This is a genomic window from Paenibacillus sp. GXUN7292, from assembly GCF_050864975.1.
In the GTDB taxonomy this organism is placed as follows: domain Bacteria; phylum Bacillota; class Bacilli; order Paenibacillales; family Paenibacillaceae; genus Pristimantibacillus.
The window spans coordinates 115,343-173,013 of the sequence record NZ_JBOZWO010000005.1; the positions used below are offsets into that span (position 1 = coordinate 115,343).

The 57,671-nt window shown below is 45.2% G+C and carries 58 protein-coding genes and 1 other RNA gene (1 of these 59 cut by a window edge); 50 read left to right on the forward strand and 9 right to left on the reverse strand.

Translation table 11 applies throughout. The annotated features are described in order from the left end of the window. From addB to rnpB, 29 genes are all read left to right on the forward strand, one after another. On the forward strand, positions 1-2,898 hold the 3' portion of the coding sequence (gene addB / locus ACRRU2_RS06870) for a helicase-exonuclease AddAB subunit AddB (protein WP_432500513.1). The gene continues 621 nt to the left of window position 1, outside the view; 2,898 of the gene's 3,519 nt are visible here — the last part of the coding sequence; the start codon falls outside the window, past its left edge; it ends in the stop codon at positions 2,896-2,898. 3 nt (positions 2,899-2,901) lie between these two features. Continuing rightward, positions 2,902-6,798 (forward strand): helicase-exonuclease AddAB subunit AddA, encoded by a 3,897-nt coding sequence (gene addA / locus ACRRU2_RS06875; protein ID WP_432500514.1) that lies wholly within the window; start codon positions 2,902-2,904, stop codon positions 6,796-6,798. A 46-nt stretch (positions 6,799-6,844) separates the two neighbouring features. Beyond that, entirely contained in the window at positions 6,845-7,477 is a 633-nt protein-coding gene (locus ACRRU2_RS06880; RefSeq protein WP_432500515.1) for a hypothetical protein, read from the forward strand. 129 nt (positions 7,478-7,606) lie between these two features. Next, entirely contained in the window at positions 7,607-7,951 is a 345-nt protein-coding gene (locus tag ACRRU2_RS06885; RefSeq protein WP_331701053.1) for a histidine triad nucleotide-binding protein, read from the forward strand. A gap of 95 nt (positions 7,952-8,046) precedes the next feature. Then, positions 8,047-8,220 (forward strand): 30S ribosomal protein S21, encoded by a 174-nt coding sequence (rpsU, locus tag ACRRU2_RS06890; protein ID WP_005547957.1) that lies wholly within the window; start codon positions 8,047-8,049, stop codon positions 8,218-8,220. Positions 8,221-8,235: 15 nt separating this feature from the next. Then, complete coding sequence (locus ACRRU2_RS06895; RefSeq protein ID WP_331701049.1) at positions 8,236-8,679, forward strand: GatB/YqeY domain-containing protein; 444 nt, start codon at positions 8,236-8,238, stop codon at positions 8,677-8,679. A 324-nt stretch (positions 8,680-9,003) separates the two neighbouring features. Next, entirely contained in the window at positions 9,004-10,335 is a 1,332-nt protein-coding gene (locus ACRRU2_RS06900) for an NfeD family protein (protein ID WP_432500558.1), read from the forward strand. A gap of 104 nt (positions 10,336-10,439) precedes the next feature. Continuing rightward, positions 10,440-11,441 carry a flotillin-like protein FloA gene (gene floA, locus ACRRU2_RS06905; RefSeq protein ID WP_331701048.1) on the forward strand — a complete coding sequence of 334 codons (1,002 nt, stop codon included), beginning with the start codon at positions 10,440-10,442 and terminating at the stop codon, positions 11,439-11,441. A 60-nt stretch (positions 11,442-11,501) separates the two neighbouring features. Then, positions 11,502-12,032, forward strand: a complete 531-nt coding sequence (locus ACRRU2_RS06910) for a hypothetical protein (RefSeq protein ID WP_432500516.1) — start codon at positions 11,502-11,504, stop codon at positions 12,030-12,032. A gap of 1,713 nt (positions 12,033-13,745) precedes the next feature. Further along, positions 13,746-14,024 (forward strand): sporulation protein YqfC, encoded by a 279-nt coding sequence (yqfC, locus tag ACRRU2_RS06915; protein ID WP_331701102.1) that lies wholly within the window; start codon positions 13,746-13,748, stop codon positions 14,022-14,024. A 33-nt stretch (positions 14,025-14,057) separates the two neighbouring features. Next, positions 14,058-15,251 carry a sporulation protein YqfD gene (gene yqfD / locus ACRRU2_RS06920; protein WP_432500517.1) on the forward strand — a complete coding sequence of 398 codons (1,194 nt, stop codon included), beginning with the start codon at positions 14,058-14,060 and terminating at the stop codon, positions 15,249-15,251. Between the two features lie 3 nt (positions 15,252-15,254). Further along, positions 15,255-16,229, forward strand: a complete 975-nt coding sequence (locus ACRRU2_RS06925) for a PhoH family protein (protein ID WP_432500518.1) — start codon at positions 15,255-15,257, stop codon at positions 16,227-16,229. Positions 16,230-16,246: 17 nt separating this feature from the next. Beyond that, complete coding sequence (locus tag ACRRU2_RS06930) at positions 16,247-18,493, forward strand: HD family phosphohydrolase (RefSeq protein ID WP_331701044.1); 2,247 nt, start codon at positions 16,247-16,249, stop codon at positions 18,491-18,493. A gap of 1 nt (position 18,494) precedes the next feature. Next, complete coding sequence (gene ybeY, locus ACRRU2_RS06935) at positions 18,495-18,992, forward strand: rRNA maturation RNase YbeY (protein ID WP_331701043.1); 498 nt, start codon at positions 18,495-18,497, stop codon at positions 18,990-18,992. Continuing rightward, positions 18,993-19,355 carry a diacylglycerol kinase family protein gene (locus ACRRU2_RS06940; RefSeq protein WP_432500519.1) on the forward strand — a complete coding sequence of 121 codons (363 nt, stop codon included), beginning with the start codon at positions 18,993-18,995 and terminating at the stop codon, positions 19,353-19,355. A gap of 15 nt (positions 19,356-19,370) precedes the next feature. Further along, positions 19,371-19,820, forward strand: coding sequence for a cytidine deaminase (locus ACRRU2_RS06945; protein WP_331701041.1), 450 nt, complete (start codon positions 19,371-19,373; stop codon positions 19,818-19,820). A 2-nt stretch (positions 19,821-19,822) separates the two neighbouring features. Then, positions 19,823-20,740 (forward strand): GTPase Era, encoded by a 918-nt coding sequence (era, locus tag ACRRU2_RS06950; RefSeq protein WP_432500520.1) that lies wholly within the window; start codon positions 19,823-19,825, stop codon positions 20,738-20,740. Positions 20,741-20,882: 142 nt separating this feature from the next. After that, positions 20,883-21,044, forward strand: a complete 162-nt coding sequence (locus tag ACRRU2_RS06955) for a YqzL family protein (RefSeq protein ID WP_331701039.1) — start codon at positions 20,883-20,885, stop codon at positions 21,042-21,044. Positions 21,045-21,091: 47 nt separating this feature from the next. After that, positions 21,092-21,835, forward strand: a complete 744-nt coding sequence (gene recO / locus ACRRU2_RS06960; protein ID WP_432500521.1) for a DNA repair protein RecO — start codon at positions 21,092-21,094, stop codon at positions 21,833-21,835. A gap of 349 nt (positions 21,836-22,184) precedes the next feature. Next, complete coding sequence (gene glyQ, locus ACRRU2_RS06965; protein WP_331701037.1) at positions 22,185-23,072, forward strand: glycine--tRNA ligase subunit alpha; 888 nt, start codon at positions 22,185-22,187, stop codon at positions 23,070-23,072. After that, on the forward strand, positions 23,065-25,146 hold the full coding sequence (glyS, locus tag ACRRU2_RS06970; protein WP_432500522.1) for a glycine--tRNA ligase subunit beta: 2,082 nt from the start codon (positions 23,065-23,067) through the stop codon (positions 25,144-25,146). Before glyQ ends, glyS begins: the two co-directional genes overlap by 8 nt. 33 nt (positions 25,147-25,179) lie before the next feature. Next, on the forward strand, positions 25,180-26,010 hold the full coding sequence (locus tag ACRRU2_RS06975; RefSeq protein ID WP_331701100.1) for a pyruvate, water dikinase regulatory protein: 831 nt from the start codon (positions 25,180-25,182) through the stop codon (positions 26,008-26,010). A 114-nt stretch (positions 26,011-26,124) separates the two neighbouring features. Next, entirely contained in the window at positions 26,125-26,595 is a 471-nt protein-coding gene (locus ACRRU2_RS06980) for a YaiI/YqxD family protein (protein WP_331701035.1), read from the forward strand. A gap of 42 nt (positions 26,596-26,637) precedes the next feature. Further along, entirely contained in the window at positions 26,638-28,470 is a 1,833-nt protein-coding gene (gene dnaG, locus ACRRU2_RS06985; RefSeq protein ID WP_432500523.1) for a DNA primase, read from the forward strand. Positions 28,471-28,506: 36 nt separating this feature from the next. After that, the gene (gene rpoD, locus ACRRU2_RS06990) at positions 28,507-29,637 is read left to right on the forward strand and encodes an RNA polymerase sigma factor RpoD (RefSeq protein ID WP_331701033.1); all 1,131 of its coding nucleotides are present in this window, start codon (positions 28,507-28,509) and stop codon (positions 29,635-29,637) included. A gap of 106 nt (positions 29,638-29,743) precedes the next feature. Next, positions 29,744-30,580 (forward strand): hypothetical protein, encoded by an 837-nt coding sequence (locus tag ACRRU2_RS06995; protein WP_432500524.1) that lies wholly within the window; start codon positions 29,744-29,746, stop codon positions 30,578-30,580. Next, a complete protein-coding gene (locus ACRRU2_RS07000) occupies positions 30,580-31,428 on the forward strand; it encodes a tRNA (adenine(22)-N(1))-methyltransferase (RefSeq protein ID WP_432500525.1) in 849 nt (282 codons plus the stop codon). The genes ACRRU2_RS06995 and ACRRU2_RS07000 overlap by 1 nt, the downstream gene beginning before the upstream one ends. Next, positions 31,404-32,525 carry a Nif3-like dinuclear metal center hexameric protein gene (locus ACRRU2_RS07005; protein WP_432500526.1) on the forward strand — a complete coding sequence of 374 codons (1,122 nt, stop codon included), beginning with the start codon at positions 31,404-31,406 and terminating at the stop codon, positions 32,523-32,525. The genes ACRRU2_RS07000 and ACRRU2_RS07005 overlap by 25 nt, the downstream gene beginning before the upstream one ends. Before the next feature lie 80 nt (positions 32,526-32,605). Continuing rightward, an RNA gene (rnpB, locus tag ACRRU2_RS07010) (RNase P RNA component class A) lies at positions 32,606-33,011 on the forward strand. 556 nt (positions 33,012-33,567) lie between these two features. On the opposite strand, the gene ACRRU2_RS07015 is transcribed toward rnpB, so the two are convergent. Continuing rightward, a complete protein-coding gene (locus ACRRU2_RS07015; protein WP_432500527.1) occupies positions 33,568-35,445 on the reverse strand; it encodes a S8 family peptidase in 1,878 nt (625 codons plus the stop codon). A gap of 158 nt (positions 35,446-35,603) precedes the next feature. Between ACRRU2_RS07015 and ACRRU2_RS07020 the strand changes: the two genes are divergently transcribed. The 6 genes from ACRRU2_RS07020 to helD all read left to right on the forward strand — a co-directional run bounded on the left by ACRRU2_RS07020 (position 35,604) and on the right by helD (position 42,539). After that, positions 35,604-36,104, forward strand: a complete 501-nt coding sequence (locus tag ACRRU2_RS07020) for a DUF3907 family protein (RefSeq protein WP_331701028.1) — start codon at positions 35,604-35,606, stop codon at positions 36,102-36,104. Between the two features lie 55 nt (positions 36,105-36,159). Further along, positions 36,160-36,372: a DUF1540 domain-containing protein gene (locus tag ACRRU2_RS07025; protein ID WP_331701027.1), complete on the forward strand. Its 213-nt coding sequence runs from the start codon at positions 36,160-36,162 to the stop codon at positions 36,370-36,372. Between the two features lie 5 nt (positions 36,373-36,377). After that, a complete protein-coding gene (locus ACRRU2_RS07030; RefSeq protein WP_331701026.1) occupies positions 36,378-36,818 on the forward strand; it encodes a DUF4190 domain-containing protein in 441 nt (146 codons plus the stop codon). Between the two features lie 203 nt (positions 36,819-37,021). Beyond that, positions 37,022-37,798: an ABC transporter ATP-binding protein gene (locus ACRRU2_RS07035; RefSeq protein WP_432500528.1), complete on the forward strand. Its 777-nt coding sequence runs from the start codon at positions 37,022-37,024 to the stop codon at positions 37,796-37,798. 2 nt (positions 37,799-37,800) lie between these two features. Further along, on the forward strand, positions 37,801-40,191 hold the full coding sequence (locus ACRRU2_RS07040; RefSeq protein ID WP_331701024.1) for a hypothetical protein: 2,391 nt from the start codon (positions 37,801-37,803) through the stop codon (positions 40,189-40,191). Positions 40,192-40,202: 11 nt separating this feature from the next. Beyond that, complete coding sequence (gene helD, locus ACRRU2_RS07045; protein ID WP_432500529.1) at positions 40,203-42,539, forward strand: RNA polymerase recycling motor HelD; 2,337 nt, start codon at positions 40,203-40,205, stop codon at positions 42,537-42,539. Between the two features lie 74 nt (positions 42,540-42,613). Here helD and ACRRU2_RS07050 read toward each other — a convergent pair whose 3' ends face one another. Genes ACRRU2_RS07050 through ACRRU2_RS07075 form a run of 6 tightly spaced genes read right to left on the reverse strand, consistent with a single transcriptional unit; the run spans position 42,614 to position 44,620 of the window. Continuing rightward, entirely contained in the window at positions 42,614-42,748 is a 135-nt protein-coding gene (locus ACRRU2_RS07050; RefSeq protein WP_331701022.1) for a YjcZ family sporulation protein, read from the reverse strand. 51 nt (positions 42,749-42,799) lie between these two features. Beyond that, positions 42,800-43,249: a spore germination protein GerPE gene (locus tag ACRRU2_RS07055; protein WP_432500530.1), complete on the reverse strand. Its 450-nt coding sequence runs from the start codon at positions 43,247-43,249 to the stop codon at positions 42,800-42,802. Then, a complete protein-coding gene (locus ACRRU2_RS07060) occupies positions 43,242-43,469 on the reverse strand; it encodes a hypothetical protein (RefSeq protein ID WP_432500531.1) in 228 nt (75 codons plus the stop codon). The genes ACRRU2_RS07055 and ACRRU2_RS07060 overlap by 8 nt, the downstream gene beginning before the upstream one ends. A gap of 22 nt (positions 43,470-43,491) precedes the next feature. After that, positions 43,492-44,145 carry a spore germination protein GerPC gene (gerPC, locus tag ACRRU2_RS07065; protein WP_331701020.1) on the reverse strand — a complete coding sequence of 218 codons (654 nt, stop codon included), beginning with the start codon at positions 44,143-44,145 and terminating at the stop codon, positions 43,492-43,494. A 44-nt stretch (positions 44,146-44,189) separates the two neighbouring features. Continuing rightward, positions 44,190-44,393 (reverse strand): spore germination protein GerPB, encoded by a 204-nt coding sequence (locus ACRRU2_RS07070; protein ID WP_432500532.1) that lies wholly within the window; start codon positions 44,391-44,393, stop codon positions 44,190-44,192. Further along, positions 44,390-44,620: a spore germination protein gene (locus ACRRU2_RS07075; protein WP_432500533.1), complete on the reverse strand. Its 231-nt coding sequence runs from the start codon at positions 44,618-44,620 to the stop codon at positions 44,390-44,392. Before ACRRU2_RS07075 ends, ACRRU2_RS07070 begins: the two co-directional genes overlap by 4 nt. A 226-nt stretch (positions 44,621-44,846) precedes the next feature. On the opposite strand from ACRRU2_RS07075, the gene ACRRU2_RS07080 reads away from it, so the two are divergent. The 11 genes from ACRRU2_RS07080 (at position 44,847) to mntR (ending at position 53,291) form a co-directional block, all read left to right on the forward strand. Further along, entirely contained in the window at positions 44,847-45,272 is a 426-nt protein-coding gene (locus ACRRU2_RS07080) for an Hsp20/alpha crystallin family protein (RefSeq protein WP_331701017.1), read from the forward strand. Between the two features lie 118 nt (positions 45,273-45,390). Next, complete coding sequence (locus ACRRU2_RS07085; RefSeq protein ID WP_331701016.1) at positions 45,391-45,591, forward strand: hypothetical protein; 201 nt, start codon at positions 45,391-45,393, stop codon at positions 45,589-45,591. Between the two features lie 33 nt (positions 45,592-45,624). Next, positions 45,625-45,849 (forward strand): hypothetical protein, encoded by a 225-nt coding sequence (locus ACRRU2_RS07090; RefSeq protein ID WP_432500534.1) that lies wholly within the window; start codon positions 45,625-45,627, stop codon positions 45,847-45,849. A gap of 73 nt (positions 45,850-45,922) precedes the next feature. Then, positions 45,923-46,360 carry a Fur family transcriptional regulator gene (locus tag ACRRU2_RS07095; protein WP_432500535.1) on the forward strand — a complete coding sequence of 146 codons (438 nt, stop codon included), beginning with the start codon at positions 45,923-45,925 and terminating at the stop codon, positions 46,358-46,360. Then, a complete protein-coding gene (gene yidD / locus ACRRU2_RS07100; RefSeq protein WP_432500536.1) occupies positions 46,357-46,593 on the forward strand; it encodes a membrane protein insertion efficiency factor YidD in 237 nt (78 codons plus the stop codon). The genes ACRRU2_RS07095 and yidD overlap by 4 nt, the downstream gene beginning before the upstream one ends. A gap of 615 nt (positions 46,594-47,208) precedes the next feature. Then, a complete protein-coding gene (gene metG, locus ACRRU2_RS07105; protein ID WP_432500537.1) occupies positions 47,209-49,194 on the forward strand; it encodes a methionine--tRNA ligase in 1,986 nt (661 codons plus the stop codon). A gap of 180 nt (positions 49,195-49,374) precedes the next feature. Then, positions 49,375-50,418 carry a metal ABC transporter solute-binding protein, Zn/Mn family gene (locus ACRRU2_RS07110; RefSeq protein WP_432500538.1) on the forward strand — a complete coding sequence of 348 codons (1,044 nt, stop codon included), beginning with the start codon at positions 49,375-49,377 and terminating at the stop codon, positions 50,416-50,418. 65 nt (positions 50,419-50,483) lie between these two features. Then, positions 50,484-51,296: a metal ABC transporter ATP-binding protein gene (locus ACRRU2_RS07115; RefSeq protein ID WP_331698552.1), complete on the forward strand. Its 813-nt coding sequence runs from the start codon at positions 50,484-50,486 to the stop codon at positions 51,294-51,296. Continuing rightward, complete coding sequence (locus ACRRU2_RS07120) at positions 51,280-52,089, forward strand: metal ABC transporter permease (RefSeq protein ID WP_331698553.1); 810 nt, start codon at positions 51,280-51,282, stop codon at positions 52,087-52,089. The genes ACRRU2_RS07115 and ACRRU2_RS07120 overlap by 17 nt, the downstream gene beginning before the upstream one ends. 20 nt (positions 52,090-52,109) lie before the next feature. Then, entirely contained in the window at positions 52,110-52,823 is a 714-nt protein-coding gene (locus tag ACRRU2_RS07125) for a cytochrome c biogenesis CcdA family protein (protein WP_331698554.1), read from the forward strand. Between the two features lie 45 nt (positions 52,824-52,868). Beyond that, complete coding sequence (gene mntR / locus ACRRU2_RS07130; protein WP_331698555.1) at positions 52,869-53,291, forward strand: transcriptional regulator MntR; 423 nt, start codon at positions 52,869-52,871, stop codon at positions 53,289-53,291. 159 nt (positions 53,292-53,450) lie between these two features. Here the strand turns inward: mntR and ACRRU2_RS07135 are convergent, their stop codons facing one another. Together ACRRU2_RS07135 and ACRRU2_RS07140 are read right to left on the reverse strand one after the other, a co-directional pair. Beyond that, positions 53,451-53,762 (reverse strand): hypothetical protein, encoded by a 312-nt coding sequence (locus ACRRU2_RS07135; protein WP_331698556.1) that lies wholly within the window; start codon positions 53,760-53,762, stop codon positions 53,451-53,453. A 16-nt stretch (positions 53,763-53,778) separates the two neighbouring features. After that, positions 53,779-54,705: a DUF1385 domain-containing protein gene (locus ACRRU2_RS07140; RefSeq protein ID WP_432500559.1), complete on the reverse strand. Its 927-nt coding sequence runs from the start codon at positions 54,703-54,705 to the stop codon at positions 53,779-53,781. A 206-nt stretch (positions 54,706-54,911) separates the two neighbouring features. Here ACRRU2_RS07140 and ACRRU2_RS07145 point away from each other — a divergent pair, with 206 nt between their 5' ends. From ACRRU2_RS07145 to efp, 4 genes are all read left to right on the forward strand, one after another. After that, complete coding sequence (locus ACRRU2_RS07145) at positions 54,912-55,436, forward strand: YqhR family membrane protein (RefSeq protein WP_432500539.1); 525 nt, start codon at positions 54,912-54,914, stop codon at positions 55,434-55,436. A gap of 85 nt (positions 55,437-55,521) precedes the next feature. Then, entirely contained in the window at positions 55,522-55,968 is a 447-nt protein-coding gene (gene aroQ, locus ACRRU2_RS07150; RefSeq protein WP_331698559.1) for a type II 3-dehydroquinate dehydratase, read from the forward strand. Between the two features lie 27 nt (positions 55,969-55,995). Beyond that, positions 55,996-57,069: a M24 family metallopeptidase gene (locus tag ACRRU2_RS07155; RefSeq protein WP_331698560.1), complete on the forward strand. Its 1,074-nt coding sequence runs from the start codon at positions 55,996-55,998 to the stop codon at positions 57,067-57,069. A gap of 28 nt (positions 57,070-57,097) precedes the next feature. After that, on the forward strand, positions 57,098-57,655 hold the full coding sequence (gene efp / locus ACRRU2_RS07160; RefSeq protein ID WP_331698561.1) for an elongation factor P: 558 nt from the start codon (positions 57,098-57,100) through the stop codon (positions 57,653-57,655). Positions 57,656-57,671: the final 16 nt, after the last annotated feature.

Here is a 57,671-nt window from a genome sequence, read left to right on the forward strand (position 1 = left end):
CATGGCTTCACTCCTGCTGAATATGAAGCGCTTCGTACAATTATTCGTTCAGCGGCAAGCGTAACGGTAGCTTTAACGCTGGATCGTCCTTATAGCAGCATGGAAAGGCCGCATGAGCTGGATCTGTTTCATCCGACAGCAGAGACGTTTATTGCGCTTAGCAAGCTTGCCGAGGAGCAGCATGTCGAGCTGCTGCCGACGATTCAACTTTGCGCGGTAGGAAGCCCTGCAAGGGTGGCCGATAATGAAATGCTAGCGGTGCTGGAGCGCGGATTTGGCCGGGCTTATGTGCCCGAACAGCCTGTTAAGGCAGCAGGAAGCGGCACTGCAGAAGCTGCTGCGGGATTGTCGCTTCATGCGGCTGCGAGCAGACGGGCGGAAGTAGAAGCGATTGCGCGGGACTTGCTGAGAAGAGCGAGAGAGGATCAAATCAGATGGCGTGATTGCGCAGTTATGCTGCGCAATAGCGAAGATTATTTGGATTATATTGAACTTATTTTTACCGATTATAATATTCCGTTTTTTATCGACCAAAAGGAAAAAGCATTTCATCATCCGCTTGTAGAATTTATTAGCTCTGCGCTTGAAACGGTGTCTTACGGCTGGCAGCATGACGCTGTATTTCGCTGTATCAAAACAGAGTTGTTGTTTCCGCTGGACAGCAGCCTGCCAAGAGAATGGTATGATCTGCTGGAAAACTACGTGCTGGCCAGAGGAATCAGCAGCTGGAAATGGCAGGACGCTCATTATTGGACGCCGCAAGCCAGAATAGATTTAGAGCAGGACACAGGTCAGGAGCCCGTTATAACGGAGGAAGCCAGGCTGCAATTTGAAGCAGTGATGGCCGCCAGACAATCGATTGTCGATAAGCTGCAGCGTTTTGAACAACGATTAACGAAAGCCGCCAATGTACGTCAAATGTGCGAAGCAATCTATTTGCTGCTTGAGGAAGCAGGTGCGGCAGAGCGGCTGGAAGCGTGGAGCGAGAAGCAAATGGATGCAGGCGAGGTGCGGAAGGCACGGAATCATCGCCAATTATGGAGCAGCATTATGAATATGCTGGATCAGCTCGTAAATATTGCAGGCACCGAGCAGGTGGAACTGGAGCTTCTCATCGGCATGGTACAGGCTGGGCTTGACAGCCTAAAGCTTGCTTCCGTTCCGCCGGCGCTTGATCAGGTGCTGATAGGCAGCATGGATCGAACAAGATCCGGTCAAATCAAAGTATGCTATATCGCCGGCGCTAATGATGGAGTTATGCCGATGCGCTATCAGGAGGACGGCCTCTTGTCAGAACCTGAGCGTGAGCAGCTGGCGCAAAGCGGCTTGCAGATGGCTCCAAGCATTAATCGAAGGCTTCTTGACGAAAGATTCATTATTTATAATGCATTAACATCAGCCAGCGATCATTTGTGGATTAGCTGGGCTCAAGCGGATGCAGAGGGAAAAGGGCTGCTGCCTTCCGAAATTATAAGGCAAATTAAAAAGCTGTTTCCTGCTCTCGTCATTCAGGAGCCGGCTGCTGAGCCGGTTTCATCGATGTGTGAGCAGGAACAAAGGCAATATGTGGAGCATCCGCAGCGCAGCCTCACCTATCTGATTGCTATGCTGCAGCAATGGCAGCATGGTCAGCCGATACCAGATTTTTGGTGGGGCGTGTACAATTGGTTTGCTGCAAGACCGATTTGGAAAGAGAGACTCGCCTTGTTGACGCGCTCTCTGTTTTATCGTAATGATGAGCAGCCTCTCAGTGTCGTAACGGCTAAAGAGCTTTATGGCTCCGATTTAAAAGGCAGCGTGTCGCGTATGGAAAGGTTCGTATCCTGCCCATTCCAGCATTTTGCCATCCACGGCCTTAAGCTGCGCGAGCGCAAGCTCTACAAACTGGAGGCGCCTGATATAGGACAGCTCTTCCATGCTGCCCTAAGCAGGCTTTCTGAGAACCAAGGTGCGGGCTGGGGAAGCGCAACAAGAGATGAGCTGGACAGCGCATCGAAGGCTATCGTGGAGGAGCTTGCTCCCAAGCTGCAGTCGCAAATATTGCTCAGCAGCGGGCGTTTCCAATACGTCACGCAAAAGCTTAAAGATATTATTTTGCAGGCCGCTTTGATTTTGGGCGAGCATGCGCGCAGAGCTAAATTTCAGCCTGTCGGAACGGAGATAGACTTTGGACCAGGGGCGGTGCTGCCTGCGCTCAGCATCCCGCTGTCAGACGGCGGCGAGATGGAGCTGATAGGCCGGATTGACCGCGTTGATGCAGCTGAAACCGAGGATGGCCTGCTGTTAAGGGTGGTCGATTACAAATCGAGCTCAACCTCGCTTCAGCTGCAGGATGTAGCTTATGGCCTATCGCTGCAAATGCTCACCTATATGGATGTATTGCTAACGCATGCCGAGCGATGGCTTGGCAAACCGGTGCTGCCGGCAGGTGTATTATATTTTCATGTCCACAACCCTACGCTTAGCATGTCCAGCAGGCCTTCGCAAGCAGAGGCTAACGCCCAGCTCCTCAAGAAATTCAAAACAAAAGGGCTTATCAGTGCAGATGTGCAGGCAGTCAGATGGATGGACAATCAATTGGAAAGCGGCTATTCCGATTTGTTGCCTGTGGCGATTAAAAAGGACGAAAGCTTTTACAGCAGCTCCTCCGTCGTAACGAATGAGCAGTGGACGATGCTTCGTCAAGCTATTCGCGATCAAATCGCTCAGGTAGGGTGCTCTATTAAAGAAGGGGTAGTCGCAATAGAGCCTTACCGAATAGGAAATAAAACGCCATGCGAATATTGCGATTATAAAGCAGTATGCCAGTTCGATCCTTTAATTGCAGGCAATTCATATAAAAAAATGAACAAGCTGACCGAAGAAGAGCTATGGGAGCAGTGGAGAAGGGAGGTATAGCCAATGGTAAATGAAGCTTCGCCTAAACCGGAAGGCAGTCAATGGACGGATGACCAATGGACGGCAATCGATACGAGCGGCGCGAATATTCTAGTTGCTGCAGCTGCAGGCTCAGGGAAAACAGCGGTTCTTGTTGAACGTATTATACGCAAAATTTCACACAACACCGACGTCGATCGGTTGCTAGTGGCGACCTTTACAAAGGCCGCTGCTGCTGAGATGAAGGAAAGAATCAGCATAGCGCTTGAGAAGCAGCTTGCCGTCAATCCGCATTCCGAGCATTTGCGCAAGCAGCTTGCACTTATGAATCGCGCTTCGATTACGACGCTGCATTCGTTTTGCCTTGATGCCATTCGCCGCTACTATCCATTGCTTGAGCTTGATCCCGGCTTTAGAATCGCTAATGAAACAGAGAGCGAGCTGCTGCGGCTGGAAGTGCTCGACGAACTGTTCGAGCAGCGCTACAACGCTGCAGCCGAGCATGGCTCGTTCCTGCAGCTTGTCGATTATTTTGGCGGCGAGCGGGGTGACGAGCCATTATATCGGCTTGTACAGCAGTTATTTCAATTTTCACAGAGCCATCCGTGGCCTGAATATTGGCTGGAGCAGATGGCAGAAGCTTATAGAATAAGCGATCCCGCCGAATTGGAGCAATCGGTATGGGCGCAAAGCCTGAGGCAGTCGATTATACTGGCTGCGGATGGTGCGATATTGCTTCTTAGGGAGGCTAAGCTTGCCGCTGAGCAGCCAGGCGGACCACTTGCGTATGTGCAGACGATTTCAGAGGAGCTTCAGCTTATTGAAGCTGCCCGCGCCGCTCTTGAAAGCGGCGGCTGGAATGAATGGACAGCTGCCTTTCGGGCGGTTCAATTCGGCAGACTGAAGGCTGTGCGCGGAGATGGTCTGGATAAACTGCTGCAGGGGCGCTGCAAGGAGCTTAGAGAAGCGGCTAAAAAGCAAATCGGAACGCTGTCGCATGAGCTGTTTAGCCGGACACTGGAGCAGTTTGCGGAGGAAGTTGAACAGCTGGCGCCGTTAATGGAAGCATTGTCGCAGCTTGTTATTACTTTTTCGCAAGGCTATGAAGCGGCCAAGCGTCAAAAAGGATTGCTTGATTTTGGCGATTTGGAGCATTATTGCCTGCGCATTCTGCGCTCTCCGCAATCCACGCCGTCCCATTTGCTGCCATCCGAGGCGGCGCTTGAATATCAGCGGCAATTTGAAGAAATTTTGCTGGATGAATACCAGGATACAAATGCGGTTCAAGAGGCCATCGTGCAGCTGCTCTCCAGGGACAGCCCCGGAAACAGATTTATGGTTGGCGATGTGAAACAGAGTATATACCGCTTCCGCTTGGCTGAGCCACAGCTTTTTTTGCAAAAATATAAGTCGTATACACCAGCGAAGCAATACGCAGTACATGACGAAATGAATGAAGACGACGGACTGTCCGGAATAAGAATAGACCTGGCGCGCAATTTCCGCAGCAGAACCGAAGTGGTGGACGGAGTCAATCATGTATTCCGTTCCATTATGCGCGAGAAGGTAGCGGAGATGGATTATGATAAAGCTGCAGAGCTGGTCTATCAAGCGTCATTTCCAGACCCGCACTTTGACTGCTCGATACAATTTGCCGTTTTAGATAAAGCGGCGGCTCAAGAGGAACAAGAGAGCGAAGACAGCAGTCTTCATTCGGATGAAGCTTCCGGCGAGGAAAACAGGCAGGAGGCTGAAGAAGCCCAGGAGCTGCAAACAGCGCAGCTGGAAGGGCGCTGGATCGCTGCGCAGCTGCTGGAGCTAAAGGCTAACGGCTATCAGGTGTATGACGGCAAGCAAAAGCGTTACCGGCCTTTTGAGTGGCGGGATACTGTCATCTTGCTTAGAGCTACTTCACAATGGGCGCCGATTTTGATAGAGCAGCTGCAGGAGTTGGGTATCCCTGCCTACGCGGAGCTTGGCAGCGGATATTTTGATGCGACAGAAGTGCAAACAATGCTATCTCTGCTTCACATCATCGACAATCCGTATCAGGATATTCCGCTGGCGGCAGTGCTTCGCTCGCCAATGTTTGGATTGACGGCGGAGCAGCTTGCCCGGATTCGCATTCAGCTCAAGCATGGCGCTTATTACGATGCTGTTATTGAGGCAGCAAGCCGCTTGAAGCAGGAGGATGAGTTATGGCTGAAGCTTTCGCGCTTTTTGGATTTGCTTGATAAATGGCGCGATGAGGCAAGGCAAGGCTCGCTGCCGGATTTGCTTTGGCTGATTTACCGTGAAACGGGCTTCTATGATTTTGTGGGCGGCTTGCCTGGCGGTATGCAAAGGCAGGCGAACCTGCGCGCGCTGCATGACCGATCGCGCCAATTTGAATCTACTTCTATGCGCGGCCTGTTTCGCTTTTTGCGATTTATTGAGCGGATGAAGGAAAGCGGGGGCGATTTGGGAACAGCAAGAGCATTGGGTGAAGGCGAAGATGTCGTTCGGATTATGTCTATTCATAAAAGCAAAGGGCTGGAATTTCCGGTTGTATTTTCTGCCGGGCTTGGCAAGAAGTTTAATCAGCAGGATTTGCGCAGCGCTTTTCTTCTTCATAAACAGCTTGGTTTTGGTCCGCGCATCGTGGATCAAGGCTTGAAGGCGAGCTATCCGTCCTTGCCTTATCTCGCGATTCGCTCAGCACAAAAGATGGAGCTGCTTGCAGAGGAAATGCGTATTCTATACGTTGCATTGACCCGTCCAAAGGAAAAGCTGTACTTGCTCGGTACCGTGAATGATGCTGCCAAGAAAAAGAGTCAATGGCTGGCGGCTGCAGGTGATGCGGGTGAGCTGCCGGATTACCGTATTGCTTCTGCACAATCTTTTCTTGACTGGCTCGGACCGCTTGCCATGTATTACGGCAGCGAGCAGCTGGATAGCGAGGAAAGCTTGAAGCGTTCAGGGCAAGAGGAGCAGTCATGGGGCTGGAAAACGGCAGTGATGCCCGCGTCTATACTTGCTGCGGAAGCTGCGGCTGCAATTGCGAAAGAACCGGACAGTATTGATGAACAGCATCAAATCCAAGCAGTAGCATCCATGGCGCTTCTCGATAACTATTCATTGGATAATGAAATGAGCGATAAGCTGCAGTGGCAATATCCTTATGCTGAGGCTTCCGGCATGGCAGCTAAAACCTCCGTTACTGAAATGAAAAGAATAAATGAGGAAAGAATGGAGGATGCGGCCGATTGGAGCGAACTGGCTGCGGGTTTGAAGCTGCAGGGTAAGATTCAGCCACCCGGAGATGCCGGCCATTCAAGTGCTTCCGGAACGTTGAAGCTTCAGCGGCCGGCATTTATGGAAGAGAAGAAATTAACCGCAGCAGAGCGAGGGACGGCAAACCATGCTTATATGCAGCATATTCCGCTGCCGAAGCCGGCAGATGCTGTTACAGCTGAGCAGCTGGCTTTAACGCTTCGCCAAATGCTTGATCTTCAGCTTATAACGGCTGCTCAAGCCGAAGCGATCGATCTTCAAGCGGCCAAAGCATTTTTAGAGAGCGAGCTTGGATTCAGACTGCGGGCGGCGGAGTGGGTGCGCAGAGAAATGCCGTTTAGCGCTATGCTGCCTGCTGGCAGAGTGTATACTGAGTGCTCGGATGCGCTTGCGCATGAGCCGGTGTTGATACAGGGCGTTATTGACTGCTTGTTCGAGGATGAGCAGGGGATAGTTTTGCTGGATTATAAAACCGATCATATTATAAATGACACTAAGGATAGCGGTACGGCTTGGGATGATGCAGCCGAGCGCCATCGTTTTCAGCTTGAGCTGTATGCGGAGGCGATTGAAGCAGTACTGGGCAAGCCTGTTGCTGAGTGCTTTGTATTTTTCTTTGATGGCGCAAGAAGCGTCAAAATAAAGTAATGCGCTACGCGATATCATTAAGGATGCGGAAGATGGAGGGGCCGAAGTGAATAGTCAAAATAGCCAGAATAGCCAAAATAGCCAAACTATCGGTAAGCGCTCGTTTGCGATTCCTATTATTTTAGTCCTGCTAGTTTTCAGTGTGACGAGCAATGTGCTGCTGTATACGAAAAACATCCGGCACAATCAAGAGCAGCTTGAGGAGCGGGGCATGCAAATTTTTCAAGCAGTTGTTAAAAGCAAGGAGCAGGCGGAAGAGCTTGCTGCGTTTACTGCGGCATTGCTGGAGGAACATAAGAGCAGTGCTGACAAAGCGCGCGCTAAAGCTGCGACTGCTGCAGTTTTTTTAGCAAAGGACAACACGCTGGTGCAGCTTCAGCAGCATGCGGAAGCATCTGCCTTGGATGAAGCAAACTTAAAGGGGGCTGCACAAAATGCAGAGCAATTTATGCAGGAAGCGACAGCTGTGCTGCAGCAAATTGGTGCTAATTCCGGACCGTGGAGCGCGGAAGAAGAGCAGCAGGTTGGAGAGATAAATGATAAGTATAAGCAAATATTAGATCAGCTTTCCGGGTTTCCGTTCAACATCGAAGGGTATACTTCTTCTATGATCAGACTTGCTAATGGCTATGAGCTGACACCGATTGCAGAAAAGGTTAACAATGTACTCGCACAGTAAATATTGGATCATCTATCGTCAGTGTTGGCAGAAAGCTAGTGGATTACCTGTAAATAACGATTTGTTAAGCCAATAGAGATAAACTTGATCGCGTGCTGTCAATGCTAAAATAATGGAGGCTGTTTAATAATGGATTGTATTTTTTGTAAAATTATCGAGGGTACACTGCCTTCAAAAAAAGTGTATGAGTCGGATACTGTAGTAGCTTTTCATGATATTCAGCCGGCTGCTCCTGTGCATATCGTTATTATCCCGAAAAAGCATATTGCGACGATGAACGATGTTGAGGCTGTTGATGGCCCGATTATTGCTGATATTTTTGCCGCAGCACGCCAAATTGCTAAGGAATTAGGCATAGATGAAGCGGGATATCGCTTGATCAATAACGTTAATAAAGATGGCGGACAGGTTGTCTTTCATCTTCATGTGCATTTGCTGGGCGGAAAAAAACTCGGCCAATTAATTGCTGACTAACATAAGTTGACACTGGGATTTATTTTATCTTATAATGAAGTTTGATAAACCGTGTTAAAGCTCTGGACGGTCTGTTTCGGAGGGAGGGAAAACTGGTGTCTGAAACTAAAGTTCGCAAAAACGAAACTATTGATGCTGCGCTCCGCCGCTTTAAACGTTCCATCGCTAAAGACGGTGTCCTCGCTGAGGTTAAGAAACGCAAGCATTATGAAAAGCCAAGTGTAAAGCGCAAGAAAAAGTCCGAGGCTGCGCGTAAAAGAAAGTTTTAGGAGGATCCTTCCATAATGAACCTGAGCGAACGATTGAACGACGATATGAAGAGTGCGATGAGGAGCAAGGATAAGTTCAAGTTAACGACGATCCGCATGATTCGCGCTTCTGTTAAGAACTTGGAAATTGACCTTAAACGTCCTCTTGATGATTCCGAAGTATTGGACATTATTAGTCGTGAGATCAAACAACGTAAAGATTCCCTCCAAGAATTTAAAAAAGCCGGTCGCGATGATCTAGTTACAGATCTTGCAGCAGAAATTGAAATTATTAGTGGGTACCTTCCCGAGCAGCTGACTGAAGAAGAGATTCAAGAGATAGTAAGGCAGACCATCCACGAACTCGGTGCTTCTTCCAAAGCCGATATGGGGAAAGTTATGGGCGCTCTATTGCCAAAAACTAAAGGGCGTGCTGAAAGTAAGCTAGTAAATCAGTTTGTACAGCAATATCTACAATAACTACACGTACGGACTCGTAAAACACCCCGCAAGGGGTGTTTTTTTGTTGAATAAGAACTCCTGTATCTTGCTAGGAAGGAAAGCTTATAGCTATGAGTAAATACATTCACGAGTGCGGGGATTTACATAGAAAAAATCGAATAACTGTGATCAAAGACTCATATTGCTTGTGAAATCTGATATAATATCATTTGGAATGATCAGCCAATGCACGTTAATCTATTGAAACGAAGTGTCTTTTTGAACGTATTAAACAAATATAGATGAAAAGGAGGACCTTACTTGAGGAGACAATGGAAAGCAGCTCGCCTAGCTATTTTAATAATGTTTGTATTGATGCTTGCAGCCGGTTTACTGCCTTCCTTGGGCAGTGTAGCAGCCGAATCAAAGCCTGCTAAGAGCGGTCCGGCTGTAGTTGTTATTCCCGTTAAGCAATCGATCGAATCCGGACTGCAGTCTTTTTTGGAAAGAGCGTTTGCTGAAGCTAAAGAAGCAAGAGCGGAGCATATTATTCTTGTCGTGAATACGTTGGGCGGAGAAGTAGAAAGCGCAGACAAAATAGGCGATTTGATTCGCTCGAGCGCAATTCCGACAACGGCGTTTATTGAGGGGCGGGCAATGTCTGCGGGGACCTATATTGCGCTTAATGCGAATCAGATTGTAATGCAGCCTGCGAGCGTAATTGGTGCGGCAGCGGTTGTGGACGGCTCGGGAAAGATGATTGAAAATGCTAAAGTGAAGTCATTTTGGGTAGAACGTATGGTAGCAGCTGCCGAGCTTAATGGACGCAACAAGGATATCGCTGCCGCTATGGTAGACCCTGATGCCGTTGTCGATTTGACAGAGCAAATCGGCAAAAACAAAACAGCCGGCCAAATTTTATCGCTGACTGCGGAAGACGCACTTAAAGTAGGCTATTCTGAGCAAACATTGGCATCGGTCGATGAGGTAGTGAAATGGCTGCAGCTAGATGGCCGTGATATTATTCAGATTGATCCTACTCCAGCAGAAGTGGCAGCAAGATGGATTGTTAATTCATATGTGAAAACGATTCTGCTTATAGTTGGTATAGCGGGCATTCTTATTGAGCTGCTGCTGCCAGGCTTCGGCGTTCCAGGCATCGTTGGCGGTCTAGCATTTGCATTATATTTCTTTGGGCATTATGTAGCCGGCTTTGCAGGCTTGGAGTCAATTGTACTCTTTGTGCTCGGACTGGCGCTTATTATAATAGAATTATTTGTACCAAGCTTTGGCATACTTGGCATAATCGGAGGTGTATCGCTCATAGCAGGAGTAATATTTGCTGCAAATAACCCGTTGTCAGCGTTTATTTCATTAGTGGTAGCAATCGTTATAGCAATCATTATTGTTGTGCTGATTGCCCGCACGAACAAGGGACGAGGCGTATGGAATAAATTCATTTTGAAAGAAAAGCTGACAACTGAGGAAGGCTATGTATCCGCAGAAGAAAAAACATCGCTTGTTGGCATGAAAGGGAAGGCCATTACAAAGCTGAGACCTGCCGGTACGATTGTCATTGGCGATGACCGTTATGACGTTGTCACATCCGGTGAGTTTATCGATATTGGCAAAGAGGTTGTTGTTACGAAGGCTGAAGGTACGTGGATCATAGTAAAAGAAGTTCCTGCTGATTGATTCGAAAATGAATAAGCCAAGTATAGTAAGGTTATGGTGCAATATAATATAAAGCAATTGAGCAGTTCCATAATGAAAAAATACAAATATGGAGGTAATTATTTATGGATTTGGATCCAACGGTAACGATATTAATTGTAGTAGCGCTTGCGATTATCGTGCTATCAGTATTTTTAAGCTTTTTCCCGATTATGCTATGGGTATCAGCTATCGCTTCAGGAGTTCGCGTGGGAATTATTACATTGGTTGCGATGAGGCTGCGCCGAGTTGTACCAAGCAGAATTGTTAACCCGTTAATTAAAGCAACAAAAGCCGGCCTTGGTCTCAGCATTAACCAGCTGGAAAGCCATTTTCTTGCTGGAGGTAACGTAGACCGTGTCGTTAACGCTCTGATTGCTGCACAACGAGCAAATATTCCGCTTATATTCGAACGTGCTGCTGCGATCGACCTAGCCGGGCGTGATGTGTTGCAGGCGGTTCAAATGAGCGTTAACCCGCGTGTTATTGAAACGCCGATAGTAGCTGCAGTTGCGAAGGATGGTATCGAAGTAAAGGTTAAAGCTCGAGTAACAGTCCGTGCCAACATTGACCGCCTTGTCGGGGGTGCTGGCGAAGAAACAATTATTGCCCGTGTCGGCGAAGGTATCGTAACAACAGTTGGTTCCTCCAACTCGCATAAGGATGTATTGGAAAACCCGGACATGATTTCCCGTACGGTGCTTGGCAAAGGCCTTGATGCTGGTACTGCTTTTGAAATTTTGTCAATCGATATTGCAGACGTAGATGTGGGCAAAAATATCGGAGCTCATCTTCAAACTGAGCAGGCGGAAGCCGACAAGAAGATTGCTCAGGCAAAAGCTGAGGAGCGTCGTGCAATGGCGGTTGCTCAAGAGCAAGAGAATAAGGCTAAGGTTGTTGAGATGGAAGCAAGAGTTGTAGAATCTGAATCTCAGGTTCCGTTAGCAATGGCAGAGGCATTAAAAAGCGGCAAGCTTGGTGTAATGGATTATATGAACCTCAAAAACATCGAAGCAGATACGAAAATGAGAACCTCGCTTGGCGATACCGAGCCTCTATCTGATAATAAAGGAAATCACAAGTCGTAATGAGCGGCACTAAAGTTGATAGTGCCTTCATGCTTACGCTTGGGATCGGAGGTGAGGCAGTTGGATGAAATAATTGCGTTTCTTGCGAGAAATTTTTACTTTGTATTGATTTTTTTATTTTTCCTGTATTCTACTTTTAGCAAGAACAAGAAGCAGGAACAAAAGCAGCAAAGAATGCCAACCTTCGGCGGAGAGGATGCGGGCAGCGGTCCTCAACGCTCTCCGCGCCCACAGCAGCCTGTCAGGCCTTCTCCGCAGCAGGTGCGCCCTGAGCCTTCCCAGGCGCGCCCGGAGCGTTCAGAAGCGGCAAAGCGGGCGTATCACGGGCAGCAGGACGTATATATGTCCACATCATCAGTTCAGTATGCTGAAGATGAGATAATAAGACGCAGGGCGCAGGATATTCGAGAACGTGCATCGGCAGATGGCGGTATCGGTGTAGCCAGCCTCGAGAATGATTTGACGAAGGCGTCGACGATTTCCTCAAAGCGGCATGAGAAGGCATTGTCGCGTGAGGAGCTGCGCCGAGCGATAGTCTGGTCCGAAATATTGAACCGGCCGCGTTCGGTCAGGTCAAGGCGCCGATATTAATACATGTAGGGATTGAGACAAGGATACATTTCCTTGTCTTTTTTTTTGTGGTAATCCCAATTGCTAATAAGCGATTTTCGATATTTGTGATATCACCCTACTCCACTACAAGAGATGCGCATCTGAAAGAGTGCTAATATGCCGGAAATGGAAGAACAATTCCAGCATTCTCGATAAGGACGCTTGTCGGGCCGATCGCTGACATGTAGCGAAACACCGCGCGCTGGCAGCTGCGCTTGTGAGGCGAATTACTTACTTGTAGCACATACTTAACTAGTTGCACATACTTAGAGAATTGCACTTACTTAGCTAATTAGACTTACTTAGAGAATTGCACTTACTTAGCTAATTGCACATACTTAGCTAATTGCACATACTTAGCTAATTGGACTTACTTAGAGAATTGCACATACTTAGCTAATTGGACTTACTTAGAGAATTGCCCTTACTTAGCTAATTGGACTTGCTTAGAGAATTGCACTTCCTCGGGCTGTTGAAAAACCGCAATAATTACTTTGCAACGTTGGCAAATTTGATTTTTGGAACGAGCACTCAAGCACTAAAGCTAAGTGCATTTCCTGTGCTTAGTTTTAAGGAATTTGGCTTTTTTGTGATTCTAAGCGGAAAAACTGCCTTTAGTTTGGCGCAATTCGAAGAATATAGGGCAACTCAATAAAACTAGATGCATGAAATCCATTTAGAATCGTTTATTCGGTGAAAAAAGAGAATCTAGATGCATAAAATGTACTTAGCTACCACGACTGTTTGTCCATTCATCATTGCAAACTTACTAAACAGGAAAAAGTTATAAGATTCTGTACGAAGGTATAAGATCCGATCCGATCTTATACCTTTTCATGTTTTAGCGACAAATTCGCCTTCAAATGGTGGCAAAGCGGTTATTCTTAACAGGCCAGTTTAGATAGTTTTGAGGTGTATTGAAAATTTATAAGAGGTGAATGACGACTGTTCACCCGGTGCTTCAACGGTGCTTGAATCAGAACGATTTTTTTAATTTAACGATTCGTGGTAGCGTTAGGATACCTAAAATGGACTTTTTAAAAATTTAACGAATCTACAGTGGCTTATTTGCTTAAAAATGCCCTGAAATCGATGTTTGTTCACATATAGCGCACCTAATCTTCGTTACAAATTTCAATCAGCCGATTTTGGTCAAATAGCGCAAGGAGGATTCGTTAGAATCATAATCAACAGAGAACATCGGGCAATGGTGGTAAATCGTAGAAACCAGCTGGCAACGTCGGTTAATATCGGTAAACATCAGGAGGTAGAAGCAACCGTCAATGGAGTATAAGCTTTAGAAAGTCGCCGATGGTGTAGGAGCATTAGAAAGCAGTCGGTGGAGTAGGAGCTTTAGGAAGTCGTCGATGGTGTAGGAGTTTAAGGAAACCGTCAATGGTGTGGAGCGTTAGAAAGCAGTCGGTGGAGTAGGAGCTTTAGGAAGTCGCCGGATGGTGTAGGAGCTTTAGAAAGCAGTCAATGGTGTAGGAGCTTTAGGAAGTCGCCGATGGAATATGAGCTTTAGGTAGCTGTCGATGCTATAGAAGCTTTAGGAGCTACAGCCTCAATTCAGTCCGCAGCCGGTCAGCATATTAGCGTTCCTTTCACATAAAATGAGCAGTTTGAGCATAGTTTGGTATAGTACACCATTGCAAGCAATTGTAAGCAGTGAAGGAGGACGTTAGATTGGCGATGCGTCGTTGGAAAAGAAAATTTCACAAAGCTACGGCAGAGCTGCTGGATATGCCGCATGATGTCGTGTTTGATTTGCCGCGCTTAACAGCAATAGGCGACCGGCAATTATATATTGAAAATCATAAAGGAGTGATTCATTTTTCTGATGAACAGCTCCGCATTGCATTAACGAAGGGTCAGCTGGAGGTGAACGGAAAATCTCTAGTGATTCGGACAATATGGACGGATGAAGTGTTCGTGGAAGGTATTATTACCGGTATTCAATTTATTACGTAATTCATTGGTTGAACAAGAATGGAGGGAAGTAAAGTGAAACAGGATAATGTGAATTGGATGAAAGGGCAGGTAACGATTCAAGTCCGCGGCGAAGCGCCGGAGGCTTTTATTAACGAAGCGCTGGCGGGCGGCATTAGACTGATGGGACTGCGCTGGTCAAAGGACAGGCTGCTTTACTGTGAAGTAAGCTTGTCCGATTTTTTTCGCATTAAGCCGTATTTAAAACGGACAGGCTGTCGCATGAGGGTCAAAGGGAGAAAAGGACTGCCCTTTATGCTGGCGAGAGCTGAAAAAAGAATATGGTTTGCTGGTGGACTAGCCTTGTTTTTTTTGCTGCTGTTCATTTTATCCTCTCTTGTTTGGAAAATCGAGGTCGTCGGCTACGAGCGATTGTCTGAGGAGCAAATTTTGCAGGCTGCAAAAAAGGAAGGCATCCGGTTATTCCAATGGTCATACCGGCTGGATGACATGAATGATATTTCTAAGCGGCTAACTAGCGCGCTGCCTGATACGAACTGGGTAGGTGTGGAAAAGAAAGGCACCAAAATTAAAATTCAGGTTGTCGAACAGACGAAGCCTGAGCAGCTGCCGCTTCAATCTCCACGTCATTTGGTTGCATCCATGGATGCAGTTGTGACACAAATTGTTGCAGAAAACGGAAAGGCGGTTGTAACGAAAAACAGTCGTGTAAAAAAAGGACAAACTTTAATATCCGGGATTATAGGCAATGAATCTAATTCCAAAATCGTGGTGGCAAAAGGAATAGTCAGGGGGCTGGCATGGTATGAATACTCAATTGAGACGCCGCTGACGCAGCAGGCGAAAGTATATACCGGCAATAAAAAAACGAGCTGGCATCTCGTTATCGGCAGCAGAATGCTTCAAGTAAGCGGCTTTGGCGGCATGAAATTTGATGCCTCGGAGACGATTACGAAGGAAGAGCAGGTATCGTGGCGCAATATCACGCTGCCATTTGGCCGTTTGAAAAAAACGGTAATGGAAACCGCAACGGAAGAAAGAGAGTTGACGGTAGAAGAAGCAAGGAGCACGGCAATTTTGCAAGCGAAAGCCGATGTTTTGGAAAAGGCCGGATTAGATGCTATTATAGTAGATGAAATTGTTTTGCATGAAAAGACAGACAATGGTAAAGTTTATATGAAAGTTCTTTTTGAGGTCGATCAATCAATTGTAAAAGAATTGCCACTAGTTCATATGCAGGGAGATTGAGAATTGTTGCAGATTGATACAAAGACGGTAAAAATTACACTAGAAAACGCAGCTGAAGGATTGGCTGTATTTGGACCGCAGGACAAGTATTTGAGAATGGTGCAGGAGCAGGTCTCAGTATCCATTGCTTCACGCGAAGCAGAAATTGTTATTACCGGTGAAGGCGCAGAGGTCGACTCGGTCGAGCAGCTGTATACAGTGCTGCTGCAGCTTGTGAGAGGCGGGTATACGCCGTCTGAGAGAGATGTTCTTTATGCGCTCGATCTGGCACGTACGATGCAGGCGGAAGAGCTGCTTGATTTGTTTAGCAAGACGATTACGACAACGTATCGCGGCAAGCCGATTCGCGTTCGTACGATCGGTCAGCGCCACTATATGAAGATGATCCGCAAATGTGATGTTGTATTCGGAATCGGGCCGGCGGGAACAGGTAAAACCTATCTGGCAGTCGTATACGCCGTCGCTGCGCTTAAGGAAGGGCTGGTTAAAAAAATTATTTTAACTAGGCCGGCAGTTGAAGCGGGCGAAAATTTAGGTTTTTTGCCAGGCGATTTGCAGGAAAAGGTAGATCCTTATTTGCGGCCTTTATATGATGCCCTGCACGATGTGCTAGGCGCCGAGCAAACGACAAAGGCGATGGAGCGCGGCTTGATTGAAATTGCTCCGCTTGCTTATATGCGCGGCCGAACGCTCGATGATTCATTTATTATTCTTGACGAGGCGCAAAACACGACGCCAGAGCAGATGAAAATGTTTTTGACGCGTCTTGGCTTCGGTTCTAAAATGGTCATTACTGGAGATGTGACCCAAATTGATTTGCCTAGGGGCAAAAACTCAGGTTTAATTGAAGCAAGAAGAATATTAAACAATATCGAAGAAATCGGCATAGTTCAGTTTACAGAGCAGGATGTCGTTCGTCATTCCCTCGTTCAAAAAATTATCGTAGCATACAATTGGGATGCTGAAAACAAAACCTAGAAAGGAATTGTTGCTGCATGAACCAAGATACAAACAGCAGTAAAACACCCGATAAACGACTTCGCTCTGTTGGCTGGCGGCAAAGCCCTGCTATACGGTGGCTTATTATTCTGCTGTTCATTATTTTGTTTTATTTTAGCTTGGCTCCGCATGTATTGCCGGAAACGTATGATATTACTGAAAATACAAAAAGCGAGAAAGATATAAAGGCTCCCTTCCAAATAAGAGATGATAAAGCAACGAGACAAGCGGAAGAGGAAGCTGCCAGCCGAATCGAAAATCAGTACTCTATTGTTGCTTTGAAAAATGACGCCTTGATTGAGCAAATTTTGTACCGTATTGAGCAGTTGAATATGGACGATCAGGTAACTGTACAAAATAAAATAGATATTTATCGCTCTGAAATTCCAGGCAAGTATGCCTATCACATCGATAACTTTGTTAATAATAACAAAGGCAAGGGTACCTATAATGATACTTTGCTGGAGGAAATGGCAGCGATCACGAAGGATCAGGAATATACGATTCCAGAAGAAACCTTTTACAAAATGCCTAAGCTGACCAGCGAGCAGCTGTCTGAAATGCGGGAGGTTGCACGTGATATTGTGCGTAAACTTACAACCGAGCCGTTGAGGGAAGCTGAAGTTGCCCGTACTCAAGTAGCAGAGCTTGTTAATGCAAGCTCTTTATCCAACCGCGCAGCACGCGAGATCGTACAAGAGCTTGCCAGGTTTGTTATAATGCCTAACAAGTTTTTGGATAAAGAGGCAACTGAAGCTGCTAAGGAGCAAGCTAAGCAAAACACGCCCCCTGTAGTCATTAAAGAAGGCGATATTATTGTAAAAGCTGGCGAAACGATAACGACAGAGCTTTATCAGCTATTGTCCGAATCGAATTTGCTTCAGGATAAGAAGCACTATTGGCCGCAAATCGGTTTATTCCTGCTGTCCGTGATGATGATCGCACTCATCTATGCTTACTTGCACCAATCCGGCAGCATAAACGGCCTTAAGCCTAAGTACAGCAATGCACAATTGCTTATGCTTTGGCTGATCTACTTCGTTTCTATCATTTTGATGCAAATCGTTGCCTTGATACAGACAGAAACAGCGTATTATATTGGTTTCCTGGTGCCAGCCGCACTTGGCACAATGCTCATTACGCTATTGATGGATATGAGTCTGGCGATTATAAGCACATTTGTGTTTACGGTAATAGGCAGTATGGTGCTGAATACGAGCCCGAACCATTTGTTTGATTTTAGAATGGGATTTTTCATTCTCGTTATATCACTGGCAGCCGTTTTTACCATTCACCGCGCAAGCCAGCGTTCTGCGATATTGAAGGCGGGCATAATGGTGAGCCTGTTCGGCTCATTCTCTGTGCTGACGATGCTGCTGCTGTCCGAGCAGCTCGATAGAATGCCGTTTATTTATTCGATTTCGTTTGCATTTGCAAGCGGGTTGATTACAGCCGTGCTTGTTATTGGGTTGATGCCGTTTTTCGAAATTTCATTCGGCATATTATCAGCTCTTAAGCTGGTAGAGCTGTCAAGTCCTAACCATCCGCTGCTGCGCAAGCTGCTTACTGAGACGCCGGGCACCTATCACCATAGTGTGATGGTGGGCAATTTGTCCGAAGCGGCAGCCGAGGCGATCGGAGCAGACGGCTTGCTGTGTCGCGTCGGTTCATTCTACCATGATATCGGGAAGACGCGCAGGCCGAATTATTTTATAGAAAATCAGTCTAATATTGAAAATCCACATGATTCTATCGATCCTAAGCTTAGCAAATCGATTATCGTAGCGCATGCCCGCGATGGAGTCGAAATGCTCAAAGCTCATAATATTCCAAAGCCAATTCGGGATATCGCCGAGCAGCATCATGGGACAACCTCGCTGAAGTTTTTCTATTTCAAAGCAAAAAAACAAGCTGAGGAGCAGGGGCTTGAGGTTGATTTTACAGAGGACGATTATCGTTATCCTGGACCTAAGGCACAGTCAAAGGAAGCAGCGGTGGTGGGCATTTCCGATTGTGTGGAGGCTGCTGTAAGAAGTCTTCATAACCCTACAGTTGAACAGGTTGAAGCGATGATTCACAAAATCATTAAAAGCAGGCTCGACGACAACCAGTTTAATGAATGCGACCTGACGCTTAAAGAGCTGGACAAAATAGCGCAATCGCTGAAGGAAAGCGTAATCGGGATTTTCCACTCACGTATTGAATATCCGGATGATTCCAAGCCGGCGAAGGAGAATGAATAGTATGAAGCTGCAGCTTGATTGGAGTAACGAGCAGCAACTAGTAGAAATTCCGGAGCAGTGGATTGCCCGTCTTGAGCAATTGCTTGAGCTGGCCGCTGCTGCGGAAGGAATTACAGAAGGCGAAGTAACGCTTACTTTTGTAGACAACGAAGAAATTCGCACGCTTAACCGCGATTATCGCGGCATTGATTCCGCGACAGATGTATTATCGTTTGCCATGCAGGATGACGGCGTAGGCGAGCTGGATATTATTTTTGAAGTAGAGAGTGAATCCGAATCCATACCGCTGCTAGGCATGCTGGGAGATATTATTATTTCTGCAGAACGCGCGCTTGAGCAAAGCAAAGAGTATGGCCATTCCTTGGAGCGCGAGCTCGGCTTCCTGTTTGTACATGGTTTCCTGCATTTACTTGGTTATGACCATCAGGATGAAAGCAGTGAACGAATTATGATAGCCAAACAAGAAGCTGTACTGCAGCAAGCAGGTTTACTGAGATAGATGAAGAAATTTTTGAAAAGTGCAGCGCTAGCCTGCTGGGGAATTGGATATGCGGTTCGTTCAGAGCGCCATATGATATTTCATCTGATTGCTGCCTTGTTTGCTTGCGGCTTAGCGGTCGCTGCCAAGCTGTCACCTTTGGAATGGATCGTTTTGATTATGATGATTTCGCTTGTAATAGGAGCTGAGCTTATTAATACAGCGATCGAGCATGCTGTTGATTTGGCCAGCCCGGACAAGCATCCTTTTGCCAAAATTGCGAAGGACGTCGCTGCAGGAGCAGTGCTGTTCTTCGCTTTTGCGGCTATTATAACAGGTGTAATTTTATTCGGGCCTTTTTTCTGGTCACTGGTAAAAGGGTAGGGAGTGAAGCTTACTATGAGTAAAGACGAGCAACTGTCCGCTGGCGGGAAATTAGAAATGGAGCTGATTGCAGCAGCCAAAGAGGTTATGCAGAAAGCTTATGTTCCTTATTCAGGCTTTCGTGTCGGCGCTGCTCTGCTGGATCAAAACGGCCATATTCATAGCGGCTGCAACGTAGAAAATGCAGCATACGGCCCTACCAATTGCGCAGAGCGAACAGCATTGTTCCGTGCGATTGCCGATGGTCTGAAGCCAGGCCAGTTTACGGCTATTGCGGTTATTGGCGATACTGATATGCCGATCACGCCTTGCGGCGTATGCAGACAGGTGCTTATCGAGCTGTGCCCGCCAAGCATGCCGGTCATAATGAGCAACCTGAAGGGCGATATTGCCCGCGCAGCTGTTGCAGAGCTGCTGCCGGGAGCATTTACTAATGCTGATTTACACAAGGAGGATCATAGCTAGCTATGAAACAATCAACGACGAACAATAAAGATAGTTACCGCTCTGGCTTTGTAGCCATTATCGGGCGGCCCAATGTAGGCAAATCAACGCTGATGAATCATTTGATCGGTCAAAAAATCGCAATTATGTCCGATAAACCGCAAACGACGCGCAACAAAATTCATGGTGTTTACACAACTGAAAATACACAAATCGTATTTTTGGATACACCTGGCATACATAAGCCACAATCAAAGCTTGGCAATTATATGATGAAAACAGCGGAAAGCGCGCTGAAGGAAGTCGAAGCAGCCTTGTTTCTGATTGATGTTTCCGAAGGGCTTGGCGGCGGCGACCGTTATATTATCGAGCAGCTCAAAAAAACAAAAACACCTGTATTTTTAGTCATGAACAAAATCGACAAAGTCGAGCCGGAAGCATTGCTTCCCATTATTGCGCAGTATAATGAGCTGTACCCATTTGCAGAAATTGTTCCAGTGTCGGCTTTGCACGGCAACAATATAAGCACATTGATTGAGCAGCTGACCAAATATATGCCGCCGGGCCCGCAATATTATCCTGCGGATCAAATTACAGATCATCCTGAGCAATTTGTGTGCGCGGAACTGATAAGAGAAAAAATATTGCATTTGACACGAGAAGAAGTGCCGCATTCCATTGCTGTTGCTATAGAGGATATGCGGGTGCAGGATAATGGCGTAGTCTATATCGGCGCTATCATCTTTGTAGAACGAGATTCCCAGAAAGGAATCATAATCGGAAAACGAGGCGAGCTGCTTAAGCAGGTCGGACAGAAGGCGCGGCATGATATTGAAGCATTGCTGGGTTCAAAAATCTTCTTGGAGCTGTGGGTAAAGGTGAAAAAGGATTGGCGCAATCAAGAAAGAGTGCTGAAGGATCTAGGCTTTAAGCATGAATAAATGAATGAATAATGTCATGCTGCTGTTAATTGCAATTCCTGTACATGAATTGTCGATATTTGCTAAGGATACGAAAGGGCAAATCGTCACATCCTATAATCGTCACAGCTATCATTTCCGAGTGCGAAAGGGATGAATACGAATGCGGAATTTTTCGTGGATGTATTTTACATTGACAGGAGATGTCGAGTCTTTCATGTTATATAAGGAGATGGAACAACGATTAACAGTTGGTGAAGCGGTTGAATCAAGCGAAGCGGCAGATGAGTTGGGACTAATAGGTATCGAGGATCATACTTCGTAGCATCTGCTGAATAAGGGCTTGAGTCGGTGACATGGGGGAGCCGTCTTATGTTGTATCGGGTTGAAGGCATCGTAATTCGCAGTATGGATTATGGGGAAAGCAATAAAATTGTAACGCTGTTAACGAAGTCGCAGGGGAAAGTCGGCGTGTTAATAAGAGGCGCGAAGAAGATGCGGAGCAGACATTCTTCTCTTGCGCAACTATTTACTTACGGCGAGTTCTCTTACTTTAGAACGAAAGGGCTTGGCACGCTCAATCATGGTGAGATTATACAATCTCACCATGATTTGCGTGAGGATTTGGATCTGTCTGCCCACGCTGCTTACGCAGTTGAGCTGACGGATCGAACGCTGCATGAGGATGAGCCGGGCATCTATTATTTTGAACAGTTGAATGCTTATTTGGAAGCCTTGTCCGATAAGAAAGACACAGCAATTGTGACACAGCTTTACGAAATGCGAGTATTGGATTTTGCAGGCTATGCTCCGCAATTGGAATATTGCGTGCAATGCGGACAGGAAGCTGCAGTCTATAAGCTTTCCGTGCAGTTTGGCGGAGCGCTTTGCCCGCGCTGTCAGCATAATGACCGATTTGCAGTAACTTTGAGCGAAGGAGCGCAAAAGCTGCTCAAATTGTATCGGCTTATGGATTTGCGAAGACTGGGCAATATTCAAGTAAGAGAGGAAACGAAGCAAGAACTAAAAAAAGCAATGCGTGCTCTGCTCGATGCACAGCTTGGACTCCAGCTTAAATCCAGAGCCTTTCTGGAGCAATTGGACAAATTGAATTGACAGGCTAACAGTTCATGTATACAATATGCTAATAGATATATTGAACGATGATGGAGATAGTAGTTGTTTATGACGTATTTAGCGAGTCAGGGATGGTGCAAGCCTGGCAGCGTCAATGCAATGAAATGGCACTCCGGAGTTCTTGAACGTGAAAGTGGGCTGATTCGTTGCTTGCCATTGGTAAGCAATTGATTGCCAAGTAGGGTGGAACCGCGGGAGTTACTCTCGTCCCTATGCCGGGTTGTAGGCGTAGAGACGGGGGTTTTTTATGTTTTCTGCATGACCCCGCTCAATGTCCGGCCAATCCTTGTATTAGCAAATATAGAGTAGAAGGTAAGGAGATGACGGAATGAATTTTCAAGGTATGATATTAACGCTGCAGCAATTTTGGGCAGAGCAAAACTGTATTCTTGTTCAGCCGTATGATGTTGAGAAAGGCGCAGGCACAATGAATCCGATGACATTTCTGCGCTCAATCGGACCTGAGCCGTGGAATGTTGCTTATGTAGAACCGTCACGCCGTCCAGCGGATGGGCGCTATGGCGAAAATCCTAATCGTTTATATCAGCATCATCAATTTCAGGTCATTTTAAAGCCTTCGCCTGACAATATTCAAGAGCTGTATTTGGAAAGCCTTAAGCGTCTTGGCATAGATGCAAACGATCATGATATACGTTTTGTTGAGGATAACTGGGAGTCTCCGACGCTTGGGGCGTGGGGCTTAGGCTGGGAGGTTTGGCTGGATGGCATGGAAATTACCCAGTTTACTTACTTCCAGCAGGTTGGCGGTATTGATGCCAATCCTGTAGCCGTTGAAATTACATACGGCATGGAGCGCCTTGCATCTTATATTCAAGGGAAAGAAAATGTATATGACCTGGAGTGGGTAGATGGCGTTACGTACGGCGATGTGTTTCTGCAGCCGGAATTTGAGCATTCCAAATATACCTTTGAAACGTCGGATACGGCGATGCTTTTCTCGCTATTTTCAATGTATGAGGAAGAAGCTAGAAAAACAATGGAGCATGGCTTAGTATTTCCTGCATATGACTATGTGCTTAAATGCTCGCATACATTCAACCTGCTTGATGCGCGCGGTGCAATCAGCGTAACAGAGCGCACAGGCTATATCACGAGAGTCCGCAATTTGGCGCGCAGCTGCGCGGCGACTTATTTGGCAGAGCGTGAACGGCTCGGCTTCCCATTGCTTAAAGAAGGAGTGGAGCAAAATGACTAAAGATTTATTGCTGGAAATTGGACTTGAGGAAGTGCCGGCAAGATTTGTGCGCGGCGCGGTTAATCAATTGAAAGATAAAATGGTGAAGTGGCTGGAGGAACATCGTATTGCACACGGTGAAGTGGAGATTTTTGCAACACCGCGCAGACTTGCTATTCTAGTTCATGAAACGGCTCTTAAGCAAGCGGATATCGATGAGGAGGCTAAAGGGCCGTCTCGTAAAATTGCCCAGGATGAAGCAGGCAATTGGAGCAAGGCTGCACTTGGCTTTGCCAGAAGTCAGGGCGTTGAACCAGACGCTTTATATTTTCAGGAGCTTGCGGGTGTTGAATATGTATACGCCAGAAAGAGCAGCGTCGGTGTAGATACGTTGCAGCTGCTGCCTGAAGGCTTGCCGGCGCTTATTACTTCGATGTCATTTCCTAAAAATATGCGTTGGGGCAGCTATGATCTTAAATTTATTCGTCCTATTCGCTGGCTGGTAGCAATGCTTGGCTCCGATGTTATTCCATTCGATATTACAGGCGTTGCCACAGGCAATGTATCTCGAGGCCATCGCTTCCTGGGCAAGGATGCAGTTATTAATGAGCCTGTTAATTATTTGGAAGCGCTGCGCGAGCAGTTTGTTATTGCTGATATTGCCGAGCGTGAAAAATTAATTGTCGATCAAATTGAAAGCCTAATGAAGGAAAAAAATTGGTCGATAATAATTAAAGAGGATCTCCTTGAGGAAGTATTGTTTCTAGTTGAATATCCGAATGTGCTGTTCGGCGGATTTGACGAGGCATTTTTGAGCATACCTAATGAAGTGCTCATTACATCCATGAGAGAGCATCAAAGATATTTCCCGGTATTCGATCAACAGGGACAGCTGTTGCCTAATTTTGTGACGGTTCGCAATGGCGATAAGCAATCGATTGATCTTGTTGCCAGAGGAAATGAAAAGGTATTGCGCGCAAGATTGTCCGACGCCAAGTTTTTCTATGAAGAGGATCATAAGCTGACGATTGAGCATGCACTATCCAAGCTGGAAAATATTGTATATCACGAAGAGCTGGGCACGATTGCTGAGAAGGTAAGACGAGTTACAGAGGTAGCGAAGTCGATTAGCGAGCAGCTTGGCTGCGATGCCGAAACAACTGCTCATGTTGTGAGAGCTGCTCAAATTTGCAAATTCGATCTTGTATCACAGATGGTATACGAATTCCCTGAACTGCAAGGAATCATGGGGGAGGATTATGCAACTAAGCTAGGGGAGCATCTATCGGTAGCAAAGGCTGTCAACGAACATTATATGCCTAGATTTTCTGGCGATCAGGTGCCGTCAGAGCTGACAGGAGCGATCGTGAGCCTGGCAGATAAAATGGACACGATAGTGGGCTGTTTCTCCATAGGCATCGTTCCGACTGGCTCGCAGGATCCTTATGCCCTGCGCCGTCAGGCAGCAGGCATCGTTCAAATTATGCTTTCGTACAATTTGAACCTGCAGCTAAGCGAGCTGTACTCGATTGCTTTGAAGGAGCATGTAAAGCGCGGAATGAAGCGCACACAGGAGGAAATACGCAAGGATCTGCAAGATTTTCTTGCGCTGCGCATTAAAAACTGGCTGTCAGAGCATGGAGCGCGTTATGACGTCATTGACGCTGTAATGGCGGTCGGTTTCGATGATCTGCGTCGTATCACAAAGCGCGCCGCAGCTGTATTCAGCCAACTTTCGGGCGATCAGCGTTCAGAATTCAAGCTAATCGTTGAAGCGTTCAATCGCGTCGTTAATCTCGCATCCAAAGCAGAAAGCGATGCAATCGATCCTTCCCTGTTTGTAGAAGTGACAGAAAATGAGCTATATAAAGCATGGCAGGAAGCAAGACCGGGCTTTGTTACAGCTATTGAAAATACAGATATGGAGTTGGCGCTGAAGCAGCTTTCTTCCTTAAAGCCTGCCATTTCCAATTATTTTGAAAATGTAATGGTCATGGCTGAAGATGCGGCAATCCGCCGCAATCGTTTGGCAACGCTGTTTGCAATCGGTCAAGATATTAAAAAGCTTGCCGACTTCTCCAAGCTAGTTTGGTAAAAACAAACTTTAATCGTCAGGAGTTGATGGGTGATGCCTAAAAGTGATGCTGAAGTTATCATTTATGTCGTCTCGGATGCCGCTGGTGATACAGGAGAATTAGTTGTGAGAGCGGCTATTGCGCAGTTTCATCCTATCCAAGCGGATATACGGAGAGCACCCTTTGTCACTGATGAAAATGCGCTGAGGCGCATTATTGAGCAGGCTAAGCAAATGAATGCAATCGTGCTGTATACGCTGGTAAGAAGTGATTTGCGTGATTGCTTAAGAAGGCTCTCGGAGCAGGAGCATGTTCAGGCAATTGATTTGCTCGGCGCGTTCATCGAGACGCTTGAGGTCAGAACGGGCCGCAAATCGAGGCAGGAGCCTGGCCTCAACCATGTTTTGGACGAAGATTATTTCCGCAAGGTGGAAGCTGTTGAATTTGCCGTTAAATATGATGATGCCAGAGATACATCAGGCGTTGTAAAAGCTGATATTGTGCTTGTTGGAGTGTCGAGAACTTCAAAGACGCCATTATCGATGTATCTTGCTCATCAAAAGTATAAGGTGGCCAACGTTCCTTTAGTGCCCGAGCTCAAAATACCAAAGCAGTTGTATGAAATTCCCCGCTCCAAAATTATCGGTCTGACGATTGACCAAAATTATTTGAATGTCATTCGCAAGGAACGGCTTAAAGCATTGGGCTTGCCTAATACAGCCTCCTATGCAACCGCGAATCGCATTCAGCAGGAGCTGCAATATGCTGCAGATATTATGAAAGAACTGGATTGTGTCGTCATAGATGTGTCTCATCGAGCCGTTGAGGAAACAGCGAGTCTTATTATGGAGTATATACGTCGCCTGACATATAATAACAGCTAGATATAATGAGCTGTTTGCAGGATTTTTGCATTGTGTTCACGTATATATAATGTAGCAGCATTATTGTTGCGGCATATAATAACCGCTTAAGTGAACAAATGGAGAGTGGTTAAAATGTGTAGGCAAAGCCCTGCTATAATCGTTGATGCCGATGCTTGTCCCGTAAAGCAGGAAATTATATCAGCAGCAGCCGATTTTTCGGTTCATGTATGTATGGTTGCTTCTTTCGATCATAGGCTCGCAGATCATGCCGGCGTTGAGATTGTACAGGTTGACCGCAGCAATCAGTCGGCCGATTTATATATCGTGAACAGAACCCGCAAAGGCGACATCGTAGTGACGCAAGATTTTGGACTAGCCTGCATTGCGCTTGCCAAAGGTGCATTAGTCATATCGCCTCGAGGAGAGGAATATACGAATGATAATATCGATTATTTGATGGAGCGCAGGCATGTGCAAGCCAAAATCAGACGTGGCGGAGGCCGGACAAAGGGACCAAAGCCGCTTATGCCGGAGGATCGAGAAAGATTTCAACAAAAGTTGACAAAAGTTTTGCAAAACTTGCAGGAGAACTCGGAAATTTAGCGAATATTACTTACGTGTTACTAGGATGAAGGTGATGAACTATTGTCTTATGGCAAAATTCCACAGGAGGTTATTGATGCGGTAAGAGCGCGTCATGACATAGTTGAAACAGTTGGGAAGTACGTTCATCTCACGAAGCACGGCAAATATATGAAAGGATTATGTCCATTTCATTCAGAGAACACCCCTTCTTTTACGGTTACGCCTGAGCTTCAAATTTTCCATTGCTACGGCTGTGGAAAGGGCGGAAATGTTATTCGCTTCGTAGAAGAGATGGAAGGCTACTCGTTTCCTGAGGCGGTTCGCGTGCTTGCAGAAGATTCAGGCATTCCCGTAACTTGGAGCTCGCCAGAAGGCGGATCGGCTGCGAGCAAGGATCCTGAGCGGACAAAAGCAATTGAAGCGCATGAGCTGACCGTTAAGTTTTATCACTATGTGTTGAATAACACCAAGCAAGGGCTTGAGGCGAAGCAGTATTTAAAAGAAAGAGGAATGAGCGATCGGCTGATTGGTCAGTTTCAAATCGGCTATGCACCTGATGAGTGGGATATATTAACACGTTTCCTTTCCAAACGCGGCTTTGATATGGAGCTGATGGAAAAATACGGCCTTGTAGCTGCCAAGCAGGACGGCAGCGGCTATGTAGACAGATTTCGCAGTCGAATCATATTTCCAATACATGACCGCGACGGCAGCGCTATTGCGCTTGCCGGACGAATAATAGGAGAAGGTCAACCCAAATATTTGAATTCGTCTGAAACGAAGCTGTTTACAAAGAGCCGCACGCTTTATAATCTGCACCAGGCAAGGCCAGCCATTAGAAAAAGAAAGCAAGCCGTTTTGTTTGAAGGCTATATGGATGTCATTAAAGCTTGGCATGCTGGACTAAGCAATGGCATTGCAACGATGGGTACCGCGCTGACGGAAGAGCATTGCGCTATATTGAAACGGCAGGCACAGGAAGTTATTGTATGCTATGACGGCGATGATGCCGGGCAAGCAGCAGCTTCAAAGTCCATTCCACTTTTAGAAGCCGCCGGCTTGAAGGTTATGATTGCGATGCTGCCCAGAGGCAAAGACCCGGATGATTATATTAGCGAATATGGTGCAGAAGCGTTTTTGCGGACTACCCTTGACGATAGTGTTTCTGTTACAAAATTCAAGCTACTATATTCAAAGAAAAACCATATAATGTTAAATGAAGAGGGCAGAAAAAACTACTTGATGGAAGCGATCGAAACGATTGCTGATGTCGAGACGTCTACAGAGAGAGAAATTTATTTGAAGGAGCTTTCCAAAGAATTTGATATCTCGCTAGATGCTTTGAAGCAGGATTGTCATCAATTGCGGCTTGAAAGGCAAAAAAACAATCCGCAAAGGGATAATAACGACAATTCGTGGAATAATGGTAGGAATGAAAACCGGCGTACAAGCGATAGACCTGTCTTAATGCCCGCATATACTTACGCTGAGCGTAGATTGCTTCACGTAATGATTCGAGATCGTGATGTAGCACAAACAGTGCATGAACGCATTAACGATGCGTTTAATGTAGCTGATCATGCAGCAATTGCTGCTTATTTATATGCTTATTACGCACAAGGCTATGAAGCCGACGCTGCCCGCTTTATGGAGACGCTGCACGATGCACGGCTGGAGCAAGTGACAGCTTCCATTTTAATGATGGACGGCGATATGCCGTTTGATGAGGATATAATGGAAGAATTTGTAGAACAAATTATAAAAGTGCCTCAATTACGCATCATCGAGCAAAAGAAAGAAGAGATGATTCGGGCAGAGCGAGCTGGCGATGCCATTACGGCAGCAAAAATGTTAAGCGAGATTATAACCCTAGAGCAACAGTTAAAAGGTTGACCTGATTAACGCATCTAGGGAGGAGGGAGTCGGAAGATGGCGAATGATCAACATACTGAACTGGATACTGAACTAAAATTAGATCGTGTCAAGGATCAGCTCATTGAGCAAGGCAAAAAACGATCAACACTAACGTACAAAGAAATTATGGAGAAGCTGTCTCCGTTTGACCAGGATCCAGAGCAAATCGATGAATTTTTCGAGCAGCTGGACGATCTTGGCATCGAGGTTCAAAACGAAAGCGAAGAGGAGCATCCGCTTGGCAGGCCGAATGATGATCAAGAGCGGGAGCAGGATGAATTTAATTTTGATGATGATTTGGCGCTTCCGCCAGGCATTAAAATTAACGATCCCGTTCGGATGTATCTAAAAGAAATTGGCCGGGTTCCATTGCTTTCTGCCGATGATGAAATTGAACTGGCAATTCGAATCGAAAATGGCGATGAGGAAGCAAAGCGAAGATTGGCTGAAGCTAACTTGCGACTAGTAGTAAGTATTGCCAAGCGTTACGTTGGTCGTGGAATGCTGTTCCTGGATTTGATTCAAGAGGGTAATATGGGGCTAATTAAAGCGGTTGAGAAATTCGACCATCAAAAGGGCTTTAAATTCAGTACCTATGCGACCTGGTGGATTCGCCAGGCGATCACTCGCGCAATTGCTGACCAAGCGCGTACGATACGTATTCCCGTTCATATGGTTGAAACCATCAACAAGCTGATTCGCGTGTCCAGACAGCTCCTTCAAGAGCTTGGACGCGAACCGACTCCTGAAGAAATTGCTGCAGAGATGGAGCTAAGCACGGAGAAGGTTCGTGAAATTATGAAAATCGCTCAAGAACCGGTTTCTCTTGAAACGCCAATCGGCGAAGAAGACGATTCGCATTTAGGCGATTTCATCGAAGATCAGGAGGCGCTAGCCCCGGCTGATGCTGCAGCTTATGAGCTGCTGAAAGAGCAGCTTGAGGATGTGCTGGATACTTTGACTGAGCGTGAAGAAAATGTGCTGAGACTTCGCTTCGGATTGGATGATGGCCGCACAAGAACGCTTGAAGAGGTTGGCAAAGTATTCGGTGTTACACGCGAGCGTATCCGTCAGATTGAAGCGAAAGCGCTGCGCAAGCTGCGTCATCCTAGCCGCAGCAAGCGATTGAAGGATTTCCTAGAATAAATGCTGGATAACATGACCTTTCTGCCTCGGCAGCGAGGTCTTTTTTCCAAGTACAGCAAAATAATTGAATGACTTCCATATGCTTATGAAAGGAAACAGAGCTTATATGAATCAGGAACGCAGGCAAATTATAGTCAATGAAATTATTAACTGGCGAAAAAGCAAGCTGCTTCCGGATCAATATTGCGATTTCCTGTTGAATCTATACGCAGATGATGAAGAGACTACAAGCATTCAGCAGCAGCAAAGCGCAGTCGGTAAAGCAGTTGCAACGATTCAAAAGGCAACAGGCCTACAGTGGTTCCTTACTTTAGGAACATTTACCTTTATTTCCATTCTTGTGTTTTATTTTAGCCGTTTTCCGACCACTTTGCAAATTTCTGTAGTTGTCCTCGGAACGATAGCACTTTTATGGATGGGAGCGCGAATTCGCAAGCGCTCAGAAAGCTCGGGCATAGCCTGCATTGGAATCGCCATGCTGGTTCTGCTTGGCGGCGGATTATACATATTGAATCTTCATGAATGGGAAGATATGCTTTGGAAAATTTTACTGCTTAGCGCATGTGCTCTGCTATGGATTATTTGCGGCATCAAAATGAATATTCCTATGCTCCATCTAAGCGGCTGGTTAGCCTCATTACTTGTTTATGGATGGATGCTGTATACTTATACTACCGAACCGAAATGGTTCGAGATTCAGCTGTACTGGCTGCCGATTGCAGTAATATTCGGCTGGACTAGCTGGTTTATACACCGATGGTCCAAACCGGTTGCAGCCGTGCTTTTTGTTATATGTGCACTGGTCTGGTTTATGCCTGAAGTTTACTCTTTGCTGGCTTTCGAAGGAACAGCTATTATACAATTGCAAATTTTATTTAAAATCGCGCTGGGAGGAGCAGTACTTTTCCTTATGCGCAAACGATGGATGGTGTGGGTAGTCTAATGGTAAAACTGTCAAAACGATTGCAAGCAATTGCAGATTATGTAACAGAAGGCTCAATTGTTGCTGATATAGGCTCAGATCATGCACTGCTGCCCGTATACTTGCTGCAAAATGGAAAATGCTCCTCTGCAATTGCAGGCGAGCTTAATGCAGGTCCTTTTCATGCAGCGAAGAAGCAAGCCGCTTCAGCTGGATTGAGCCACCTTTTGGACGTTAGACAGGGAGACGGCTTATCTGTTCTGACAGGCGAGGGTGAAGCAGATACAGTAACGATTGCAGGCATGGGCGGAAACTTAATGCGCGATATTCTTGAAGCTGGCAGAGTGAATGGGAAGCTGCATGGCGTGCGAAAGTTAATCCTTCAGCCAAATGTTGGCGAGGAGGCAGTAAGGCGCTGGCTTGCAGAGCATAAATGGTATTTAATTGAAGAGGCAATTATTGAAGAAGACGGTAAAATTTACGAAATGCTTGTTGCCGCAAATGATTTGACGGAAAATGAGCTGAATGCAGTGATGAATCGTTTATCTCCTTCTGAAACGAGCATAAGTCAGACAGAGGACAAATATAGCTTTTATCTCAGCCTGGCTTATGACGGCAGCTTTCTTAACAGCAAGCTGGATAAGGTCATTGCTGCAGATGTCGTCTACAAAATGGGACCTTATTTGCTTCGCAAGCCGGAAAAGGTTTTTATAAGCAAATGGGAAGGAGAGCTCGATAAGCTGAATTGGATTTGCCGGCAGCTGGAGGGCTCAGACAAACAGGATGCAGCGGAGCGTCAGGCTGCATTCCGTAATGAAATTAAAGTATTGGAGGAGGTATTGCGATGCTTATCAACGGACAAGCGCTAATTCAGCTTCTGGAGCAGCTGGCGCCAAAGCGCTATGCTGTAGAGAATGATCGGATTGGCTTGCAGCTTGGTACACTTAATAAGCCAATATCAACCGCACTCGTTGCATTAGATGTGACGGATGAGGTGGTCGAGGAAGCAATCGCGGCTAAGGCTGAGCTCATTATTGCTCATCATGCGATTATATTTCGGCCGCTTGCCAAAATCGATACTTCGACTCCGGTGGGGAAGCTGTATGAAAAATTAATAAAAAATGATATTGCCGTATATATTTCACATACAAATCTCGATGTGGCTGAAGGCGGCATTAATGATTGGCTTGCGGATCAGATCGGTATCGAGAAAAGCGGCCGCACCTTTTTGGAACAGGTGTACCAGGATGATTGGCTGAAGCTTGTTGTTTATGTGCCGGAAAGCCATGTAGATGCAGTGCGTGCAGCTTTATGGCAGGCTGGCGCCGGAGAGATTGGCAATTATAGCAGCTGCAGCTTTGCTGTACGCGGTGAAGGTACATTTTTGCCTGGAGAAGCAACTAACCCTTATGTAGGGACGAGCGGCAAGCTGGAGAAGGCTGAAGAAATTCGGCTGGAAACAGTTATTCCAGCCAGCAAGCATAGAAAAATTGTATCGGCGATGATTAAGGCGCATCCTTACGAAGAAGCTGCCTATGATGTGTTTCCGACATTGCTCGAAGGCAGAAGCTATGGACTAGGCAGAGCAGGGAAGCTGGAGCAGCCTGCCGTACTTGGCGAGCTTGCTGAGCGCCTCAAAGCCGCATTTGATGTTCCTGTGCTTCGGGTTGTAGGAGCGCTTGATACGCCTATTAGAAAAGCAGCCGTATTAGGCGGCTCAGGCGCAAAATATGTAGGAAAAGCTAAGTTTGCAGGCGCAGATGTGCTCGTGACAGGCGATATCGACTATCATACAGCGCATGATGCTTTGGCTGCAGGCATGACTATAATTGATGCGGGCCATAATATAGAAAAGGTCATGAAGCAGCAAGTTGCGGATTGGCTGGCTGACAAATTGCTTGCAGAGAAAATGGACACTAAAATTGTCGCGTCCAAGCTGCATACAGAACCTTTCCAATTCGTATAAACTGGTTAACTATAGCTATTTATCCTGTTATTTATACTTGAGCTTTCGTGTATTACCTTGTATACTTAACGATGCACCGGAAAGTTTGACAGACAATCGCTGGCAGTCTTTGTTACTGCGAGAGGAAAGTCCGGGCTCCATAGGGCAGGATGCTGGATAACGTCCAGTCAGCGCGAGCTGAAGGATAGTGCCACAGAAATGGACCGCCGATGATCGGCTTCAAGCCGAAACAGGTAAGGGTGGAACCGTGGTGTAAGAGACCACGAGGAGCATAGGTGACTATGTTCCTGGTAAACCCCATCTGGAGCAAGACCGAGAGGACAGAGCAGCCTAGAGCTGCAGCCCTGACCCGGGGCGTGTCCGGGTTGGTTGCTGGAGCTGTACAGCAATGTACAGCCTAGATAGATGATTGTCACTTCCCGTGGGAGGGTCGTTCCCGTTATTACCACCAGGAGTACAGAACCCGGCTTATGGCAAGCTTTCCGCACGAGTTATTATTAAACAATAATACGAATACTGATCATCGGTTTGATTCTTGATTATCATTTTGATTTGATTTTGCACTATTGAGCAAAAAGCGTTGTTGTAAAAATCTAACGAAGATATGTGGCCTTATTTGGTTCAAATGATGCCTAAAAACGAGGATTATTCACACATAGAGCTGCTAATCTTTGTTAGAATTATTTTTCAACAGCCTGAGAAATACACTGCGATTTTGCAGGATCAATACTGTACTGAACAGATCATCCTTGTTTAAGGAATAAGACCACTTCTCATTATGAGAAGCGGTCTTTTTTGTCGTTCTTTGTTGATCCTGTTATTCAATAACAAATAACAACGTAATTAAAATTTTTATTTCAATTTAATAAAATACAAAGCGGACACAGAAACATCTATTCACTTGTTTCGTCTTTTTGTAGACCGAAAGATCGTGAGTAAGAATATCTCTGTGTCCGTGATAAATCGTTAAGTTTCAAGCAGCATCTAAATGCATCAGGATTGGATTACTTTCACTAAATGCTTTAGATCGTAAAGTGAAGCGCTACGATGCTTGATTAGCAATGCGCTCCAGTCTTTTCTTTACCTGGCTCGGGAACATTTGCAGAGTGCCAGTGTAATGGCTTGCTGCTTGAAGCGCTTTGTCTACGTCTACCTCGCCATAGCCGAAATAAATATCTTTTCCAGGATCGCCAAGGTCTACGGTGCAGTTGCGCATAATATTCATAACTTCCTCATTGGTCAGCTCTGGCCGCACAGATCTGATTAGCCCCGCTAATGCCGCCACATGCGGTGTTGACATCGATGTGCCGGACAAAGCGGCATATTGGTTGCCTGGGTAGGTGCTGGCAATACTTTCACCTGGTGCTGCAACATCGATATAGTCGCCATAATTGGAGAAGGAGGCGCGCTGCTTGCCGCTATTGGTAGCCGCAACCGCAAATACTTCCGGATAAGCTGCCGGGTAGCCTGGACGGTCTGTATTGTCATTGCCGCTGGCTGCGACCAGCACAACGTCGCGTTCATAGGCATACTTGACCGCATCATGCAAAAACTCTGCATTGGCATAATTGCCAAGCGACATATTGATTACTTTAGCACCATGATCTACCGCCCAAATAATACCTTGAGCTACAGAATAGGTAGACCCGGCGCCGCTGCTGTCCAGCACTTTGACCGGCATAATTTTATTGAACCAGGAAACGCCTGCAACGCCTTCTGTATTGTTGACAGTCGCTCCGATAATACCAGCAACGTGAGTACCATGACCTACATCATCCTCCGGCATTTTGGAAGGGTCTACTATATTTGTTCCATCCACAAATCTTCCGGCAAGGTCAGGGTGATTCGTTTGAACGCCAGTATCAAGAACCGCAATAATTACATCATCTGTGCCCTTGGAAATGTTCCAGCCTTTTTCAGTTTCAATAGACGGCAAATTCCACTGATACTTGGAATAAAGCACATCATTTGGAATAACCGGAGATTGCTCGCTGCCTAAAGCTTCATTTGTTTCGTTTGTTTCATTCGTTAAATATAAATAATGAGGCTCGGCAAATTCAGGCTTCCAGTTTGCCTTGAAGTATTGAATGAGCTCTTTAGCTTCAACATGAGTCGATCTGAAAATATAGCTGTCCTGCAGCTGCTGAATTACTTTTGCCTGTACTTCTTTTTCAATTTGGGCAAGCTCTTTGTCATTCAATTCGCGATGAAAATGCACGACTGCATCTTTAATGTGATAATGGCTTGCATTTTGGTTATCCTCGCCATTTTTGACAGTAACATCTTTGGTCGTATTAGGCAAAACAGATTCAATCCGATAATTACCCTCTGCAGGATACGGAATTAAACGCAAATTACGCTTTTGATGTGCTTCGACAGATTTTAAAACATCTTTTTTCATTACCGCGATTGCGCCATGGCCGGCTGCAGACTCATCAGGTATGGCTACAATACGGAACAAGCTGCCTTTGTCACAGTGAAAAGAATCTGAAATATACATTTCATTCGTTTTTATTTTGCTTGATGCTTCCAGCAGCAATTGATCTGCCAAGCCGCTTCTCGTGGGCGGAAGCTTTCCCTTCGCTAAGCTTGATTGCGGCTGTGTAACGGAAATGTAAACAAGATAAGGATGTTCCTTCATAAGTGAGTCAATTGCCTGATTCAAATTTGAATGACCATGAATAGATTGAAGGAGTTGTTTCAAATCTTTTTTTGTTTCATCCGTCATTAATTGGGAAGTCGCTTTTATATCCCGCTCAAGCGCTGCTTGCTTGAATGATTGCTCTTGTACGGGATGCACGGCCTGAGGTGTTACGTGATTCATTTTTTGTTTCGATTTAGGTGTTGTTAAAGTAGCTGCAGGCAGCAGCAAGGCGATAAGCGCAATAATGGTGAAGCCGGTAACCCATGCTTTGGACATATTTAGTGAGGCCTCCTGTAGTCGTTCTTTGCATAGTTAGGGTTGCTATTCGTGCATTTTTTTATTCGATTTAGAAGTTATATCGCTTTGCCTTTATTTGTGGTACTATATTGATGTTTCGACTTTGTTTGTGGCAGGTATGAAAGGGGATTTACCAAATGTTGTCAGCTAATGTCAGAGCATTAAGTGAGATGGCAAGCGATCGGTTAAAAGAAGTTATTGAGCTGCTGGAGCCGTTCTTAAATAAATATTGTTTGAGTCAGCTCGCTGAAGATGATGGAACAGATGAAGCAGTAGCTTATTATTCCGGTTTGCTTTCCGACTTGCGGCATTTGCTAGTATTTTCCGAAGTATGCTCTGAAAAATTATGGGTGCTGCACCGCAGGCAGCAGGCGACTGACGAGCTCGCAGCAAAAACGTTATATGAAGTGTATCAGCAATGTATTAATGTATTTTTTTATCCGAAAAATGAATGCTACTCAGAGGATGGCAGATATGCATATACAGGTCAGGATGCGATCAGATTTAGATATAAGCCTAATCCAGCTGTACGCGCTTTGATTCTTGATTTGGCCAAAATTTTCGAGGAACTGCGCGATGAGTTAGCCTTTTATGAAAATGACTATATGACGCAAAAACGAATGCAAGCACAAAAATAAGGCAGAATGAATCACTTCTCATCGGGGGAACCTTGATAGTGGAGGTGATTTTTTTATGCCAAATGGCGTAAATTGCAGCGTATCGAATTGCAGCTATTGGAAGGAAGGAAACCGTTGTAATGCTGATGAAATTCTTATTGATATCGATCAGCATGCACAGGAAAATTTCCAAGAGGAATTTGCTGCAGACGATTTAGGCCTTTACCATCAAGATGAAGCTATTGAATCATCTGCAACCTGCTGTCAAACATTCAAGCCTAAGGGGTGAGCATAATGGATCGAGATAAGGATCAACTGGACGAGCACTCTGATTTTGATTCATTCATGACCAATTGGAGCAGCCCTGATTTGGATGACATGAGCGTAATGAAGGAAAATGATGAAGAGTTTGCAGCTGAATTTGCATATGCAGATCCAAATTTGCATGCAAGCAGTGAAGCAGGCAGGAATTATAATGAAAGTATTGATAATCGCGAACTTGATGAGGTGGATGCCAGTGAAGCCAATCAGGCGCTTGGCTGGGCCGGATTAGTGTTTGCGATAGCGTCATGGTTTATATGGCCTTTAATTATGGGCGTAGTTGCAATTGTGCTTGGAATTATGGCTTACCGAAGCAATAGCCGTACGCTAGGCGGCTGGGCGATTGGCTTGGGCGCCGCGACATTAGCCTTTAATTTAGTTGTAGTGCCACTGTATTATTCCTTTATTGCATAATTTTTTTCAAACGATTTGTTATAAGGAGCTGCTGATATGGAATTCCATATCAGCAGCTCCTTTTTTTAACGCGCTCGTCTTAAGGACGGTGGAAGCTGTATATTCTTGCGAAACTTTCGATATTAAAGGATTTCTTGTATGATAGTAGAAGATATTTAAGTTTATTATTCTAGCATTAACAGTTTGGGCGGGGTGAAACTACTATGATAGTTGAGATGAAGGACATTACATGGGAGCGCGGTGATGACACGATTCTGCAGGGGGTCAGCTGGTCAATTGCAAGCGGTGAGCATTGGTGCTTGCTTGGTCTTAACGGCTCGGGGAAAACTACGCTGCTGAATATGATTAACGGCTATATTTGGCCTACCAGCGGCTCTGTGTCAGTATTAGGACACAAATTTGGAGAGTATGATTTGCGTGAGCTGCGTAAAAGCATCGGTTGGGTAAGCACATCACTGCAGCAAAAGCTGTATGCAACGGATTCGGCGCTGAAAACAGTGCTTAGCGGAAAATATTCAACAATCGGCGTTTATGATGAAATAACTGCCGAGGATGAGCAGGAAGCGGAGCGGTTGCTGGAGCAGCTCGGCTGTCAATCCTTTGCGCACAGAAATTATGGCAATTTGTCTCAAGGCGAAAAGCAGCGTATATTGATAGCGCGGGCGCTTATGAATAAACCGAAGCTGCTGATTCTAGATGAGCCTTGTACGGGTCTGGATATTTTCGCCAGAGAGCAGCTCTTGTCCATGATCGACCGCATTGCGAAGCAGGATAACGCGCCGACATTAATTTATGTCACCCATCATGTTGAAGAAATATTACCTTGTTTTACTAAAACGTTTTTAATAAAATCCGGCAAAGCGTATGCTGAAGGATATACAGAGAGTGTGCTTCATTCGGAAACGATGAGCGATTTTTTTGATGTAAATGTCAAAATTGAAAAAAGAAACGGGAGAAATTGGCTGGAGGTTGTAGGATAACAATGCAAGTCAAAATAGGCTATTCGAGCAATCGCAAGCTGATTGATAGATTTAGCCGGATTTATGCGATGAAATATCGCCTTGATGGTGCAAGAAGTCATGTAGCTGTTGGAGCTTTAATTGCATTAAGTGTAGTTGCTGTACTGCTTGCAGCAAGAGGAGTGCCTACCGGACTGGGGGTCTGGATTGACTTTGGCGCTGCAATTGCAGCCAATTTACTCGGTCTAGCTATTTTTGTGCCCATCGTCAGTTTTTTATTTACGCTGATACGTCTGCCGATTCCACGTAAAGTATGCGCAGCTGCTATTTTTTTGTTTTTAGAAGTTTATTTTATATTGAGTTATGCCGAGCTAGGACGACCTATATCTATTGTTTTCGCCTTTATTTATTGCTCGTTCGGCATTTGCTCAGGTTATTTTCTGGGCTGGCTCTATTACGCCCGGCTTAAATCTGTATCAAAAATAATAATGGCGGCGCTAGGTACTATAATTATGACTGCATTGTTAACGGTACTTGCTATAAATGGACCATCTGCAGTGCCTGAACGCGATAAGCATTTTACAGACAGCTGGGTAGCTAACGACAACGCTGCAGCAGTGCTGGAGACGGATAATCCAGCTGAGCCAGGGCAATATGCTTATCATAAATATACGTATGGAAGCGGCAAGGATAAGCATCGCAAATGGTTTGGCAGCCAGGTTGATCTCATTTCTGATCCAGTAGATGCTTCTTCTTACATTACGCATTGGTCTTGGCTGAAAAAAGCTTTTTGGGGGTTCGACGCCGCCGGGTTGCCAGTTAATGGCACAGTATGGATGCCAGAAGGCAAGGGCCCTTTTCCGCTAGCTTTAATCGTTCACGGCAATCATCTTATGGAATATTTCTCCGATGAAGGCTATGAATATTTGGGCGAGCTGCTTGCCAGCAGAGGCATAATAGCTGTATCGGTCGATGAAAATTTTTTGAACTATTCAGCATGGTCGAGCATTCCGGATAACGATATGCTAATGCGTGCTTGGGTGCTTCTGCAGCATATTAACCAATTAAAGAAATGGAACAGCAGCGCAACTATATTTGAAAATCAAATTGATATGCACAATTTAGCTATAATTGGACACTCTAGAGGAGGGCAGGCTGCTGCTATGGCAGCAGACCGTGATCGATTCTTCGACGATGCTGCTGCGCTGCCTGACAAGGAGGAGTATACTGTAAAAGCAGTTGTCGCATTAGCGCCTACCGATACAGCCATTCAAGATCAATATGCAGAGCTTAAAGATACGTATTATTTAACGCTGCAAGGCGCTCGAGATGCGGATGTTAACAATTTTTTTGGAGAAAGGCAATATGCCAGAGTCAGTTTAAGCGGGGAAAATAGGTTTAAAGCTGCGCTATATATTGCAGATGCAAATCATAGCCAGTTTAACTCCAAGTGGGGGACGATGGATGAAAGTTTGCCGGGCGGATTGTTTTTGAATCGCAATGGCATGCTATCGAAGCAAGAGCAGCAAAATATTGCAAAGCTTTATGTGTCGGCATTTCTAGAAGCTGCTTTAAATGATAAATTTGAATTTAAGCAGCTATTTCAAGATTACCGCAGCGTCACTGACTGGCTGCCTGATACACAGTATATAAGCCGTTACGAGGAATCCAGCTTTGTGCCGATTGCTCCAGGACCTATTGTGTCGGAGCAAAATGCAGTTGGCATGACAGGCTGGAATGAAGCCTATGCCAAAAATCGAGATGGGCAAAGCAAGGATGTAAAAGGGATTGAGCTGGAATGGGAAGAAGCGGGTGCGCAATATGATTTGCTGCTGTCCGACATGGCTTCAGATGAGCTTGGCGGATTAGGCGAAGCAAATTTTGTATTTTCTTTAGCGAATATGGAGCATGAGTTAATCGAAGCGGCAGGCAGCGAGACGCCAGAGCAGAGTAATGAACAGCAAGGGGCTAATGCCTCGCAGCAAGCTAACAGCGATAGCGCTGAAGCAGAAGGGAATAGGCTGGAGCCTTCTGCAAGCTTTGTCCCCGCAGATGCGGAACAGGAAAGAGCAGAGCAGCTGCCCCCAACGCCGGTTGTGGAGATTGAGCTTGAAACAGACAGCGGCGAAATATTAGTGCTGGAGCTAAATGATCATATGCCGGTTGCCGCGCCGATGTATGCAAGCTTTACATCGCTGTCATGGCTGGAGCAGCGCATTAAAAACGAAAAATATAAACAGCCGGCAGAAACGGTTTTTCAAACATTTGTTGTCCCCATGGACTTATTTACTTTCATTGATTCCGATAAAAATAAAACAGCAAAAGTAGATCCTACAGCTATTCAACGGATTACATTCCGCTTTCAGAGCGGCCCTGGTAAGATTATGCTGTCCGACATTGGATTTATGAGTTAGGAGGTTTGTGGATGACTAGTGATAAGACAGGTATGGAGCTTGCGGATACGAAGCAGATAGAAGATAAAAATGAGGAATGGCAGCAAGAGCAGCAAAGAGTCAACCAGGTTGTTGCGGTTATTGAGAGCCTGATTGAACGGAAAAGCGAGGAAAGCATTCAGCTCAAGGATGATATTGTCGATTTCCGCAAAAACTTTTGGGATGATGTGACGATAAATTTTGAAGATGCCGCAGAAACAGCTGAAACCTATGCCAGCATGAAGCAGCAGGCAGAAATATTATCAGAGAGAGAGCGCAGCCAACTTCATATGGAGAAGCAGCTTAAAGTGATGCTCAAGCTGAAGCAATCTCCATATTTCGGCCGTATCGATTTTGTTGAAGCCGGCTATGAATCTCAGGGGGCAGAGCAAATCTATCTTGGCATCGGGTCATTGTTTGACGAAGATACGCAGCAGTATTTAATTTATGACTGGCGAGCTCCGATCTCCAGCCTTTACTATGATTACGGCCCTGGTGCGGTCCGCTATAAAACGCCTGAAGGAACGATAGATGGCGAGATGATGCTGAAGCGGCAATTCATGATTAGAAACAGTGTCATAAAAAGTATGTTTGATGCTGGCGTCACGATCGGCGATGAGCTGCTGCAGGAAGTGCTGGGCAAGCATTCTGATGCTCAGATGAAAACGATTGTAGCAACCATTCAGCAAGAGCAAAATCAAATTATTAGAAATGAGAAGGCAAGGCTGTTAATTGTTCAAGGAGCGGCTGGTAGCGGCAAGACGTCCGCTGCTCTTCAGCGGGCTGCATATTTGCTCTATCGTCATCGCGGTCAATTGAGCGCTAACCAGATTGTCCTATTTTCGCCTAATCCGATGTTTAATAGCTATATTGCAACTGTTCTTCCGGAGCTTGGAGAGGAAAATGTGGAGCAAACGACCTATCAGCAATATTTGGAGCATCGTCTCAATCAATATTATACGGTAGAAGATCCGTTTGTGCAGATGGAATATATGCTGACTGCAAAGCAAGATTCCAATTATGCAGCAAGAAAAGAAGCGATACGATTTAAATCAAGCAAAGACTATATGTTGAAAATCGATGCGTTTATAACAGAGCTGGGCAATGCAGGGCTATTATTCAAATCCATCTCTTTTAGAGATGACGTGCTATTGTCGAGGGATGACATCAGCAAGCAGTTTTATGAGATTGATCCATCTATTTCGATTCCAAACCGCATGCGCCTGCTTGCGGCTAAGCTGTTGAAGCAATTAACCCTGCTCAGCAAGCAGGAACGGGAAAAGGAATGGGTTGAGGAAGAATTGGAGCTGCTTGACGATGAAGCGTTTATAGATGCCTATCAGGCATTAAGTCAAAAGGGCAAGTTTCAAGAAAATTCGTTCAATGATTATGAATCAGAACGTGATTATTTGGCTGCGGCTATCGTGCAAAAGCAGTTTAAAAAGATACGCAGACATGTTAAGACACTGCGCTTCCTCGATGTCGACACGATGTATAAAAAGCTGATTGATCGCTTGGAATTATCGAAGAAGGCTGCAGAATATACGAGAGCGGAGCTTGACCAGGGCATAATGCCTTACGAGGATGCTACGCCGTACTTATATTTTAAAGAAAAGCTTGAAGGCTTCCAGACGAATACAAAAATAAAGCATATTTTTATTGATGAGGCTCAAGATTACACGCCTTTTCAATTTCATTACTTAAAACGGATTTTTCCTAATTGCAAAATGACTGTGCTGGGGGATGTTAATCAAACTATTTTTTCGCATAGTACGAATGACAGCGGATTTAAGCCCTTGACGCAATTGTTTGACCAACAGGATATTCAAACCTTCGTGCTTAATAAAAGCTATCGTTCCACCTTTGAAATCGTTTCGTTTACAAGTCAAATTATTGATGGCGAGCAGTGGATAGAACCGTTTCAAAGAAGCGGACCAGCGCCTACGATCACAAAGCTGTCCGTTCCAGGCTGGACGGAGCAAATTAAAAGCAGAATAGACCAGCTGCATGCAGATGGGCATTCGTCAATTGCGATTATATGTAAAACGGCTGAAGAAAGCGAAAAAGTATACAAAAAGCTCAAAATATTTGTTCCTGCTTTGAAATTGATTGAAAAGGAAACCGTTACGTTTGAAAAAGGATTGGCTGTGCTGCCTGTTTATTTGGCCAAAGGCGTTGAATTTGACGCGGTCATCATTAAAGATGCATCGAACGAGCGTTACGGCGAGGAAAGCGATAGAAGATTATTTTATACCGCTTGTACAAGAGCGATGCATGAGCTGCATATCTATTACGAAGCCGAGCCTTCGCCTTTTCTTAATATAAGGTGAAAACTTATACGTTCCTATATTTTAAAAAGAAACGGTTCGTCCTTACACAAGGACGCTCCCGTTTCTTTTTTTGTTTAGAATACTCCGAAAAATCCTGAGCACAAAATAATGACTAGCAGGATGAATAGCACAAGGACTACTCCAGTACTATTGTTGCCGCAATGGCCTTCCCAAGGACCGCAATTAGCTCCGCCAAGAATGTATGCCATCGAGTATTAACCTCCTAAGCTGATTAAGATTGAATGGATACTACATTAATACTATATGCGGCGTGTGTCCTGTTGAATTGGACGTTTGTACGGTAAACCCGGCATAATCGGCTTGAATTTTCTAAAATGCTTTACTCTGGAATCGGCTTTATACGTCTGGCTGTTGCCTGCGATAATAGAAACTGCTGTACTGACAGCAAGAATGTCAAGCTTTCCCACTTGTATCGTATCAGAATATAGTGTCCGTTTCATTTCTACCTGCGGCTCGGGCAGCAGAGCATTAAGGTCGGGCAGCGGATAGTCGAACAACGGATATGCCTCAAAATATTCTTCTTCAGAGGAAGGTGTTCTTTTTTGCTCCTGTACAGCAATGGCTCTAATGACCGCATTGGTAGATCTTCGATCACCGACCTGCAAGCTGGCTGAAGCGGCTATGCTTATTATCGAAATGCCGCCAATTTTAGAGGTGCGTTGCGGGATTTTAGCGTCTATTTCATTCATGATGCTTTAAGCCAGCTTCACAGGCTGCTCGTTCAACACCTTCCGGCTGTGGAAATGGGGCGATGGGGCTGACAATTACAGATTCGGGAGGCGTATCGAACATCGAGTACAGCTGGATATGCTCGGTATCTCCGATTTGAATGAGCGAGGCGCTCGACACGCCGAATATATCAATATGTCCAACCGACAAGCAATCATTATAAACATGAAAATTAATCATGCTTTAATTCCTCCAATGCGTTCTAGCTTATGTCTCCGCTTTGCAGCTGCTTTAAATAGGTTTGCATCGCAACTTCACTATCATGCTTCGTTTTATTCAGAACTTCCTGCTGCAGCTGCTCGTCAGATAGCCTATGCTGGGTTTGACTCGTCAGCATTTCTATATAAAAGCGGATGCGTCCAGGCAGCTGCTTTTCAATATCCTCCATAATGATGCGGCGATGGTGCGGGTCCAGCATAATTCGATATTCGTTTTCAAGCATTTGCAGCTTGGAAAGCCCTTCATAACCTAAATAGCCTTTCATTTTATTGAGTACACTGTCATAGGCTGGCGTTTTAAAAGCTGCTTTAGCAGCATCATTTTTAGTAAATTGGCCTTTTTGGGGAATAGAGAGCTGCTCGATTGGTTTATTGTCGCCAACTAAGCCTCCCATAGCCGCTGGGGCGCTCATTCCTATATTTAAAGTACCATCCAGCTGCTCGACCTTCAGCTGATCAAAATGATACTCAATGCTTTCAATATTGTAGGAGGGCTTAGCTTCCGCAATTTCTAATCGATCATTCAGCTGCTTCAGCTGCTTCTGAAGCTCTCCGACGGTATACTCCAGTCCTTGAATCGTTTGCTGAACTTTTAATGCCCAAGCTTGCCACGGCGAAGGTTGCTCTTCTATTTTCATAAACAAACCCCCTTCACTGTCTAGAACTTGATAGTATACGAAAATTATACAGGGTTAGGAAGCGGCACAAAGTTGAATGGAGTGGGCTCGGTTAGCTCGGGAGCCGGCTCAACAAAACCCCCAGTATTGTAAAGCTGAGAAATCCCGCTAATAGAGCCAGCGCTGCCAACCTGCAGCACAGAGCTATTCGAAACATTATCCACTTTAAAATGATTAATCGTAATATGCTGGTATACGGTCCAGTTCATACGACATTAACCCCTTCTGTCGTTGAGTTGTCTTGAACATCCGGATCTATCGAGTTAGTTGCATTCACACCCGTATTGGAGTTCGTCAAGCTGCCGGTCAGGAAGGAGCCTGAACCTGCGTAGCTTTTCGAGTTGCTTGTAGGACACACTTCAAGGGCATCGCCAAATTGAATGACAGAGCTGGATCCTACACTTACAATTTTTACAAATCCGACAACTGCAGGCATATCATCACCTACCTATTTCATTTAAATATAAGAAAGTATAAGTTTTTGCACCTTATTTCTGTTCTAATATTTCATCGGTAAACGCGCCAGTCCAAAGAATGGAGCTGTTTATCCGTAGCTTGCAATATTGTATGCGGCAGCAGCCTATAGGTTACTAATTAGGATGTAGCCTGGAATTAGGCGCGTGCATAAGCTGAAGTAGAGTTTAAGAAGGGATGGGTTTAGTGTGGATTTTAAATGGAGTGATCTGGAAAAATGGCTGGAAAGCCAGAAGCTGCCTCAAGGCTTTGAGATGCTTCGCGAGCCGGGCTGGGTGGAGCAATTTGTCCGCAACATGATGACGCGGTCAATTCCGGAATCAGAAGAGGCATTTAACAGCGAGGTTGAAGTGGCAGTGACAGAAAGTGAGCAGTTTGTACATTTATCTTTTATGCCTCCTCCCGGGTGCCAGATAAGAAGGCTGCGCATTAAAGCGAGGGAGGATGCCGTACGTATTTCCGGGTTTCCGAATGGCGTTTCGAAAGAGGTGTCTTTGCCTGCCTTAATAAGAGCGAAGGAATGTCGAGCTTATATAAAAGAAGGGATAGTCCGCATAAAGCTGCGCAAAAGATCGGCACGCCGAGGCTGGGTGGAGCATTCCATTATCGAATAAGCTTGCATACTGTACTATTTTTGTCACGAACTAGAATGCTCTCTTGCTGGATTATAACGGAATTATCACTTATAATGGCTATTGAAGTGTTCATTTTGCGGCAAAAGGAGTGTCATTCGTGTCTTTAGTTGATATAAGCGATGTATCTGCATCATTATTTATTGTAGGCGCAGTATTTATACTGCTTACATTCGGATTGTTAAGCTTTGGAATTTTGCGCATGTTTCAGCAGAAGTTTCGTGCAGGCTGGATTTCCATTGCTTTAGCGGTAATTAGCTTCATTGTCTTTGTCTTTGTTATTAATAAATGGTACGCCTAGCAGCAAAGTTTATCGTTTAGCGGAGGAATGAACGTGACCTGGACTTTAATCTGGTTTTTAGTAAATATTGTATTTGTTACTTCGTTTATCTTTTTTCTTTTCAGGCATCGTGCTTATTCGCAAGCCAAGCTGCAAGGCGTGTCTGACGAGCAGGTACAGCAGCTGAAACGGTTGAGCAATTGGAGCGGGCTGGTCAGTGCCTTGTTATTTTTAATAACAGCCGGAATTTTTATAGCAAATATGAAAATTAACGGATAGAAGGACTCTCCATTGACGAGAGTCTTTTTTTTGGGCATGATGGTAATAGAACTTTAATGTCGGAGGAATAATAATGCACACAGTCGACGAGATCGTAGAGAGAATGTCAGGGCAAGGGCTTCGCATTACAGATCAACGAAAAACATTAGCGCGTTTGTTTGCAGATACGCCGGGCTATTTGGCGCCAAAAGATATTTATGAATATATGGGCAAAACCTATTCCGGTCTCAGCTTTGATACGGTGTACCGCAATTTGCGGGTCATGGAGGAACTGGGGGTGCTTGAGCAGGTCATGTTTGAAGAAGGGGTTAAGTTCAAGCTGCATTGCAAGGATCATGATCATCATCATCATATGATCTGCTTGCAGTGCGGTCATACGATACCCGTATCCTATTGCCCGATGGATCAAATTCCAGTTCCCGAGAAGTTTAAAGTAGTAAGGCACAAATTCGAGGTTTTCGGGTATTGCGAGGAATGCTCGCTTCAGGAATCGGCAAGTGAAGGGCAATGAACCCTGTACCCAAACGTATTTTACAAGCGCCCATCCATTTTTATCGCAAGGTCATCTCACCGCTTAAGCCGCCGACCTGCCGCTTCTATCCAAGCTGCTCCCTTTATGCGCTGGAAGCTATTGAGAAGCATGGCGCAGCCAAAGGCAGCTGGCTGGCGATAAAGCGGATTGCCAAGTGCCATCCCTTTCATCCCGGCGGATTTGATCCTGTGCCGGAGCGCAAGCAGCCATAAGCAGAAATGGGCAGATTTGATGTGCCGGAGAGCAAGAAGCCGTAAACAGAGGCGGATAGTTTGCAGACTGAATGCGCATTGGCAAAATCTTGACATTATATATGCAAATTATGTATAGTAGAAGTCAAATCATTGTTTATATAAGGAATGCCGAGGAACGGAAGAGTACAATTTCAAGCCGTGAGCAGAGAGCCGGGGCAGGTGAAAGCCGGTACGGAAATTGGATTGGAAGATGGCCCGGGAGGCACCATTTCTGAGTTTGAATGAGCATGCTCATTAAGATTAGGATTTGGCGTTCGGTCAGCGATAATGGCTTATCCGTCACCATACTGACGGAACACGAAGCGGTTTGTATAATAGCATGATGCTATTGTTGAATCGGAATTTGGGTGGTACCACGTGAGCAGAAGCTCTCGTCCCATTTTGGGCGAGGGCTTTTTTTGTTTTTTCTGGATGGCTCTTTAGCCGAGTCGTGGCAAATAAGACCGCTCAGCTTCGTTAAATTTTTAAAAGCCGATTTTTTCGCACAATAGCGCATCTGAGCTTCGTTAGAAACATCGGTCGATTCAATTTACGGTTAACATTCAAAATCAAATTTTAATTGGAGGGTTTGCAATGTCCGATAAAAAAACATTTTACATTACAACACCAATCTATTATCCAAGTGATAAGCTGCATATCGGTCATGCTTATACGACAGTAGCTGGAGATGCTATGGCACGTTATAAGCGACTGCGCGGATATGATGTTTGGTATTTGACGGGTACAGATGAGCATGGTCAAAAAATTGAGCGCAAAGCAAAGGAAAATAATAAAACGCCGCAGCAATTTGTTGATGACATCGTTGTAGGCATTAAAAGCTTATGGTCAAAGCTTGATATTTCCAATGATGATTTCATTCGTACGACAGAAGAGCGCCATAAGCGTGTAGTTGAGCAGATTTTTGATCGATTGCTGCAGCAGGATGATATTTATAAAGGAACTTATGAAGGCTGGTACTGTACACCTTGCGAATCATTTTTCCTAGAGAGACAGCTTGATTCGGGCAACTGTCCGGACTGCGGCCGTCCTGTCGAAAGGGTGAAGGAAGAAAGCTATTTTTTCAGAATGGGCAAATATGCAGACCGCTTGCTTGAGTACTATGAGCAAAATCCGGATTTTATCCAGCCTGAGTCCCGCAAAAATGAAATGATCAACAATTTTATAAAACCAGGCCTTGAAGATTTGGCTGTTTCGCGTACTACGTTTGATTGGGGCGTTAAAGTAAAGGGCGATCCGAAGCATGTTATTTATGTATGGATTGACGCGCTCAGCAACTATATTACTGCGCTTGGCTACGATCTTGATTCGCCGGCTGATAAGTTCAAAGCATACTGGCCGGCCGACGTTCATTTGGTAGGAAAAGAAATAGTAAGATTCCATACCATTTATTGGCCAATTATGCTGTTGGCGCTGGGATTGCCGCTTCCGAAAAAAGTATTTGCACATGGCTGGCTGTTAACGAAGGAAGGCAAAATGTCCAAATCAAAAGGAACTGTAATCGACCCTGTTGTGCTGATTGACCGATATGGCCTTGATGCGCTGCGTTACTATTTGCTGCGCGAAGTGCCGTTTGGTGCAGACGGCGCGTTTACGCCAGAAAATTTTATTGAACGGATTAATTTTGATTTGGCTAATGATCTTGGCAATTTGCTGAATAGAACGATTGCAATGATTGACAAATATTTTGACGGCGTTATTCCAAGCTATGCTGGTGCGGTCACACCATTTGATGAGACTTTGCAAAAAGCGGCAGCGGAGTCGATTGCACAGGTTGAAGCTGCGATGGAACGGATGGAGTTCTCTGTTGCACTAACAGCACTATGGCAATTTGTAAGCCGTACTAACAAATATATCGACGAGACGCAGCCATGGACGTTGGCGAAGGATGAAGGCAAGCGCTTAGAGCTCGAATCAGTTATGTACCATCTTGCAGAATCACTGCGCATTATATCGATTGCATTGCAGCCGTTTTTGACGAATGCTCCGCGTGTAATGTGGGAGCAGCTTGGTATTGAGGGCGAAGGGCTGACTTCTTGGGATAGCATAAAAGCATTTGGACAGATTCCAGGCGGAATGAAGGTAAATAAACAAAACCCGCTATTCCCAAGGCTTGAAACGGAAGAGGAGGCTGCGTTCATTACCGCATCGATGAGAGGCGGCCAAGCGCCAGCAGCAGACGCTTCAACCGAAGCTGCGAATCAAGCAGCAGCAGACGCACCAGCTCCGGAGGGCAAAGAGGAAATCGCGATTGATGATTTTGCCAAGGTGGAGCTTCGCGTAGCGCAGGTGCTTGCTGCAGAGCCTGTCGCAAAGGCTGATAAGCTGCTTAAGCTTCAGTTGGATCTAGGCTATGAGCAGCGCCAGGTTGTTTCCGGCATTGCGAAATATTATAAGCCCGAAGAGCTTGTAGGCAAAAAAGTGATTTGTGTAACGAATTTGAAGCCAGTCAAGCTGCGTGGCGAGCTTTCGCAAGGTATGATTCTTGCCGCATCGACAGATGATAAGCTTACGCTAGCTACAGTTCCTGACACAATGCCTAATGGAGCGATTGTAAAATAAGCATCGTCTAAAACCATCCAAAAGACTTCCCAAATTGTCTCTGATCTTTCAGATGATAATTAAGGAAGTCTTTTTATATACTAAAATTGATGGTTGACAACAATTTTGGGTAGACGTATACTATTAAACGTAATCATAACTATTACTAATAAGATATAAATATAGGAGTGGAGCTTTATTATGCGATTGAAACGAGGGACAGGTACAAAGCGAGTAGCTGCAATATTGCTAAGTTTGCTATTAGCAGCAGCATTATCAGCATGCGGAAGCGGCAACAGCAGCAAAAATGAAGGTGATACGAATCAGAAGCCGGAAGAAACAAATAAGCAGGCTGATGAAAAATTAAGTGTTGTAACCAGCATTTATCCGATATATTTTATAGCAACTGAAATTGGCGGAGAGCATGTGGATGCTGTAAATTTAATTCCAACAGGCATCGATCCGCATGATTGGACACCAAAAAGCAAGGAGCTGAAAGCAGCCTCAGATGCGGCTTTATTTCTTTATCATGGGGCAGAGCTAGAAGGCTGGGTGGATGGCTTTCTAAAAGGATTGTCGAAGGACAGCAAAGTGATTACAAAGGTAGTGAGTGAAGGGATAGACTTGATTGCCGGCGAGCATGAGGAAGAGGGCGAGGAGGAGCATGATCATCATGAACATGCGGAGGAGGCCGAGCACGACGACCATTCCGGCCATCACCATGAGATCGATCCTCATACATGGGTGAGCCCGAAATCTGCCCTAATCATCGCGCAAAATGTGAAAAACAGCTTAATTGAGGCTGATCCTGAGCATACTGATTATTACGAGCAAAATTATGCTTCACTGCATGATAAGCTGCTTCATCTCGATAAGCAGTATGAGGAAAAGCTGGGTCAGGCGCCGCAAAAAAACATAGTCGTTTCTCATCAGGCTTTTGGTTATCTGGCAAGAGATTACGGACTTAAGCAGGTTGCAATTATGGGGCTTAATCCCGAAGCTGAGCCGCTCGCACAGGACATATTGAATATTGCAAAGTTTGTTAAAGAACATAATGTGAAATATATTTTCTTTGAAGAGCTCGTATCGGACCAGCTGGCAAAAATGCTGGCTTCTGAAGCAAAAGTCGATACTATGGTATTGAATCCGCTGGAAGGTTTGACAAAAGAGCAACAAAAATCAGGTGAAAATTATTTGACATTAATGGAGCGCAACTTGCAAAATTTAGTTCAAGCATTACAATAGATTATGGTATACGAATCGTAACGGAGCTTTTTAAGGCTCCGTTTTCACTATTAAGGGGTGAAGAAATGGAAGGAGACGCATATATTTCGCCTGCAGATGCATATTGTCATCGGGATGTTATTTCGGTGCAGAACGTATCTTTTGCCTATCAAAATAAAACGGTTCTCTCCAATGTCAGCTTTAATGTAAAAGAAAGAGATTTTATTGGGTTAATTGGTACGAATGGAGCAGGCAAGACGACATTGCTGCGCATGATTGTTGGCCTATTAAAGCCGGCCTCTGGACAAATTACGCTGTTTGGCGAGCCAGTAGAACGCTTTAAGCAGTGGGGCAGAATTGGTTATGTGCCGCAAAAAAATAATCTCAATCCATTGTTTCCCGCTACAGTTAAGGAAGTTGTTTTATCTGGTTTAAATGGAGCGAAAAATAAATCCAAATCGGATCAATTGATGTGCAATGATGCACTTGAAGCGATGGATATCGTCAATCTGGCTGAAAAAAAGATAGGGCAGTTGTCCGGCGGCCAGCAGCAGCGCGTCTTTCTTGCGCGGGCTTTAATTAATAACCCATCTCTGCTCATATTGGATGAGCCTACCGTCGGTATCGATGCCGAAACACAGGAGAGCTTCTTTCATATGATCAAGCATATGCATCAGCATCATAATATGACTTTTTTAATGGTTTCTCATGATATGGATATGATTAGAGGCTATTTGGGCCAGCAGCCAGCCTCCGAAGCGGGCAAGCTGAAATTTTATATTAAACATTCGCATGAGACGCAGGATTGTGTTGAAACTAATATTGCGCATAGCTTGAAAGAGCTTAGAGAGCGAATTGTTGGCGAGAAAGAGGTTGTGCAGGTTGGAAATTTTAACTAGTGAGTTTTTTCAACGAGCACTGATTGGCGGAATTTTGATTGGGATAACCGCTCCGCTGATGGGGATGTTTCTCGTGCTGCGGCGGTTGTCGATGATTGGGGATACGTTGTCGCACGTCGCTATAGCTGGGGTAGCTCTTGGATTTATTATGCAAGTATATCCGATTATGATGGGACTCATATTTGCAATTATCGCTTCGTTTGCCATTGAAAAGCTGCGCAAGGCGTATAAAACTTATGCGGAGCTTTCGCTGGCGATTATTATGTCTGGAGGGATCGGGCTGGCTTCGCTGCTATTCACTTCGGGCAGAGGAATGAAAATGAACGTAAGCAGTTATTTGTTTGGCAGCATTTATACGCTTAACAGTACAGATTTGTACGTTATTGGCGGAGTGACGGCTGCTGTATTGATTGCGATCTTCTCGCAAATGAAAAAGCTGTTCCTCATTACATTTGATGAGGAGGCTGCTTCTGTAAGCGGCTTGCCAGTGCGTTTCTACAATGTTATGATTAGCGTGCTCACTGCCCTTGTTATTAGTGTTGCGATCAAGATTGTAGGTGCTTTGCTTGTGTCGGCTTTGCTTACTATTCCTGCAGCCTGCAGCTTGCTCGTAGCCCGCAGCTTCAAACAAAGCATTGTGATGGTTATCATTATTGGTGAAATAGCGGTTATCGGCGGTTTAATGATCGCGGGTGTTTGGAATTTAGCGCCTGGCGGTACAGTTGTCCTTTTATTGATTGCAATTCTGCTGCTGCTTCTAGTATTTCGTAAAGGTGTAAGATTTGGCAACTAAGCAATTAGAGGTGATTATAAATGGCTGACATTACGATATGGCTGGCGCTGGGCGCCGGTTTTGCATCTTTTATTTCTCCTTGCGTCCTTCCCTTGTATCCATCATACTTGTCATACATAACAGGCATTTCGGTTACAGAGATAAAGGATAATCAGCTTCCCGCTCAAAAACGAATGATTACTATGACTCATACCCTTGTTTTTTTAATCGGGTTTAGTACGGTATATTATGCGCTCGGTTATGGAGCAAATGTGTTTGCAGATTTTTTCAGCGAATACGACAAGCTGATCAGACAGCTTTCCTCTATCCTTATTGTGTTAATGGGTTTATTTTTACTAGGCATTTTTCAACCAAAGATGCTTTTGAAGGAAAGAAGAATGAACTTAATTCCGAAAAAAGTGAATTATGTAAGCTCATTTGTATTCGGACTTGGCTTCTCAGCCGGCTGGACACCTTGTACAGGCCCTGCATTAACTGCTATATTAGGATTAGCAGCTTCATCGCCAGGAACTTGGTTTCAGCTGACGACGGCTTATGCCGCCGGCTTCTCAATCCCGTTTTTTATTTTAGCTTTCTTTATCGGACCATCGCGCTGGATTTTGAAATATTCTTCAACCGTAATGAAAGTTGGCGGCGGTTTAATGATATTGATGGGTATATTGCTGTTTACGGATCAGATGACCAAAATTACTATTTGGTTGAATTTGATTACGCCTGAATGGCTGAAATTTTAAATTTGCTTGCTGGAAGGCAAGCTATTACGGTTAGGAGGTCTTACATTGCCGACTCCAAGCATGGAAGACTATTTGGAGCGCATTTATAAGCTTATTGATGAGAAGGGCTATGCGCGCGTATCTGATATTGCAGAAGGGTTAGAAGTTCATCCTTCATCCGTTACGAAGATGATTCAAAAGCTTGATAAAGGCAGCTATTTGATTTATGAGAAGTACCGCGGCCTTGTGCTTACGAATAAGGGCAAGAAAATGGGCAAGAGGCTGATGGAGCGCCATCAGCTTCTCGAATCTTTCTTGACGATGATCGGTGTACAGGAAGAAAACATATATGCCGACGTTGAAGGCATTGAGCACCATTTAAGCTGGGACTCGATTACTTGCATCGAAACGCTGGTGCAATACTTTGAGAGAGACCCTGTTCGCTTGGAGGAGCTTCGCGCCATACGCGAAGAGATGGACAATGAGTAGCTTAGCAAACAAAAAAGAAACCGTGCAGGCCATATAGTAGGCCGTACGGTTTCTTTTTTTGAAATATAAGAAAGTATCAGCTTTGCATTCTTATACCTGTCCTTATAATTCATCGGTAAACGCGCCTGTCCAAAGGACGGCGGAGCCGTTTATCCTTGATTAATGATACTTGGGCTTGTCGTCGTCCTCTTTCCCGCCGTCAATAACGTGAAAAGGCACTGTTTTGGAGCGTGGACGGCTTTGCTGAGGCTTAGCAGAAGTTTTCGGGTTAATGACATATGTGCGATTCCCCGATTTCGCTCCTTTTCTCCAGGCAGCAGGCGGATACTTATAAAGCAGAAAAATACCGCCGATGATCAGCAACGGGAGCAAGAAGTTCAACGGATTAAAAATTAGCTCAACAACTACTCCGATAATAATAAGCAGCATGATTATAACTACTAGACTGTTCCAACCTTTTGGCCATCTCATAAAAATTCACGTCCTTCTAGCCATTTTGTGAAATGTTTTTATTCAATTGCGAATCAAGCTCACGCATTCTATTAAAGGAAGCTATGGACACTTCGACCTGATCGTCATGCGGCTCTTTCGTAGTAAGCAGCTGAAGCCACAAGCCAGGATACCCTAAATAACGAAGCAATGGGATTTCACGCATAGCGTTCGTTAATCTTAATACTTCATAAGAAATACCCAGTACAACGGGCAGTAGAAGTATTCTGATGTACACTCTTTCCCAAATCGATTGCCAATCAAAGATCGGCAAGGAATAAATGACGACTCCGACGATAACGGTAAATACGATAAAGCTTGAACCGCAGCGATAATGCAGGCGGCTGTACTTTTGCACATTGGACACGGTCAGCTCTTCGCCAGCCTCATAGGCGCTTATGACTTTATGCTCAGCACCGTGATACTGAAATAAACGCTTAATGATAGGTGTTAATGAGATGAAATACAAGTAAGCCAGTAAAAAAATAATTTTAATAAGACCTTCTAATAAGTTATGAACTATTTTGCTTTCAAATACGTTAGTAAATAACAATTCTTCTACTGCAGCAGGTGCGGCAGTAAAAATCAATTTCCCGAATATGAAGGACAGCACGCCGGCAGCCGCTACGCTTATAATCATGCCTGTGCTGAAGCCGCTTTTTGATTTTTCTTCTTTCTGCTTAAGCTTCTCGCGCTCTTCCTCGGACAGGTTTTCGTTCTCATCCTCCGCATATTGCTCCATGGAAAAATTCAAATGCTGGGAGCCCTTAGCGCTTGATTCAATAATTCCTACAACACCTCGTAGAAAAGGAACCTTTTTTAATGGCTGCAGCCAACGGCTCGATGTCCGAGGCAGCTCGTAAAATACGATTTCTTTGTTTTTTCTTCGAACCGCTGTTACATTGACATGCTTCCCTTGAAACATGACGCCTTCTATAACAGCTTGTCCGCCATATATGTTACGTGGATCCTGCGACAAGTGACGTTCACCTTCCTGTTAATAGCTTAATTAATAATATCTATTGTACTTGATTAGACATTCAAATGCCAACGCTCATATCTCGGTTACTTTCAAAATATTTGACACATACTACAAGAGGATAAGGTTGGAATAAGGAGGCAATGGCAGCGATGGCGAAGAGAAAGCCGAATAATCATAGCAGTGGAGCAGTGCAAAATAAAACTAACCCGTATCTGTATGCGCTGTTTATTGGTTTTTTTGCAGGTGTAATTTGGGGCGTTGTACGATGGATGTTTTATGGATTGAAGTTTACAAAGGAGCTGCCAGGCTACTGGCTGGAGCCGTTTTTTCAGAACAGTTTTTTAAAGACATACTGGGGTGCTGTAGCCGGAATCGGCAGCTTTATTGTTTTTTCTATTGCTGCTGCTTTTATCTATAAAATCGTGCTGCATAAGTTCAAAGGGGCATGGCCGGGAGTCATTTACGGCTTTGTGTGGTGGTTTATAATTTTTGTTCTAATTGGGCCTTGGCTGAAAATGACGACTGTTATAACGAAGGTAGGCTGGGAGACCTTGTCGGCAGAGCTTTGCATATGCCTGTTATGGGGTTCTTTCATTGGCTATTCCATTTCTTTCGAGCTCAATGATGAAGCTTCGAGAGAGCCGGCGCGTGCCAATAAAGACAGCAACAGATAATTACTTCTCAAGTGGCGGTTATTTGTGGTAAAATGTCTAGTGTCTTAATGCGCAGTATTTAATATTTTGCCAGAGGGGTGCAGTTATGCGTAAAATCGCTGTATTTAATGGACCAAACTTAAATATGCTAGGGATACGAGAGCCTGGTATATACGGCAGCGAAACACTGTCCTCTATTGAAGAGATGCTCAAGGAGCATGCAGCTGCGCTTGACGTCGAGCTTCATTTCTTTCAGACAAACCACGATGGCGCAATGATTGATGCGATACATGCTGCTTTCGGCAAGCTGGACGGTATTATCATGAATCCAGGAGCGTGGACGCATTATAATTACGCGATAAGAGACGCGCTAACCACAGTTAATCTTCCAGTTATTGAAGTGCACTTGTCCAATATACATAAACGGGAAGCATTCAGGCATCATTCTGTTGTAGCTCCTATTGCTGTTGGCCAAATCGCAGGTCTTGGCTCTTATGGGTATGTACTTGCTCTTGACGCGATGGTTCGTTTGCTGGGCGAGAATGACAACTAAAAAGTTGCGTATGAAAGGATGAAGGCAATGACAATCGAGCGTGTTCATAAATTACGTCAGTTAATGGAACAAAAAGGTATACAAGCTATGCTGATCAGCAGCAGCGTGAACCGCCGTTACGTAAGCGGCTTTACCGGTTCATCTGGAATGGTTCTTGTTACTGGGACGGCTCAGTTTGTTATTACTGATTTTCGATATCGTACACAAGCACCGTTACAATCGCCGCAATTTGCAATTGTCGAGCATGGCGCGATTATGATGAACGCAGTTTTAGAGCTTTTGAATCAAGAATCGATTAAAGAGCTTGCGTTCGAACAGGATCATGTTACGTATAGTGATTATTTAATGTGGTCTAAGCTGCTTCAGGACATTAACCTGAAGCCGGCATCAGGCCTTGTAGAGCAGCTGCGAATGATTAAAGATGAGCAGGAGCTGCAAATTATGCAGGAGGCAGCTGATCTGGCTGACCGCACCTTTGCCTACATTCAGCGTTTAGTTCAGCCTGGCATGAAGGAATCGGATTTGGCGCTTGAGATGGAAGTGTTTATGCGCAGCAATGGCGCTACCTCATCATCCTTTGATACGATTGTCGCATCAGGTGAGCGCTCTGCTTTGCCGCATGGCGTTGCAAGCGACAGAATAATTGGCAGCAATGAATTTGTGAAATTTGACTTTGGCGCTTATTACAAAGGGTATTGCTCTGATATTACGAGAACAGTAGTCGTCGGAAAGCCGACAGCCAAGCATATTGAAATTTATAATATTGTGCTTGAAGCCCAGCTTCATGCCCTCGCTCATATCAAGCCTGGCATGACTGGTAAAGAGGCGGATGCGCTTGCTCGTGATGTTATAAACAAATATGGCTACGGCGATTTGTTCGGCCATAGCACTGGACATGGCCTTGGCATGGAAATTCATGAAGCGCCAAGATTATCGATGCTTTCAGATACGATTTTAACCCCCGGCATGACTGTAACGGTAGAACCTGGTATTTACGTTCCCGGCTTTGGCGGCGTACGCATTGAGGATGACATCGTTATTACGGATTCCGGTATTAAAATATTAACCTCATCCACAAAGGATCTTATTACTTTGGGATAGGAACAATTTATTCAGGAGGGAATCAGTAATGATTTCAGTTAATGATTTTAAAACAGGCTTGACAGTCGAAGTTGATAACGAGATTTTTACAGTTCTTGATTTTCAACACGTAAAACCAGGCAAGGGCGCAGCGTTTGTACGCTCCAAGCTGAAAAACCTGCGTAATGGCAACACTGTGGAAAAAACGTTCCGTGCTGGCGAAACGATTGGTCGTGCCATTATTGAAAACCGCGAGGTACAATATTTGTACAACTCCGGCTCTGAATATACATTTATGGATAATGAAACGTATGATCAGTTCAATCTTGACAGAGATCAACTAGAGTGGGAGCTTAATTTCCTGAAGGAAAATATGAACGTTCATATTTCCAGCTATAATGGAGAAATTCTTGGCATTCAGATGCCAAACAGCGTAGAGCTTGCAGTGACAGAAACTGAGCCAGGCGTAAAAGGAAATACAGCGCAGGGCGCTACGAAAAATGCTACTCTTGAAACGGGCCTTACTGTGCAAGTGCCGCTTTTCATCAACGAAGGTGACGTATTGCTTATTGATACAAGAGAAGGCAAATACATTTCCAGAGCCTAGTAATCATACAATTTCT

Excerpts from the sequence above, each read along its gene's own strand:
- ACRRU2_RS07145 (WP_432500539.1), top strand. The coding sequence starts at position 54,912 with ATGGCGAAGAGAAAGCCGAATAATCATAGCAGTGGAGCAGTGCAAAAT.
- ACRRU2_RS07155 (WP_331698560.1), top strand. The coding sequence starts at position 55,996 with ATGACAATCGAGCGTGTTCATAAATTACGTCAGTTAATGGAACAAAAA.
- ACRRU2_RS06940 (WP_432500519.1), top strand. The coding sequence starts at position 18,993 with ATGAAGAAATTTTTGAAAAGTGCAGCGCTAGCCTGCTGGGGAATTGGA.
- yidD (WP_432500536.1), top strand. The coding sequence starts at position 46,357 with ATGAACCCTGTACCCAAACGTATTTTACAAGCGCCCATCCATTTTTAT.
- ACRRU2_RS07055 (WP_432500530.1), bottom strand. The coding sequence starts at position 43,249 with ATGAATGAAATAGACGCTAAAATCCCGCAACGCACCTCTAAAATTGGC.
- addA (WP_432500514.1), top strand. The coding sequence starts at position 2,902 with ATGGTAAATGAAGCTTCGCCTAAACCGGAAGGCAGTCAATGGACGGAT.
- ACRRU2_RS07135 (WP_331698556.1), bottom strand. The coding sequence starts at position 53,762 with ATGAGATGGCCAAAAGGTTGGAACAGTCTAGTAGTTATAATCATGCTG.
- ACRRU2_RS07025 (WP_331701027.1), top strand. The coding sequence starts at position 36,160 with ATGCCAAATGGCGTAAATTGCAGCGTATCGAATTGCAGCTATTGGAAG.
- ACRRU2_RS06995 (WP_432500524.1), top strand. The coding sequence starts at position 29,744 with ATGAATCAGGAACGCAGGCAAATTATAGTCAATGAAATTATTAACTGG.
- ACRRU2_RS06975 (WP_331701100.1), top strand. The coding sequence starts at position 25,180 with ATGCCTAAAAGTGATGCTGAAGTTATCATTTATGTCGTCTCGGATGCC.
- era (WP_432500520.1), top strand. The coding sequence starts at position 19,823 with ATGAAACAATCAACGACGAACAATAAAGATAGTTACCGCTCTGGCTTT.
- ACRRU2_RS06900 (WP_432500558.1), top strand. The coding sequence starts at position 9,004 with ATGTTTGTATTGATGCTTGCAGCCGGTTTACTGCCTTCCTTGGGCAGT.
- ACRRU2_RS07005 (WP_432500526.1), top strand. The coding sequence starts at position 31,404 with ATGCTTATCAACGGACAAGCGCTAATTCAGCTTCTGGAGCAGCTGGCG.
- ybeY (WP_331701043.1), top strand. The coding sequence starts at position 18,495 with ATGAAGCTGCAGCTTGATTGGAGTAACGAGCAGCAACTAGTAGAAATT.
- ACRRU2_RS07060 (WP_432500531.1), bottom strand. The coding sequence starts at position 43,469 with ATGATTAATTTTCATGTTTATAATGATTGCTTGTCGGTTGGACATATT.
- ACRRU2_RS07075 (WP_432500533.1), bottom strand. The coding sequence starts at position 44,620 with ATGCCTGCAGTTGTCGGATTTGTAAAAATTGTAAGTGTAGGATCCAGC.
- gerPC (WP_331701020.1), bottom strand. The coding sequence starts at position 44,145 with ATGAAAATAGAAGAGCAACCTTCGCCGTGGCAAGCTTGGGCATTAAAA.
- recO (WP_432500521.1), top strand. The coding sequence starts at position 21,092 with ATGTTGTATCGGGTTGAAGGCATCGTAATTCGCAGTATGGATTATGGG.
- floA (WP_331701048.1), top strand. The coding sequence starts at position 10,440 with ATGGATTTGGATCCAACGGTAACGATATTAATTGTAGTAGCGCTTGCG.
- metG (WP_432500537.1), top strand. The coding sequence starts at position 47,209 with ATGTCCGATAAAAAAACATTTTACATTACAACACCAATCTATTATCCA.
- ACRRU2_RS06945 (WP_331701041.1), top strand. The coding sequence starts at position 19,371 with ATGAGTAAAGACGAGCAACTGTCCGCTGGCGGGAAATTAGAAATGGAG.
- glyQ (WP_331701037.1), top strand. The coding sequence starts at position 22,185 with ATGAATTTTCAAGGTATGATATTAACGCTGCAGCAATTTTGGGCAGAG.
- ACRRU2_RS07000 (WP_432500525.1), top strand. The coding sequence starts at position 30,580 with ATGGTAAAACTGTCAAAACGATTGCAAGCAATTGCAGATTATGTAACA.
- ACRRU2_RS07140 (WP_432500559.1), bottom strand. The coding sequence starts at position 54,705 with ATGTTTCAAGGGAAGCATGTCAATGTAACAGCGGTTCGAAGAAAAAAC.
- ACRRU2_RS07095 (WP_432500535.1), top strand. The coding sequence starts at position 45,923 with ATGCACACAGTCGACGAGATCGTAGAGAGAATGTCAGGGCAAGGGCTT.
- ACRRU2_RS07125 (WP_331698554.1), top strand. The coding sequence starts at position 52,110 with ATGGCTGACATTACGATATGGCTGGCGCTGGGCGCCGGTTTTGCATCT.
- ACRRU2_RS06980 (WP_331701035.1), top strand. The coding sequence starts at position 26,125 with ATGTGTAGGCAAAGCCCTGCTATAATCGTTGATGCCGATGCTTGTCCC.
- ACRRU2_RS07040 (WP_331701024.1), top strand. The coding sequence starts at position 37,801 with ATGCAAGTCAAAATAGGCTATTCGAGCAATCGCAAGCTGATTGATAGA.
- efp (WP_331698561.1), top strand. The coding sequence starts at position 57,098 with ATGATTTCAGTTAATGATTTTAAAACAGGCTTGACAGTCGAAGTTGAT.
- ACRRU2_RS06930 (WP_331701044.1), top strand. The coding sequence starts at position 16,247 with ATGAACCAAGATACAAACAGCAGTAAAACACCCGATAAACGACTTCGC.
- ACRRU2_RS07110 (WP_432500538.1), top strand. The coding sequence starts at position 49,375 with ATGCGATTGAAACGAGGGACAGGTACAAAGCGAGTAGCTGCAATATTG.
- ACRRU2_RS07015 (WP_432500527.1), bottom strand. The coding sequence starts at position 35,445 with ATGTCCAAAGCATGGGTTACCGGCTTCACCATTATTGCGCTTATCGCC.
- aroQ (WP_331698559.1), top strand. The coding sequence starts at position 55,522 with ATGCGTAAAATCGCTGTATTTAATGGACCAAACTTAAATATGCTAGGG.
- ACRRU2_RS07030 (WP_331701026.1), top strand. The coding sequence starts at position 36,378 with ATGGATCGAGATAAGGATCAACTGGACGAGCACTCTGATTTTGATTCA.
- yqfC (WP_331701102.1), top strand. The coding sequence starts at position 13,746 with ATGCGTCGTTGGAAAAGAAAATTTCACAAAGCTACGGCAGAGCTGCTG.
- glyS (WP_432500522.1), top strand. The coding sequence starts at position 23,065 with ATGACTAAAGATTTATTGCTGGAAATTGGACTTGAGGAAGTGCCGGCA.
- ACRRU2_RS06955 (WP_331701039.1), top strand. The coding sequence starts at position 20,883 with ATGCGGAATTTTTCGTGGATGTATTTTACATTGACAGGAGATGTCGAG.
- ACRRU2_RS07115 (WP_331698552.1), top strand. The coding sequence starts at position 50,484 with ATGGAAGGAGACGCATATATTTCGCCTGCAGATGCATATTGTCATCGG.
- ACRRU2_RS07070 (WP_432500532.1), bottom strand. The coding sequence starts at position 44,393 with ATGAACTGGACCGTATACCAGCATATTACGATTAATCATTTTAAAGTG.
- ACRRU2_RS07050 (WP_331701022.1), bottom strand. The coding sequence starts at position 42,748 with ATGGCATACATTCTTGGCGGAGCTAATTGCGGTCCTTGGGAAGGCCAT.
- ACRRU2_RS06895 (WP_331701049.1), top strand. The coding sequence starts at position 8,236 with ATGAACCTGAGCGAACGATTGAACGACGATATGAAGAGTGCGATGAGG.
- rpoD (WP_331701033.1), top strand. The coding sequence starts at position 28,507 with ATGGCGAATGATCAACATACTGAACTGGATACTGAACTAAAATTAGAT.
- ACRRU2_RS07035 (WP_432500528.1), top strand. The coding sequence starts at position 37,022 with ATGATAGTTGAGATGAAGGACATTACATGGGAGCGCGGTGATGACACG.
- helD (WP_432500529.1), top strand. The coding sequence starts at position 40,203 with ATGACTAGTGATAAGACAGGTATGGAGCTTGCGGATACGAAGCAGATA.
- ACRRU2_RS06885 (WP_331701053.1), top strand. The coding sequence starts at position 7,607 with ATGGATTGTATTTTTTGTAAAATTATCGAGGGTACACTGCCTTCAAAA.
- ACRRU2_RS07020 (WP_331701028.1), top strand. The coding sequence starts at position 35,604 with ATGTTGTCAGCTAATGTCAGAGCATTAAGTGAGATGGCAAGCGATCGG.